Genomic DNA, 56,323 nt, shown 5'->3' on the forward strand with positions numbered 1-56,323 from the left:
GGGCGCGGCGGTCGCCGTCCCCGAAGCGAGGGCGGTCGCAGGCAGGATCAGCCCGACGGCGATCCCGAGCGCCAGCAGGGCACGTGCCCGGCTGCTGATCCTGTTGCTCATCCTGGTCCCCATCCCGGCGCTCATCAGAAGCCCGCCGTAATACGAGTGAACTCCCACGCCGGCTGCGTGACGCCGCTGCACGTGTCGGTGAGCCCGCCTGCGCACTGCCGGTCTCGGTTGACGGACCAGAACGCGAGGCGCGTCAGCCCGTTGGTGTTGGCGTAGTTACGGATCTGCGTCCAGGCCGCGGTCGTGGTGACCTCACCCTGGTCGGACATGCCGTTCATGCCGGAGATACCCATGTGGGCGTAGGCCTGGGCCGCGGTCCAGCCGAACGAGGACTGGAGCTGGGCCCGCAAGCCCTCGGACGCGCTGATCGTGGACGTCGCGATGTTCGTCGAGCCGAAGTTGAACGGCATGATCGTGTAGTTGTCGATCGGGACGCTCAGCTGGGCGGCACGGTTGACAAGCCGCACACCCGCGGCGGTGAGCCCGGACTGGCCCGTACCGATCGTGACGGCGATCCGCACGTTCGGGTTGTTCTGCTTGACGATGATCAGGCCCTGCAGGATGCGGTCCTGGACCGTGTAGTTCTCGAACTCGTCAGAGTTCTCGATGTCGAAGTCCACGACGGTGGGTCCGTGCGCGTTGATCACCTGCTGCACGGCCGCGGCGTACGCGGCGGGCGTGGAGCAGTTCGGGCCCAGCTTGTTGCCGGACCAGCCGCCGAACGAGATCTGCACCTGGCCGCCCGCGGCCTTGATCGCGTTGATGGTCGACTGGTCGACGCCACCGGTGAGCGGCCGGCTGCCGTCCCAGGCAGGGTTGCAGCCACCGGAGGACAGGATGAACGCCATGGTGAACGACCGCACACCCGTCTGGCTCATGATCGACGTCGCGCTCGGCGGGCTACCCCAGCCGAGGTACAGGTAGGGCGCGCCCGGCATCTTTGCCGGGTTGGTGGGCGGTGTGCCGCCGCCGGCGGCCGGGACCGTCCAGCGCTGGTTGGCTCCGGCGAAGCAGTCCCAGATCTGCAGGGGCGTGGCGTCCGCCGAGCTGTTGCCGGTCACGTCGAGGCACCTGCCGAGCGAGCGCAGGGTGCCGTCAGCGTTGGCGGTCCACTGCTGCGCGGCGCTGCCGTTGCAGTCCCAGAGGTTCACGCGGGTGCCGTTGGCGCTGGCCCCGCCCGCGACGTTGAGACACTTGCCGAGTGCGCGGACGGTGCCGTCGCCGGGCCGGTCCCAGCTCTGGGCGCCCGTGCCGTTGCAGGCGTACAGCTGCACCTGGGTGCCGTTCGCCGTGGCCGCACCGGCGACGTCGGCGCACTTGGCGCCCAAGCCGGTGATCGTTCCCGTCGCTGCTTGCGCCGGCAGCGCACCGGCACCGAGCGCGAACGCGGTGACGAGCGCCATCGAAAGAGCAGCGAGGCCGCCGAGGACACGGCGCCGTAGTCGTGCTTGCATGGTCGTCCTCCTCATTAACTTTCAAGCCTGTAAGTGAGGAGAACGTACGACTTCTTTGCTGCCAGCAACATTGGGGCTAACACGTACAGGGGTCACACAGGGAAAGCGCTTCCACGTACATGGGCTGCAAAGGAACGCACAAGAAAGGCGGCCGGAGACCGGCCGCCTTCCCTGCGTCGGACCCCAGCCCGTGTCAGAACCCCGCGGTGATCCGCGTGAACTCGAGGTTCGCCTGGTTGATGCCGCTGCAGTTCGACGTCACACCGCCACCCGGGCAGGGCCGGTCGCGGTTGACCGCCCAGTACGCAAAGCGGGTCAGGCCGTGCGAGCTGGCCCAGTCGCGGATCTGGGTCCACTGGCCGGGCGTGGTGGTCTCACCGACGTCGGACAACCCGTTCATGCCGGAGATGCCGGAATGGGCGTACGCCTCGGCGTCGGACCAGCCGCGCGCTGACCTGAGCTGGTTCTTCAGGCCCTCGGCGGCGCTGATCGTGTCGGCGACCATGTCGGAACCGCCGAAGTCGAACGTCATGATCGTGTAGTTGTCGATCGGCGTGCCCAGCTCGGCGGCGCGCGTGATCAGGCGCGCCCCGGCCCCGGCCGGCCCGCTGATCGAGGTCGGGATGGTCACGACGGTCTGCACGCTCGGGTTGTTCTGCTTCACTATCGCGATGCCCCGTAGGATCCGGTCCTGGACGGCATAGTTCTCGAGCTCGTCGGTGTTCTCGATGTCGAAGTCGACGACGTTGGGCTGGTGCGCGTTGATGACCTGCTGCACGGCCCCGGCGAACGCCTCCGGGCTGGAGCAGTTCGGGCCCAGCTTGTTGCCGGACCAGCCGCCGAACGAGATCTGCACCTGGCCGCCTGCGCCCTTGATCGCGTTGATGGTCGACTGGTCGACACCGCCGGTCAGCGGCCGGCTGCCGTCCCACGCGGGGTTGCAACCTCCTGACGAGAGCATGAACGCCATGGTGAACGCGTCGACGCCGGTCTCGCTCATCACCGAGGTCGCGCTCTGCGGGTCGCCCCAGCCGAGGTACAGGTAGGGCGCGCCGGGCATCTTCGCCGTCACGGCCTGGGTGTCGACACCGGGCCCGCTCGCCTCCATGGCAACGGCACCGGCCATGCCTGAGGCGGCCAGGACCATCGCGGCCACTCCACTGAGCAGGGCGAGGCGTCTCGGGTTGGTCTTCATCGTCGTCTCCCGAAGATGTAGGTCGGATAAGTAAAGAGACCGTACAACCAGGGTGAAATTTGGCGCATCAGGGTTATCCCGTATCCGCTAGCGACCCTCCTCGCTCAGGTTCCCCGCGGCGTCGAGGTGGATCTCAGCGTCCAGGCCCAGCCGCTCCAGGAACGCCCCGTCGTGACTCACCACCAGCAACGCCCCTCGGTACGCCGACAACGCGTCCACCAGCTGGTCCGTGCTGGCGATGTCGAGGTTGTTCGTCGGCTCGTCCAGCACCAGGAGCTGCGCCGGCGGGTCAGCCAGGAGCAGGCGCGCCAGCGCCACCCGGAACCGCTCCCCGCCCGACAGCGTCGCGACCGGCCGGTCCACCGCACCACCGCGCACCAGGAACCGCGCCAGCCGGTTGCGCAGCTCCCCCGGCGGCACGTGCGGCGCCCCGTCCCGGACCGCCTCCAGCACGGACGCCGCATCGGGGAGCACGTCGACGCGCTGCGGCAGGTACCCCACCCGCTCCGTCAGCAGCTCCCCACCAGCCCCGCCGCCCGACCGTTGGTCCGACGCCGGATCACCCGACACAGACCCCGCACTCAGCAGGGCCGGGACGGCAAGCAAGCGCTCCAGGAGGGTTGTCTTGCCCACCCCGTTCGGGCCCGTCAGGGCGATCCGCTCCGGGCCCTGGATCACGATCTCCCGCCCGTCCGCACCGCGGAGCACCGCCAGCCGCCGCCCGGCCGGCACGTCCGGGTCCGGCAGGTCCACGGAGATCCGGTCGTCGTCGCGCAGCGCACGCTCCGCCTGGTCGACCGCCGCGCGGGCCGCGTCAACCTTGCCGTCCAGCATCCCGCGCCGAGAACCCTGCGACTTCTCCGCCCGGTTGCGCCGTTTGTCGATCACCGCCGGGACGTACCTGCTGTTGGCGGCGTCCTTGCGCCCCTGACGCTCGCTGTGCGCTATCCGCTCCTCCACCTCGATCCGTTGCCGCTTCTCACGCCGCAGCGTCTGCTCGGCCGCACGCAACGCCTGCGCCGCCGCCTCCTGCTGCACCTCCAGCCACGCCCGGTACTGCGAGTACGGGCCGCCGAACGTGCTCAGCGACCCTGCACGCAGCTCCGCCGTGTCGTCCATCAGCTCCAGCAGCGTCAGATCGTGCGAGACGACGACGAGCGCTCCCCGCCAGCCCCGCACCAGCTCGTAGAGGCGCTCGCGGGCCTCGCCGTCGAGGTTGTTCGTCGGCTCGTCGAGCAGCGCCACGGCGGCAGCGCCGCTCGACTGGCGCAGCCGGACGCCGGTGATTGCGGTCAGCATGGCCTCGCCCCCGGACAGGGTGGCGACCGACCGGTCGAGGCCCGTGAGCAGCCCGGTCGCCGCGAGCAGCGCCACCGCGCGCTCCTCGACGTCCCAGTCGTCGCCGACGACGTCGAAGTGCGCGACGGAGACGTCTCCCGACTCGATGGCGCGCAGCGCACGCACGACCGGCGCTATGCCGAGCAGGCCGGCGACCGTGGCATCGGCGTCGAGCGTGATCCGCTGCGGGAGGTAGTCGGCGGTGCCACTCACCACTATCCGGCCCGACGTCGGCGTGAGCCTGCCGGCGACCAGGCGCAGCAGGGTGGACTTGCCGGCGCCGTTGAGGCCGGTCAGGCCGGTACGGCCACGGCCGAAGGCGCCGGAGACGTGATCGAGCGCGACGGCGCCGTCAGGCCAGGCGAAAGCGACGTCGTGCAGCACGACGGAAGGATTGGACAACATGGAAGGACTCCCGGGTGGTGGCTGGTGCCGACGCCGGGTACCGCAACAGGTGGTGCAGCAGGGCAGGCGTCAGCGCGAGGTGGTCTCGTACCGGGAGATGCCTGTCATCACAGTCCTTCGAATAGCTCCCTCACACGCGCGGCACACCCGCAGGAGCGGTCCCAGCCTGACACGGGCCCGCGCGGGGACGCAACGTGATTCACGGCGCCTTCGCCGTGAGGTAGCGCTGCGCCGTGGGTCCGAGCCACACGACGATCTCGTCCCTGGTCATGTCCGCGGCGGGACCGAACTTCAGCACGTACCGCACCAGCGCCATGCCGAGCACCTGCGAGGCCACCAGCGCCGCGCGGCGCGCGGCGTCCTTCTTGGTGCTGACGAACCGCTCGGCGAGCGGCAAGATCTGGCCCTTGAACACCTCGCGCATCCGAGCGGCCCCGGCCTCGTTGGTCACGCCGACCCGCAGGAGGCTCTGCAGGACGCTGTCGTTCTCCCACAGGTCGAGGAAGTGCCCGACGAGCACGGCGCCGACCTCGTCGACCGGGATCGCGTCCAGGTCCGGGAGGACCAGCTCGACGTCGACCACCGCGGCGAACAGGCCCTCCTTGGAGCCGTAGTAGCGCATGACCATCGACGGGTCGATCCCTGCGCCCTGCGCGATGGCGCGCACCGTCGCGCGGTCGTAGCCGTCCGCGGCGAAGCGCTCGCGGGCCGCCTCCAGGATCGCGGCGCGGGTCGCGTCGGAGCGGCGCTTCGGGCTCTCGGGGTGAGACATGCCAACAACTGTATGCCAACATCCGTTGACGCCCGTCCGACCGCTCGGCTACGGTGGTCAACAAGCGTTGGCAAACAACCGTTGGCCAAGGATCGAAGGAGGACATCATGGACACGGATGTCGTAGTCGTCGGGGCGGGGCCCACCGGTCTCCTGCTCGCCGGGGACCTGGCCGTGGCGGGCGCACGGGTCACCGTCCTGGAGAAGCGCCCGGCCGTTCTGAGCAACCTGACCCGCGCGTTCGCCGTGCACGCGCGCAGCCTGGAGGTGCTCGACGCACGGGGACTCGCGGACGAGCTGGTCGCCAAGGGGCAGCAGGTCCCGAGCCTCCGGCTCTTCCAGCGCGTCACCGTCAGCCTGGCGATCCTGCCGTCCCGGTTCCAGTACGTGCTCGTCGCGCCCCAGTACGAGGTGGAGCGGCTGCTGCGCCGCCGCGCCGAGGACGCGGGCGCCGTCTTCCGGCACGACACCGAGGTCACGGGCCTGACCCAGGACGACCAGAGCGTCACGGCCACCCTCGCCGGCGGATCGTCCCTGCAGGCCCGGTACCTGGTCGGCACCGACGGCGCGCGCTCCACGGTGCGGCAGGCGGCCGGTATCCCGTTCCCCGGCCACGCCGTCATCCGCTCGATGATCCTGGCCGACGTCCGGCTCGCCGAGCAGCCCGCCGACGTCCTCACCGTCGCGGCCGGGAACAACTCGATCGGCTTCCTCGCCCCGTTCGGGGACGGCTGGTACCGATTCATCGGCTGGGACAGCGAACGCAACGTGAGCGAGGACGAGCCGGTCGAGCTCGACGAGGTGCGCGGCATCGCCCGGGCCGCCCTCGGGACGGACTTCGGCATGCACGAGCCGCGCTTTCTGTCCCGCTTCCACGCCGACGAGCGCCAGGCCCCCACCTACCGGGCGGGCCGCGTCCTCCTCGCCGGCGACGCCGCGCACGTGCACAGCCCCGCGGGCGGGCTCGGCATGAACACGGGCATGCAGGACGCCGCGAACCTCGGCTGGAAGCTCGCTGCCGCGCTACGGCTGCCCGACGCCGAGGCGGCCGACGTCCTCGACAGCTACGAGGCCGAGCGGCACCCCGTGGGCCGCCAGGTGCTGCGCGCCAGCGGGGGCATCCTGCGCGCGGCCACCAGCAGTGGGCCGCTCGCGGCGGTCCTCGGCAACCTGGCCCTCGGGATCCTCTCGCGGGCCACGCCGATCCGGCGTCGGGCGGCGCTCACCATCTCCGCGCTGGGGCTCGCGTACCCACGCCCCCGCGGGGCGCACCCGCTGGTCGGGACGCGCGTGCCCGACCTGCCGCTGGAGGGCGGGTCACGCCTGGCCGAGGCGCTCCGGGCCGGCCGGTTCGTCCTGGTCGCTCCCGCGGGTGCATCTTCGCCGGACCTGCCCGGCGCGCTCGGCGAGGCAGACCCCGCCGAGCGCGTCCGGACCCGCAGGGCCGACGGCGGCACCACCGCGCTCCTGGTCCGCCCCGACGGCTACGTGGCCGACGCCGGGGCGTGACGCCCGAGCGCCGTCGTCGGACAAATCAGTAGGTCTGGGTGACGGCCAGCCCGGCCCCGAGGAAGGCCACGAGCGCGAAGAGCAGCCACGCGAGGAGGAACCCGCCGATCAGGCCCACGTTGATCCAGCCGAGGATCAGCCCAGCCGTCGACAGACCGGGATTGTTCGCCTGCCCCTCGCGGACCGCGCGCTTGGCGGCGTGCCCCATGATGATCGCGACCACACCCAGGATGACCGGGCAGAGGATCCAGCTCAGGATGCCCGTGACCAGGGACCAGACGCCGAGGTCGTTCTTCGGCGGCACCGGCGGGTAGGCGTACTGGGGCGGAGGCCCGCCGTACGAGGCCTGCGGTCCCGACCCGTACGGCTGCAGCTGTCCGGACGAGTACGGCTGGAGCTGTCCCGACGAGTACTGCCCCGACGGGTACTGGGGCTGTCCGCCGAACTGCTGCGGGGGCTGCGCATATGGCTGCTGCGGGGGCTGCGCATACGGCTGCTGCGGAGCCTGCCCGTACGGCTGCTGCTGCGGAAGCTGCGCGTATGGCTCCTGCGGCTGGAGATCAGGCTGATCCTGGGGCGGGGCATCCGGCTGGTCCTGCGGTACGTCTGGCTGGTTCTGCGGTACGTCCGGCTGGTCCTGCGGTACGTCCGGCTGGTTCTGTGGGTGGTGTGGGGGCTGCCACCCGTCGGGCTGGGTCATCGTGCTGCCTTCCATCTGATCTCACGCACGGGCTCTCGCGCACGGCCTCTCGCGCCGGGTGACGCGGGGCATCAACCTACGGGTCGGCCCGCCGCGCACCGAGTGAGATGAGGTATCTCGCTCGGGCGCGACGGGCCGGCCGACTGCGTTACGGGCTCAGTAGTCCCCGAGCTCGTCGAGCTGCTCCTGGAGCTCAGGGTCCAGGGTCTGACCGCTGTCGTCGAGCTCCTGCTCCATCTGCTGCTGGAACTCCTCCTGGAACGCCGGGTCGTTGACCGTCGTGGCCGCAAAGATCGTGCCGGCGATGAGGAAGCCGACCACGACCGTCGTCCACGCGATGCCGACCCAGCCGGTGATGATGCCCACAAGGCCCATGGCGCCGTTGTCGGCCTCGCCCTCCTGCTGGGCCTTGCGGCTCTTGTGACCCGTGATGATCGCGGCGATACCGGTGAGCAGGCCGCAACCCAGCACGGCCAGGATGCCGAGCACGAGAGACCACACGCCGAGGCTGTTCTTCGGCAGCGGCGCCGCGCCGTAGGCGTAGGGCTGACCGCCCTGCGCGTAGACCGGACCCTGCTGCGCCTGCTCGTACGGCGCCTGCTGCTGGTACGGCGCCTGCTGGTACGGCGTCGGCTCGCCGGGTACCGAGCCCGGCTGCGGGGCGGGCTGGCCCTGCTCCGGTACCGGCTGACCCTGTTCGGGCTGCTGCGGCGGGTCGTACGGCGACTGGCCGCCGTCAGGCTGGGTCATCGTGCTGCCTTTCTGCTAACGATCTGCCGGGGCTGACCCGGCACGGAGGAGCCAAACCTACAGGGCGGACGTCCCGCGCGGCACAAAACTAAGGTGGGGAGACCTCCCCACGTCCGCGCAGGTGAGAGAGTCAGTAGATCCCGTCGTTGTTCATCTCGTAGACGGTGCCGACACCCCCGGCGAACAGCCCGACCGCGATCGCGATGAAGAAGAACACGATGCCCAGCACAGACAGGCCCACGTTGACCCAGCCGAGGACCAGGCCGGCGGTGGCCATCCCGCGGTTGTTCGCCAGGCCCTCGTCAGCGGCCCTGCGGCCCATGGTGCCCGTGATGATCGCGGCGATACCGAGCAGGAGCGGGCACAGGATGTAGCTGAGGATGCCCGTGACCAGCGACCAGACGGCCAGGTCGTTCTTGGGCGGCGTCTCCGCGTATCCGTACTGGGGGGCGGCTACCGGCGCCCCGGGCTGCGCGTAGACCGGGGCCTGCGGCTCGGAGTATGACGCGGCCGGCTCCTGCGGCGCGTAGGGCGTCGGCTCGGGCTGGCTCTCCGGCGGCTGCTCCGCACTGAGCGGCGACTCCGGCAAGGGCTGTGTGGGTGACGACTCGGGGACCGACCCGGGCAACGGCTGCGTGGGCGGAGTCTCCGGCTGGGGATCGCGCGGTGTGCCGCCGTCGTTCTCGGTCATGAGGCTGCCTTCCAGATCAGAGAGCTGGGGCCGCCGGGACCGGCGCCCCTCCTCCACTTAACCAGGGTTGGCGCAGGCCCGCCCGGGAAACGCGCGGGTCACCCGCCGGATCGTGTCCGACGGGTGACCCACTTGCTCACGTTCGACCTGCTCGGCGGCCGCCCGGCCTGGTCAGGCGACAGGAGCCGCCACGGGGGCTGCGGCCTCCGGCGTGAAGTCCACACCGGCCTCCTTGCGCTGCTCCGGCGTGATCGGTGCCGGAGCCGCCGTCAGCGGGTCGAACCCGCCGCCCGACTTCGGGAACGCGATGACGTCGCGGATCGACGGCGACTTCGTCAGCAGCGCGACGATCCGGTCCCAGCCGAACGCGATGCCGCCGTGGGGCGGGGCGCCGAACGCGAAGGCGTCGAGCAGGAAGCCGAACTTCTCCTGCGCCTCCTCCTGGCCGATCCCCATCACGTCGAACACGCGCTCCTGCACGTCGCGGCGGTGGATACGGATCGAGCCGCCGCCGATCTCGTTGCCGTTGCAGACGATGTCGTACGCGTAGGCCAGCGCCTCGCCCGGGTCCTTCTCGAACGAGTCGATCCACTCCGGGGTCGGCGACGTGAAGGCGTGGTGCACGGCGGTCCAGGCGGACGAGCCGAGGTCGACGTCGTCGTCCTCGCCGGCCGGCTTGAACAGGGGCGCGTCCACCACCCACACGAACGACCAGGCATCCTCGTCGATCGCGCCGGTCTTGTGCGCGATCTCGAGCCGGGCGGCGCCGAGCAGGGCGCGCGCCTCCGACGTCTTGCCCGCGGCGAAGAACACGGCGTCGCCCGGCTTCGCGCCCGTGGCGGCCGCGAGCCCGGCGCGCTCGTCGTCGGACAGGTTCTTGCCGACGGGACCGCCGAGCTCGCCCTCCTCGGAGAACGTCACGTACGCCAGGCCGCGCGCGCCGCGCTGCTTGGCCCACTCCTGCCAGGCGTCGAACTGCCGGCGCGGCTGCGATGCCCCGCCCGTCATGACGACCGCGCCCACGTACTCCGCCTGGAACACCCGGAACGGCGTGGCCTTGAAGTAGTCGGTGAGCTCGACGATCGGGTTGTCGAACCGCAGGTCCGGCTTGTCCGTGCCGTACAGGCGCATGGCCTCGTGGAACGTGATGCGCGGGATCGGTGCCGTGATCTTGTGACCGATCAGGTCCCACAGCGCGGTGAGGATCTTCTCGGCCAGCGCGATCACGTCGTCCTGCTCGACGAAGCTCATCTCGACGTCGAGCTGCGTGAACTCCGGCTGGCGGTCGGCGCGGAAGTCCTCGTCGCGGTAGCAGCGGGCGATCTGGTAGTACCGCTCCATGCCGCCGACCATGAGCAGCTGCTTGAACAGCTGGGGCGACTGCGGCAGGGCGTACCAGGAGCCGGGCGCCAGGCGGGCCGGGACCAGGAAGTCGCGCGCGCCCTCCGGGGTGGAGCGCGTCAGGGTCGGCGTCTCGATCTCGACGAAGTCCTGCTCGTCCAGCACGCGGCGCGCGGCCTGGCTCACCTTGGAGCGCAGCCGGAGCGCGGCGGCCGGGGCCGGGCGGCGCAGGTCGAGGTAGCGGTGCTTGAGGCGCGCCTCCTCGCCGATCACCTCGGTGTCCGCGAGCGCGGTGGACACCTGGAACGGCAGCGGGGCCGACTCGTTGAGCGTGACGACCTCGGTCGCGACGATCTCGATCTCGCCGGTGGCGAGGTTCGGGTTGGCGTTGCCCTCGGGGCGGCGGCCGACCTCGCCGGTGACCTGCAGCACGAACTCGGCGCGCAGCGGGTGCGCGATCTCCTCGTCGCGGATGACTACCTGGGCGATGCCCGAGGCGTCACGCAGGTCGATGAATGCCACTCCCCCGTGATCACGGCGGCGATCGACCCAGCCCGTGAGGGTGACGGTCTGGCCGATGTGCTCGGCCCGTAGTGAGCCGGCCGTGTGGGTGCGGAGCACTGAGAGGTCCTTTCAGCGTGGGGTGAGGGTCGACGAGAATTCTAGTCACCGTCACGGCTGCTTGGCGCCGCCGGACGAGTGTGGGTGGCCCGGCGTAGCCTGGCGCCCATGCCTAGGACGATCGCTACCAACACCACTGTGACCCGGGACGAGCTGCTGGAGTTCCTCCGCTCGCGTCGCAACGGGATCCTTGTCACCAGCCGGGCCGACGGCGCCCCGCAGCTGAGCCCCGTCACGTACGGCGTGGACCCGGCCGGGCGCGTCGTGATCTCGACCTACCCGGAGCGCGCCAAGGTACGGAACCTGAAGGCGCGGCCGGCGGCGTCGTTCATGGCGCTCGGCGAGGACTTCGGCGCGGCCTGGGTCCAGGTGGACGGCACCGCCGAGGTGCTGGACGTCCCCGAGTCCGTCGAGCCGCTCGTGGACTACTTCCGCGCGGCCGCGGGCAAGGAGCACCCCGACTGGGCCGAGTACCGCGCGGCCATGGTCGAGCAGGGCAAGTCGATAGTGCGCATCACGATCGAGCGCTGGAGCCCGGTGGCGACGGGCGGGTTCCCGGCGCGTCTCGCCGAGGGGTGACACCCGTCGCCACCGGCGACCTATCCCTGGTCCGCTGACTCCTTCTTGCCCGCCGACTCGCCGCCCATCCGCAGGATGGCCCGGTAGGCCAGCCAGGTGACCCCAGCGCAGGCCAGACCGGCGGGGACCAGCAGGGCCGGCACCGACCAGTCGAGCTCCCCGTCCAGCAGGCTGCCTACCGACGCCAGGAGGGTCGCGGCCGCGAAGACCGTGCCGCCCACCCCGGCGAGCAGCACGAGCACCAAGGCGAGGACGACCACCACCTTGCCGGCCGCGAGAGCGGCGAGCCCCGTGGTGCGCAGGAGGCCGTCCTCCTCGACCTCCCGGGCCGCGCGGGTCTGGCTCGCCTGCTTGATCTCTTCCTGGTCCGGGCGCTCGGGGGCGGCCGGCCGGGACACGGGCACCACGAGCGCCCCGTCGAGGTGGTCGTCCACGAGCCCGGCGAGGTCCGTGGCGCGCAGGTCGTCGTGCAGCGTCGGCTCGAACGGCACCCGTGCCCCGTCCAGACCGATCAGGAGCCGCCCGCCGTCCGGGTAGACGATCAGCGCGGCCGCTTCCTCGAACCGGATGGTGGTCGTGCGCCGGCCGTCCCGGAGCGTGACGCCGGGCTCGCCCACCCGGATGGTCGCGTCCACGTCGATGCGCTCGAACGCCTTGCCGGTGACCGGCTCACCCGCTCCCCTGCGGACCGGCTCGGTGCCTGCCCAGCCGGACGCGACCGGCGTCACCAGCAGCCCGGCGTCCCACACCTGACGGGCCAGGGAGACGACGTCGGCGGCGGTCACCTGAGCGAGCGCGGCACGGCGCTGCGCCGGAGTGGGGACCGGCCGGCCCAGCAGGGTCAGCACGGCGTCGTCGGTGAGCCACATGGCGTCCTGGTGCGGCTCCCCGTACGCCGCGAGCAGGTGCGCGCGTGCCGACTCCAGCTCGTCGGTGGCCACCGCGAACCGCAGCCGGCCCAGCGTGTCCAGGAACTCGCCCGTCGCCTGGGTAGCGGTCTCGGGCCGGAGGCCGGCCGCGATCTGCAGGCTGGCCTGCTGCCCGTCGAGCGCCCCGATCATGATGGACACGTCGTATGTCCAGCCGTGGTCCTGACGCAGGCCCTGGAACAGGGCCCTACGGGCGACCTCGGCGAAGACCGCCAGCGCCGGCCCGTCCGGCACCACGGCGTCCCACATCACCCGGTTGCCGCCGGCCAGCGCTTCGGCCGGGAGTGGCGTCACCGGTCCGGGGACCTCGGGTGGCGATGCCGTCGTGGCTGCACGCCCGGCGGGCAGCGCGAGGTCCAGGTCCAGCGCGGTCTCGCCCGTGACCCACGCGACCGCGTTCGTCCCGGTGAACTTCTCGCGCGCCCAAGCCCGCAGATCGTCGTCGGTCACCCGGTGCAACCCCAGGAGCTGGCCGGGCCCGAGGCCGTAGCCCCGCAGCCCGAACCGCCAGGGCTGCACCACGACGTCGTCCGCGCGCTCGTCCAGGGCCCGCGTCTCGGTCTCCCGGTGCCGTACGGGCAGGTCCGCGAGGGCGCGGGTGAGCTCGCGCAGCGTGGTCCGGACCCGCTCGTCGGTGGCACTCACCTGGACGTGGGTCACGGTCGGGCCCACCGAGGCGGAGATCTCGAGGCCCGGACGTTCCACGGCACGCAGGGCGAGCGCGACCACCAGGGCGGTGGTCCCGCTGGTGGGCAGGGTCTCGTCGGCGTACCCGACGCGGAACACCAGGCCGCCCACGGTACGGCCGGGACGCTGCGCGAAGAGCTGACGGGGGCGGGTGGAGGTGGTCGCGGTCATCGGTCGTCCTTCGGGTGTCGCTTCCTGATCAGCCCGAACGTCGCCCAGCCGAGGGCGAGCACAGGCAGGAAGCCCAGCGTGAGGTCGAGATCGAAGACCTCCTGCAGCAGCACCTGGCCGCCGCCGAGAACGAGCAGCCCGGCCGCCCACAGCCCGACGACGAGACCTACCGTCGCCGGGACGGAGCGCGGCCCGGCATCGGTCTTCGCCCGCTTCTTCGGCTTCTCGGGCTGGGGCGGTTGCGCCACCGGGATGTCGCCAGGCTCGCGCGCGGGCAGGTGCACGACGACGTTCGCGGGGACGTGCGGGTCCACGTGCTTCACGACGTCCCAGACGGTGAGCCCCTCGTACAGCGTCGGCTCGATCCCCACCCGGAACCCGTCGGCCCCGGTGAGCGCACGCGCGCCGTCAGGCACGCTTTCCAGCAGTACGCAGTCCGCGAAGCGGACGACAACGGCACCGTCCGGGGTGACCAGACCGACGCCGTCGGCGGCGAGGACGAGCGATCTGTCGGGGGCGTCGATGCGCGGGAACGTCCGCCCCTGCACGCGCTCCTGGGACCACTCCGGTACCGGAACCATCCCCGCCCAGTCGAGCGGGCTCGGGCCGAACCAGAGCGCGCTGCCCCACAGCTCGCGGGCGAAGCCCCGGACGTCGTCCGCGGTGACGCGTTCGAGCCGCGCGGCGATCCGTTCGGGCCCGTCCAGGGGACGCCCGATGACCATCCGGTAGGCCAGCGACGGCAGCAGCTCCGCCGGGGGCGCGGCCGCGAGCTCGGCCAGCTCCTCGGCCGCCGCGGTACGCGCCGCGGCCAGGTCGTCGTCCGCGACGTGGAACCGGAGCCCGCTCAGGGCGTCGGCGAGGCCGCCGGCCGCCGCGTCCTGACGGCCCTCGGCCTGGACCGTCACCGACAAGCGCGCCCGCTCGGCGTCCAGGACGTCGTGGGACACGTCCAGGCTGGTTGCTATGTCGGCGTCCCGGCGCAGGTCGCGGTGCAGGAGCTCTCGGATCACCTGGGCCGCCACGTTGCCTGCGTCCCCGCGTGGCACGAGCGCGTCGAGCACAACGCCGTCTCGCAGGCCCGCCAGGTACGCCGGGGTGCCCTGGAGCACGTCCGTGACGACAGGCGACGGCATGCGCCGGCCCGAGGGCAGCGTCAGGTCCAGGCCGTCCGGGACGGCGTCGGCAGTGATCCAGGCGATCGCGTTCTCTCGCGTGAACCACGTCGCGGCCCAGTCCCGCACCTCGTCGGGGGTGATCCGGTCGAGCCCGCGCTCGCCGTACCCGGCCAGCCCGTAGCCGCTGGCGCCGTGCCGGTTGATCCGCAGCCGCAGGCGGCCCCGGGGTTGCGCAGGTCGGCCTCGGACCGCAGGATCTCCTTCTCCGTCTCGACCAGGTCGAGCGGCAGGTCGCGCAGGGACGCGCACACGTCGTTCAGGTAGGCCACGACGTCGGCCGCGGTGCCCGCCACGTGGAAGAGCGTCACGTCGGAGCGCGTCTGCCCGTTCAGGTGCGCCTCGCTGAGCACCTGGGTGCGCAGCGCGAGGTGCTCGGTCAGGTGCGTGATGCCGGAGGTGGCCAGCGTCTCGTCCGCCGAGCCGACCCGGAAGATGATCCCGGCGCCGACGTTTCCCTCGCGTGGCGCGAGCAGGACGGGGACGCCGTCGGACTCGGCCACGGTGACGCCGGGGAAGTCCGCGAGGTCCGGGAGCGTGGGGGCGGTCATGCCCGCACGCCCGTGCGGGTGGCCGCCTTGGCCGCGACCTTCGCGGCGGCGTCGCGGCTGGTGCGGTACAGCCGCTCTGCCCCGGGCTCGTAGTAGCCCCAGATGCCCTCGACCGGCGTGTCGCCGAGCGCCTCGAAGTGGGGCCACGCCTCGGCGGGGAGGTCGGCGAACGAGAAGAACAGGGCGAAGTTGGCGTGGGCCGTGGCCGTCGCCGCGGTACGGACATGGTGGGGGTGCAGGACGGTGCTCGCGGCCACCCCACGGACCCGGTCGATCATCTCGGGCGGGATGGTCTTCTCGCCGTCGACGCGCCGTTCGAGCGCGAGGTCTACCACGAGTGCGGGACCGAGCGCCCCGGGGGCCGCGCCGTCGGCGCACTCCGCGACGAACCGGGACGCGTCCTCCCAGGAGCCGCTCCACTTGGGCAGCACCTGCTGGAGGTAGACCCGCTGGGCGGCGAAGACCTGCGGGTCGAGGGCGGCGAGCCGGTCGTACCGGCGTCGGGCCTCGCCGTGCCCCAGCTCCAGCCCACGGGCTGTGGTGATGCGCGCCTCCCACGCGGGCACGCAGCCGGGGTGCTCCGCGCACACGTCGAACAGGACGCGCTCGGCTCGCCGCAGCCAGTCGTGGAACTGCTCGAACTGGTTCGCCGAGACGTGCTCGGCACGGGCACCCGACCGGATCGCCCAGCCCACCGTGATGTAGCGGAGCGCGCGCAGCGTCCGGGCTAGCGGGGTACCGTCGTCGGCCGCCTCGACCGCCGCGGTGAACAGGGCGTGGTCCTCCGCGGAGGCGTCGCCGGCGATCCCCCACAGCGCGGCGACCACGTCGTCGTGCGCGGTGAGACCACGGACGATCGCGAGCGCCGCCGCCGGGTCGCCCGCGTCCCGGGCTGCTCGCAGGCCCGCGCCGCCGGGTATCTGCGCCAACGGGTCGAAGAACTTGGCGGCCGGTGCCGCGTCACGTGTAGTGGCCATGGGTTACCTGTCCGGGTGATATCGAGTACTTGGGGGCCTCAGTGCCCGACCCGGAGATTACTGGCCCGAGGTTTCCCACCTGATCAGATCCGGCTCGTCACCCGGGTGAAGTTCACAAAACCACCCGGTGCCCCATCTCGCCCACGGACGACGGTGCGCGGGCGCCACCTCGGACCTGAGAGCATGTGCCGGTGCGAGAGATCAGGCAGAGCCGCAAGCTGAAGTCCGTCCGGTACGACGTCCGGGGTCCCATCCTCGAGGAGGCGTACAAGCTGGAGGCGGAGGGTCACAAGATCCTCAAGCTAAACATCGGCAACCCGGCGCCCTTCGGCTTCGAGGCGCCGGAGGCGATCCTCGCGGACATGGTCCACCACCTGCCCGAGGCACAGGGCTACAGCGACAGCCGCGGCATCTACTCGGCGCGCACGGCGGTGGCGAACTACTACCAGACGCACGGCCTGGACACGCGGGTGGACGACGTCTACATCGGCAACGGCGTCTCCGAGATGATCAGCCTGGTGCTGCAGGCCATGATCGACGACGGCGACGAGGTGCTGATCCCCGCGCCCGACTACCCGCTGTGGACCGGGGCAGTGAGCCTCCAGGGCGGCAAGCCCGTGCACTACCGGTGCGACGAGGCCAACGGGTGGAACCCGGACCTGGAGAACATCGAGTCGCTCATCACCCCCGCCACACGGGCCCTGGTGGTCATCAACCCGAACAACCCGACCGGCGCGGTGTACAGCGAGGACACCGTGAAGGGGCTGGCGGAGCTGGCGCGCAAGCACGACCTGGTGCTCCTGAGCGACGAGATCTACGAGAAGATCCTGTTCGACGACGCCACCCACCACCACACGGCCACGTACGCCGGCGACGACGTCCTGTGCATCACGTTCAGCGGCCTGTCCAAGGCGTACCGGGTCTGCGGCTATCGGGCGGGCTGGGCCATGATCTCCGGCCCCAAGCACCGCGCCAGGGACTTCCTCGAGGGCCTCACACTGGTGGCCAACATGCGCATGTGCGCCAACGTGCCGGCGCAGCACGCCATCCAGACGGCGCTGGGCGGCTACCAGTCGATCGAGGCGCTGATCGTGCCCGGCGGCCGGTTCTACGAGCAGTCCATGCTCGCCGACAAGCTGCTCAACCAGATCCCGGGTGTCACCTCGGTGCGGCCGCGCGGCGCGCTGTACTGCTTCCCGCGGCTGGACCCCGAGGTCTACGGGATCGAGGACGACGAGGCGTTTGTGATCGGCCTGCTGCGCGACAAGAAGATCCTGGTCACGCACGGCACCGGGTTCAACTGGCCGGAGCCGGACCACTTCCGCCTGGTGACGCTGCCCGACGTCGATGTGCTCACCGAGGCGATCGGCCGTATAGCGGACCACCTGGAGACGCTCCGCACCTGACCCTTGGAGCAGATCCGTTCAGCACAGCACCTGCTGCCAGAGACCGGGGGAATCTGGCAGCAGGTGCTGTGCTGAACGGCTCTTAGCCCGCGGCGCCGAAGGGCACCAGGTCCTGCTCGCACACCGCGCCGTCGTCGGCCTCCAGGGTGACGAGGTACTCCGCGATCGCCGCGTCGGCGCAGCTGCTCCGGCCGATCGTGGTGTGGCCCCAGCCGTCAACGGTGAGCATCCGGGCGTCCGGCCACAGGTCGGCGTAGGGCTGGGTGAAGCCGTAGTTCGTGGCCGGGTCGAACCGGGTGCCGATCACGAGCACGGGCTGCTGGGTCGACTGCTCCCAGGGGCCGGTGTACGCGTCCTCGTCGTCGATGTCGATGAACTCGCACTGGATGGCCAACCAGCCGCGGAACAGCCCGAAGTGCGGGTACTGCGCTTCGAGCGCCGCGACCTTGGCCGGGTACGACCAGGGCCGGCCGGGGAAGTCGGCGTCCGAGCAGACCGGACCGACCTGGCCACCGATGGACGGGTAGTCCTGGCTGACGCCGAGGCGCCGCAGCAGCTCGCTGATGGACAGGCCAGATCCCTGTGCCTCCGCGCTCGCCTGCGGGACCACGCCCGTCAGGAACGCGAGCTGTGCGATGAAGGCCGCCTGGTTCGCCCAGCCCGCGGTGTCGGACATGGTGTTGGTTATCTGGTACACCAGGTGGCCGTACCCGAACTGGATGGTGGTCCCGCCGCCCACCGGGAGCTCGACGGGCTGCTCCTTCAGCGCCGCGTAGACCTCCTCGACGATCTCGGCAGGGTCACCCAGGCCGTTGAGGGCACACCGCTCGGCCGCCTCGCGGCACAGGCGTACGAACTCGCCGTAGGTCTCGTAGGCACCCTCAGCCTGCCGGATCCGGTCGCCGAAGAGCTTGCCGTTGGCGTCGCCGGTCCACACCCGGGGGTCGAGTGTGCCGTCGAGCACCAGGGCACGCACGTTGTCCGGGAAGAGCGCCCCGTACGTCGCGCCGAGGACCGTGCCGTAGGAGTACCCGACGTAGGTCAGGGTGTCCTCACCCAGTCGCTCACGCAGCACGTCCATGTCACGGGCGACGTTGGCGGTCGACGCCGTCGCGAGCCTGTCGCCGCCGAACACCGTGCAGCCCCTGGCGAGCTGCGCCGACTCACGGATGAATCGCGCGTTCTGGGACGCGTCCTGCGGGAGCAGCAGGATGGACCCGAGGTACGCCTGCTCTTCCTCAGGCGTGGCGAAGCAGGTGGTCGGGTCCGACGTACCGACGCCGCGCGGGTCAAAGCTGACGATGTCGAATCGGTCGCGGACGGCGGCGTCGAACAGCACCTCGCCGTTCGAGTGCAGGGTCGCCACACCCGGGCCACCGGGTCCGCCGAAGTTGACCACCGCGCTGCCGATGCGGTTCTCCTGGTCCCGCGCGGGCAGCCGGGTCACCGCAACGGTGGTGGTGGGGCCGTACGGCTCGTCGTAGTCGGAGGGCACCTCGATCGTGGCGCAGTCGAAGGCCTCGGCGCCCTCGGTCGTGCACTCGGTCCAGGGGATGTCCCCGGCGGCCGCGGTCTGGACTGCGTCGGCCTGGGTGGCAGCCGCCGTGGCGGAGGACGGTGCACCGACCGCGGACTGTGCAGGTACCGCAACAACGGTCAGAAGTGCAGCTACAGCGAGGAGGGACAGGGCCTGGGGTATGGCCGCGCGAGCTTTGCGCGTCACCATAGAGCGCGATGTCATGGTGCCGAGTCAAACAGTGCATACCGACACACACAACGAAAGTCACCGGCGCTACGCGGCCTCGCCCGGTGGCCGACAGCTGGGGTGTGACCGGCGAGGCGCGGGTCGGCGAGCGGGATCCGGCGGCGCATCAGAACAGGGTCTCGCTGCCCACGTCCCCGGCCAAGGACGCCGCACCGGTGCTGTCGGCGCGCAACCCGCCGAGAGCGCCACGCGGGTAGTCGCCCTCGGCGTGTCGATCGGCCTCTGGTGCGTCGTCCGATCCGGTGCGGTGCAGGGCTGCCCGACCCAGCCCGCGCTCGTCGAGCAGCGGGCGCACCCGCTCCCAGAGCCAGTCCCGGTAGCCCTTGTGCGCGTACGCGCCGCGCGCGTAGACCCGGCCGTAACCCTCGACCAGGTGGGGGTGGGAGCGTTCGAGCCAGCCCAGGTACCACTCGCGAGCACCGGGCCGCAGGTGCAGTGGCAGCACGGTGACGCCGGTCGCTCCGGCGTCGGCCAGGTCGTCGAGAAGCCGTTCGAGGTGGGCGAGCTGGTCGGTCAGCCAAGGCAGGACCGGCGCGACCATGACGCCGCACGGCAGGCCGGCCGCCCTGATCGCACGGATCAGGTCGAGGCGAGCGCGCGGTGTTGGTGTGCCGGGCTCGACGGACTGCTGCAGCTCCTTGCCGTCCGGCGAGTCTGCGAAGGCCAGGGAAACTCCCAGTCCGACGTCGACCCACTCGGCGGCCTGCACCAGCAACGGCAGGTCGCGCCGCAGGAGGGTGCCCTTGGTCAGGATCGAGAACGGCGTGCCCGAGTCCGCGAGCGCCGAGATGATGCCGGGCATGAGCTTGTAGCGACCCTCGGCCCGCTGGTAAGGGTCGGTGTTGGTACCGAGCGCGACGGGCTCGTGGGTCCAGGACGGCTTGGCCAGCTCGGCGCCCAGCACCTGGTCGGCGTTGACCTTGACGACCACCTGCGAGTCGAAGTCGTGCCCGGAGTCGAGCTCGAGGTATTCGTGAGTATTTCGGGCAAAGCAGTAATAACAGGCATGTGAGCAACCCCGGTAGGGGTTCACCGTCCACTTGAACGGCATCTGCGACGCCGCCGGGACCTTCGACAGCGCACTCTTGGCGAGCACCTCGTGGAATGTGACACCCGCGAACTCGGGCGACCGGACGGTACGCAACAGCCCGGCGGTGCGCAGCTCGGGTAGCTCAAGCCCGGGCAACGCTCCGTCGTCGTGATCGATCGCCTGACCGTTCCATCGCATACCCGATTCGAACATTTGTTCGAACGGGCGTCAAGTTGTTACGCCGACGGCGTCAGGCCTTCGGGACGACCCGAGGCCAGCGGTCCTCGGCCGGCGGCTCCCATGTCGCGGCGTCGGCGTCTACCTGGTCGCCCGAGCGGATGTCCTTGACCTGGTCGGCACCCACCGCGCCGTCCTCCCCCGCGGAACCCGGGAACCACACGAACGGGATGCCGCGCCGGTCGGCGTACTTGATCTGCCGGCCGAACTTCGCGGCGTTGGGCGCCACCTCGACCGGGATGTCGCGGGCGCGCAGGGCCGCCGCCACCGTGTCGGACGCAGCGCGCTCCTCCTCGGACGCCACCGCCACCAGCACCGCGGAAGGCACCGAGCGTGTCGCCTGGACCAGCTCCGCGGACAGCAGCCGCGAGACCAGGCGCGAGACACCGATCGACAGGCCGACGCCCGGGTAGGTGTTCTTGCCGTCGGAGGCGAGCGTGTCGTACCGGCCGCCGGAGCAGACCGAGCCGAGCTGCTCGTGACCCACCAGCACCGTCTCGTACACCGAGCCGGTGTAGTAGTCGAGGCCTCGCGCAATCTTGAGGTCCGCCACGACCACACCCGGCGCGCGCTCGGCGGCGGCCGCGATCAGCGCCCCCAGCTCGCCCAGGCCGGTCTCCAGCAGCTCCGTGACCGCCCCGTGGGACTCGGCCAGCGCCCGCACCTCGGCGATCACACCCACGTCGGACCCCGAGATGGATGCGAGCGCCAGGCACGCCTTGGCCTGGTCGTCGGTGGCGCCGCACTCGGTGACGAGCAGCTCGGACACCTTGTCCGGGCCGATCTTGTCGAGCTTGTCGATCTGGCGCAGCACGCCCTCGACGTCGTCCAGGCCGATGCCTCGGTAGAAGCCCTCGGCGACCCTGCGGTTGTTGACCAGGATGCGGACCGGCGGCAGGCCGATCTCGGCCAGCGCGCCGAGCGCCTCGGCCATGACCAGCGGCGCCTCGACCTCAAAGTGGTACGGCAGCTCGCCCGCGCCGACGATGTCGATGTCGGCCTGGACGAACTCGCGGAAGCGGCCGTCCTGCGGGCGCTCGCCGCGCCAGACCTTCTGGATCTGGTAGCGGCGGAACGGGAACGCGATCCGTCCGGCGTTCTCCAGTACGTAGCGCGCGAACGGCACGGTCAGGTCGAAGTGCAGGCCGAGCTGCTTCTCGGAGCTGGAGCGGACGGCACCGCCCTCCTCCTGCAGCCGCGACAGCACGTAGACCTCCTTGGAGGTCTCCCCCTTGCGCAGGAGCTGGTCCAGCGGCTCCACGGCCCGCGTCTCGATCCCGGCGAACCCGTGCAGCTCGAAGGTGTGGCGCAGGGTGTCGAGGACGTGCTGCTCGACGATGCGACCGTCAGGGAGCCATTCGGGGAAACCGGAGAGAGGAGTGGGCTTTGCCATGCCACAGATCTTCCCACGTGTGCTGGGCTGTCAGCCCAGCTTTTCCACAGCCGCTCCGCGCTGGTCGACGTGCGCCCTCACACGCCCCCTGCGAGGAACGGGTTGGTCTCCAGCTCGTACGCCACGGTCGTGGCGGGCCCGTGCCCAGGGACGACGGCGAGCGCCGGATCCAGCGCACCGACGACGTCGCGCAGCGTCTCGGCCATCACCTGGCCCGAGCCGCCGTGCAGGTCGGTGCGGCCGATGGAGCCCGCGAACAGGACGTCGCCCGTAAGGATCACCTCCTCGTCGAGGTGGTAGAGCGTGGAGCCCTCGGTGTGGCCGGGCGCGTGCAGGGCGCGCAGCGTGACCTCGCCGAACGTCAGCACCGCGGACCCGCCGGGTGTCCCGAACGGCTCGACGACGGCGGGTGCCCGGTAGTCGTCGCGGTGCAGCCCGAGCGCGGTCTCCAGGGCGGGGCTGAGGGTGCCGAACGGGTCGGCCAGGCGGTAGGCGTCGGCCTCGTGCAGCCGCATCGGGATCCCGTAGCGCGCGCACAGGGCTCCCGCGTCCCACGTGTGGTCGGCATGGCCGTGTGTGGCCAGCACGGCCCGCGGCGTCAGTCCCGCGTCGTCGATCAGCTGCCCGACGGCGTCGGCCACACCCGCGCCGGCGTCCACGACGACGCAGTCGGCGCCGGACGACACCACGCAGCAGTTGGTACCGAACACTGGCGCGACCACTAGACGGAGCTCCACGCGGCCCACGCTAGCGGCTGACGATCCCGCGGGCCGACCCATCTTCACCCGCAGGGTGATGCGCTCAGGCAGTGTCACCTGGCATCCGATGCCTACACTGTCCCCGCACGGGGTGATTCGCCCCGGATCCGGCAGTGAATCGGTCCAGCACGGCCACGCCCCGGATCGCGGCGAGCACCAGAGAGCACGGAGAAGGGAACGCGGTGGCGTCCACCAAGCAGCGGCAGCGTGCGCAGCAGGCCAAGCAGGCGGAGAAGCGGGCGCAGCGGCAGGCAGCCAAGCGCGCACGCAGGCAACGCCTCTGGGTGTTCGTTGCGCTGTTCACGGTGCTGGCCCTCGTGGCAGCCTTCGTGATTGCCGCCCTCGTCAGCGACAACAGCGGGGCGGACGACGCCGGGGCGGACGCAGACGCCTGCCCCGCGGGTGTCGAGGAGGCTCGGGACACGTACGAGCTCGCCGACCCCGCCGTCGCCGAGGACCGTACCTGGACCGTCACCCTCCAGACCTGTGCGGGGACCACCGAGGGCGACATCGTCCTCGAGCTCGACGGCGCGGCCGCACCGCAGGCCGTCGCCAGCTTCGTCACGCTCGCCCAGGGCGGGTACTTCGACAACACCGGTTGCCACCGTCTCACCACGTCAGGCATCTTCGTGCTGCAGTGCGGCGACCCGACCTTCTCCGGCTCCGGCGACCCGGGCTATTTCTTCGGCCCCGTCGAGAACGCCCCGGAGGACGACGTGTACCCCGCCGGCACGGTCGCGATGGCCCGCCGCGGCGGCGACGCGGAGTCCATGGGCTCCCAGTTCTTCCTCGTCTACGAGGATTCGACCATCCCCTCCGACGCAGCCGGCGGGTACACGGTCTTCGGCACGATCACATCCGGCCTGGACCTGGTCCAGGCAGTCGCTGACGCGGGAACGGCAGATGGCGCCTCAGACGGTGCCCCTGTCAACCCGGTCACCATCGAAGGAGTTGAGACCCAGTGAGCGAACCCACTTCTCGCTCGTCGGAGCCCGTCCAGCAGGACGCGCCCGCCGAGCCCGTGGCCGAGACTCCGACCGCAGCCGTTTCTCCCGCCGAGGCGGAGAACGAGGCACCTGAGGCACCCGAGGCACCGGCCGAGGCAGACGCCGCGGACGCACCGGAGGTCCCCGCGCAGGAGACGGTCGTCGAGGAGGCTCCCGCCGCTGAGGCCGAGGCTCTGCCGGAAGAGGCCCCAGCGGCCGAGGCCGAGACCCCTGCGGAGGCTGAGGTGACCACGGAGACAGAGACCGAGGCACCTGCAGTCGACGTCGTCGAGGACGCAGTCACCGAAGAGCCCGCCGCTGAGACCGACGTCCCGGTAGCCGAGGCCCCCGCGGAGACGGCGGTCGTCGAGGAGACGCCGATCGCTGAGGAGACTCCGGTGGCTGAGCCTGAGGCTCCAGCCGAGCCCGAGGTTCCTGAGGCCGAGGCCGATGCCCCCGCGGAGGCGACCACCGCCGTCGAACCGGCAACCCCCGCCGCCCAGACCCCAGCGCCCGCGGCCCCCAAGCCGCCGGCGATCCCGTCGCCGGCCGCACTGGCCCGGCCCCGCCCGCCCAAGCCGGGCGTGCCGTCGGCTCCGGCGGCGCAGTCCGCCCCGGCTGCCGCGGTCACACCCGTGGTGCCGGCCGCCGCCGACGCCGCCGCGCACGCCGAGGCCGAGAAGTTCGGTCGCGTGGACGACGAGGGCAACGTGTACGTGCGCGAGTCCGCGGGCGAGCGTATCGTCGGCCAGTTCCCGGGTGTGACCACCACGGAGGCGCTCGCGCTGTACGTGCGCCGGTACCTCGAGCTGAACGCGAAGGTAGGGCTGTTCGAGGCTCGCCTGGACAGCGCCGACCTGGCGGTGCGCGAGATCGACCAGACGCTCCAGAAGCTCGGCGAGGAGACTGCCGAGCCGGCCGCCGTCGGCGACCTGGACGGCCTGCGTGGCCGGGTGGAGGCGCTGCGCGGCCGCGCTGCGGAGCGCCGGGCTGCCCTGGAGGAGGCGCGTTCCGCCGCGAAGGCGGAGGCTGTCGCGTCCCGCACCTCGATCGTAGAGCAGGCCGAGAAGATCGCTGCGACCGACCCGAGCAAGATGCAGTGGCGCCCCGCGGGCGAGGAGCTGCGGACGCTGCTGGACAGCTGGAAGGACGCCCAGCGTTCCGGGCCGCGCATCGACCGGCCCACGGAGGAGTCGCTCTGGAAGCGGTTCAGCCACGCCCGGACCGCGTTCGACCGCGAGCGCCGGCACTTCTTCGCGGATCTGGAGCAGCGCAACAGCTCCGCCAAGATCGAGAAGGAGAAGCTGGTCTCGGAGGCGGAATCGCTGTCGACCAGCACCGACTGGGGCTACACGGCGGGTGCGTACCGCGACCTGATGACGCGGTGGAAGGCGGCGGGGCGTGCGTCCCGCAAGGACGACGACGCTCTGTGGGCCCGTTTCCGGGCTGCTCAGGACCGGTTCTTCCAGGCCAGGGACGCCGAGAACGCCGTCATCGACGCGGAGTACGGCGAGAACCTGAAGGCCAAGGAGGTCCTGCTCGACGAGGCGGAGGCACTGCTGCCCGTCAAGGACCTGAACAAGGCCAAGGCCGCCCTGCGTAACCTCCAGGAGCGCTGGGAGGAGGCCGGCAAGGTGCCGCGCGGTGACATCCAGCGGGTCGAGGCTCGCCTGCGGGCGGTCGAGACCGCTGTCCGCGATGCCGACCAGGCGCAGTGGAAGCGCAGCAACCCGGAGACGCGTGCGCGCGCCGAGGGTGCGGCGGCGCAGCTCGAGTCCGCGATCGCGGGCCTCGAGGACGACCTCGCGAAGGCTCAGGCCAAGGGCGACAAGCGCAAGATCTCCGAGCTGGAGGCCGCCGTCGCGGCTCGCCGCTCGTGGCTCGAGCAGGTAGTCAAGGCAGCGGAGGACTCCCGGGGCTAGCCAGCCCCTCAAGTTGTCCACAGCGGGCCCGGTCGTGCACTGCGCGACCGGGCCCGCTGCGCGTAGGTTCTGCGCATGCCGTACCGGTCCACGTCCCTCGCCGCGCTCCTCGACCCCCGGCCGGTGCCCGTGCCGCTCGTGGTCACACCCGCGCACGTGGGCGGTCCGGTGGCCTGGTGGGACCTGCGGCGCGCGGGTGCGCTGGTCGAGCTGCGCGACGGCGTGGCTGTCGCCGCGGGGGCGGCCGTCGAGGCCCGGCATCGCGCGCTCGCGCTCGCGCACGAGGTGCCCGCCCGCTGCGCCCTGGGCGCAGCGACGGCGGCGTGGGTGCACACCGGCCTGTACGACGGCGACGGTCCGGCGGCCTGGCCGGTCGACGCGCCGATCGAGCTGGCCTACTCCCCCGGCACCCGTTGCCCGGACCCGCGTCCCGGGCGGGTCGCGCGGCGCGTACCGGGGCTGGCACGGGACACGGTCCGGCTCGCGGGGGTGCCCGTCACCCGGCCGACCCGCACCGCCGTCGACGTCGCCTGCACGGCTGAGCTGGAGGCCGCCGTCGTCGTCCTTGTCGCCCTGGCGGGGTGCGGCGCGGACCTGCGGCAGGCGGGGCGCCTGCTCGACCAGCGAGCCCGTGTCGTGGGCCTGCCGGCGGCGCACCGGGCGCTCACGGCAGCGCGGGAACGGCTGACGGGCTAGGTTCGGGGACATGGCCGGATCCAAGACACCCGCTGTAGAGCTCGACGTCGCAGGTCGCACCGTGCGCGTCACGAGCCCGGATCGCGTCGTGTTCCCCCGTGGGATCACCAAGCTGCAGGTCGTCGAGTACTTCGTGGCCGTCTCCGACGGCATCACCGGCGCGCTGCTGCACCGCCCCACCACGCTGGAGCGCTGGCCGAAGGGCTGGCACGAGGGCGCGCACCTCGCCACGCGCATGCCGAAGCCGAACGACCCGAAGGGGGACGGCTTCTACCAGAAGCGCCTGCCGAAGGGCGCGCCGGACTACGTCGAGACCGCGACCATCGCGTTCCCGTCGGGCCGGACGGCGGACGAGGTGTGCCCCACGGAGCCGGCGGTCATCGCCTGGGCGGCCAACATGGGCACCCTGACCTTCCACCCGTGGCCGGTGCGGCGTGACGACGTCGAGGCGGTGGACCAGCTGCGTATCGACCTGGACCCGCAGCCGGGCACCAGCTTCGACGAGGCCGCCGTCGTGGCCCCGCACCTGCGCGAGCTGCTGAGCGAGCTGAACCTCACCGGGTACCCCAAGACGTCCGGTGGCCGGGGGCTGCACGTGTTCGTGCCACTGGAGCCCCGCTGGACTTTCACGGAGGGGCGGCGGGCGACCATCGCGATCGGCCGCGAGCTGGAGCGCCTGGCTGCCGGGCCAGGTCACGACGCGGTGGTGGAAGGAGGAACGCGGCGAGGCGATCTTCGTGGACTACAACCAGATGGCCCGCGACCGCACCATCGCCTCTGCGTACTCGATCCGCGCCAACGGCAACGCGACGGTGTCGATGCCCCTGGACTGGGACGAGGTGGGCGACGTGCACCCGGACGACTTCGACGTCGTCACGGCGCCCGCTCGGTTCGCCGAGCGGGGCGACCTGTTCGCCGCGCTGCGCGCCGACCGCGACCCGGACCTGGACTGCTCCCTGGATGCCGCCCTGGAGCTCGCGGCCCGCGACGAGGCGGACGGGCTCGAGGACCTGCCCTACCCGCCGGAGTACCCGAAGATGCCGGGCGAGCCCAAGCGGGTCCAGCCGAGCCGGGACAAGGACCGCGACAAGTCGAAGGACTGACGGGTCCAGGGCCGAGCGATGAGTTCCGCCCCGCTCCGGCGTCGGACAGCACATGGGAACCTGCGCTACGCGCCGCGCTGAGGCAGGCTCGTCACTGTGACCACACTCAACCTGCCCGTGCAGCCCCCGGTCCGGCCGATGCTCGCCAAGAGCGTGGCGTCGGTGCCCGCCCAGCCGTCCGACGCCGATGCCGGACCCGCCTACGTGTATGAGCCCAAGTGGGACGGCTTCCGCGCCATCGTCTACCGCGACGGCGACGACGTGCAGATCGACTCCCGCAACGCGAAGCCGATGGACCGGTACTTCCCGGACGTCGTGGCCGCGGTCCGCGAGGCGCTCCCAGAACGGTGCGTGGTCGACGGCGAGATCGTCATCGCCCAGCCGTCCGACGACGCCGCGCGCGGCGCGGCGCACCTGAACTTCGAGCTGCTGTCCCAGCGCATCCACCCGGCGGCGTCCCGCGTGAACATGCTCGCCGAGACCACCCCGGCGGCGCTCGTGGTGTTCGACGTGCTGGCCCTGGGCGACGAGTCGCTCGTGGACCGGCCCCTGACCGAGCGCCTGGCGGCGCTGGACGGGCTGGGGCTGACCGGCCCGCTCGTGTTCGCGACGCCCCGCACCCTGGACGCCAGGGTGGCTACCGAGTGGTTCGACTCGTTCGAGGGCGCGGGCCTGGACGGCGTCGTCGCCAAGCCCGCCGACGGCGTCTACGCGCCCAACAAGCGCGCCATGCTGAAGATCAAGCACACGCGCACGGCCGATGTGGTTCTGGCGGGCTACCGGCTGCACAAGACCTCGACTCCTTCAGAGCCGCTGCTCGGCTCGCTGCTGCTGGGCCTGTGGGACGAGTCCGACGACGGGCCGCGGCTGCAGTTCGTCGGTGTCGCCGCGTCGTTCTCGGCGGCGCGACGCGCGGAGCTCGTCGCCGCGCTGGCGCCCCTGGTCGTGGAGCCCGGCACACCCGCCGCGGACGAGCACCCGTGGCAGGGCTGGAGCGACCCGGCCAAGGCCGAGGCCGGGGACCGGCTGCCCGGTGCGCAGTCCCGCTGGAGCTCGGGCAAGGACCTGTCGTTCACTCCCCTGCGGCCCGAGCGGGTGCTCGAGGTGGGCTACGACCACATGGAGGGCACCCGGTTCCGCCACACGTCCCAGTTCAAGCGCTGGCGTCCGGACCGCGAACCGGCGTCGTGCACGTACGAGCAGCTGGAGGAACCGGTCAGCTTCGACCTGGCCGAGCTGCTCCCGGGCGCCCCGGGCACGGTCTAGCCCGGGACGCGAGGGATCAGACCGGGAGCTGCGGCCGCTCCACCGGCTTGGTGCCGGTGATGCGGTGCACGTCGAACACACCCTCGACCTTGCGGACCGCCGCGAGCACGGTCGCGAGGTGCGCGGGCTCGGCCATCTCGAAGATGAACCTCGAGACGGCCAGCCGGTCGTCCGACGTCGAGACGAACGCCGAGAGGATGTTGACGTGGTTCTCGGAGAGCACGCGGGTGACGTCCGACAGGAGGCGTGACCGGTCGAGCGCCTCGACCTGGATCTGGACCAGGAACATCGTGTTCGCGCCCTGCGTCCACTCCACCTCGACGAGCCGCTCCGGCTGCTTGCGCAGGCCGTCCAGGTTGATGCAGTCCGTGCGGTGCACACTGACCCCCTGGCCACGCGTCACGAAGCCCACGATGTCGTCGCCCGGCACCGGGGTGCAGCACTTGGCGAGCTTGACCCACACGTCGGCGGAGTCGGCACCCTTGAGCATGACGCCCGGGTCGCCGGAGCGGACCCGCCGGGCGGTGAGCCCACCGGGCCGGGCCGCCTCGGCCATGTCCTCCTCGGCGCCGTCCGCGCCACCGAGCGCCTTGACGAGCTTGTCCACCACGTTGTTCGCGGAGATCAGCCCCTCGCCGACGGCGGCGTACAGACCGGTCACGTCCTGGTAGTTCATCTCGTCCGCGACCCCGAGCAGGGTCTCGTGCGACATGAGGCGCTGGATCGGCAGGCCCTGCTTGCGCATCGCCTTGGCGATCGAGTCCTTGCCGGTCTCGACGGCCTCCTCGCGGCGCTCCTTGGTGAACCACTGGCGGATCTTGTTCCGCGCCCGTGGCGACTTCACGAACCCGAGCCAGTCGCGGCTCGGCCCCGCCGTCTCCGACTTCGAGGTGAGGATGTCGACGACGTCGCCGTTCTCCAGCGGCGAGTCCAGCGGCACCAGGCGGCCGTTCACGCGGGCGCCCATGGTGCGGTGGCCCACCTCGGTGTGCACGGCGTACGCGAAGTCGACCGGCGTCGCGCCGCCCGGCAGGGCCATCGCCATGCCCTTGGGCGTGAAGACGTAGACCTCGTCGCCGCCGATCTCGAACCGCAGCGAGTCGAGGAACTCCGCCGGGTCGGCGGTCTCGCGCTGCCAGTCCACGAGCTGGCGCAGCCAGGCCATGTCCTGGTTCTTCGGGTCGCCGTTGGCGACGCCGGCCGGCGTCTTCTCCTTGTACTTCCAGTGCGCCGCGACGCCGTACTCGGCGCGCCGGTGCATGTCGTGCGTGCGGATCTGGATCTCCACGGGCTTGCCGCCGGGGCCGATCACCGTCGTGTGGAGCGACTGGTACATGTTGAACTTCGGCATCGCGATGTAGTCCTTGAACCGGCCGGGGACCGGGTTCCACCGCGCGTGCATGGCGCCGAGCGCCGCGTAACAGTCGCGCACGGTGTCCACGAGGACGCGCGTGCCGACGAGGTCGTAGATCTCCGCGAAGTCGTGGCCACGCACGATCATCTTCTGGTAGATCGAGTAGTAGTGCTTCGGCCGTCCCGTCACGGTCGCCTTGATCTTGGCGCTGCGCAGGTCCGACTCGATCTGGCCCTTCACCACACCGAGGTACTCCTCGCGTGCGGGAGCGCGCTCGGCCACGAGGTGCACGATCTCGTCGTACACCTTGGGGTACAGGGTCTGGAAGGAAAGGTCCTCCAGCTCCCACTTGATCGTGTTCATGCCCAGCCGGTGGGCCAGGGGTGCGTAGATCTCGACGGTCTCGCGCGCCTTGCGCTCCGCAGACTTGGACGGCACGTACTTCCAGGTGCGGGCGTTGTGCAGGCGGTCGGCCAGCTTGATCACCAGCACGCGGATGTCCTTGGCCATCGCGACGACCATCTTGCGCACGGTCTCGGCCTGCGCGGCGTCGCCGTACTTCACCTTGTCGAGCTTGGTGACGCCGTCCACCAGCAGCGCGACGTCGTCGCCGAAGTCGCCGCGCAGCGTGTCCAGCGAGTAGTCGGTGTCCTCCACCGTGTCGTGCAGGAGCGCGGCCGCAATCGTCGTGCCCTCGAAGCCCAGCTCGGCGAGGATCGTGGAGACGGCGACGGGGTGCGTGATGTACGGGTCGCCGCTCTTGCGCATCTGCCCGCGGTGCGCCTTCTCCGCGACGACGTAGGCACGCTCGATCAGCGAGACGTCGGCCTTGGGGTGGTTGCTGCGGATGGCCTGCAGCAGCGGCTCGATCGCCGCGGACGAACCGCCGCCCATGCTGCGCACGCCAAGACGCACCAGCCGGTTCCGCATCCGGTTGCCCCCGGGCGGGGTGGGCGGGTCCTTCTCAGGCACAGGAGCGCGTGACACCGTGTTCTCAGCCATGTACGCGCCTCCTTCCCCGGGTCAGAACCCGGAGTCGCCAGTCTAGCCTCGGACCTCTATTCCCCGTTCCGTCGGCTCAGTCACCGGACGGGATGCCCACCCGAAGGAGGGTATCGACGTTGTGGCCCCGTAGCCTGCCGCGGCCGTGGAGTGCGTCGAGCTCGAGCAGAAAAGCGAGCCCGGCGACCACTCCCCCGCACTGCTCCACGAGCTGCGCGGCGGCCGCCGCGGTACCACCGGTGGCCAGAACGTCGTCAATGATGAGAACACGCGCACCCGGGGTGAGTGTTCCCGAGCGCAGCTCGATGGCTGCCGAGCCGTACTCCAGGTCGTACGAGACGCTCTGCGTGGGCGGCGGGAGCTTGCCGGCCTTCCGCAGCGGCAGGAACCCCAGGCCGAGCGCGTGGGCGACCGGCGCGCCGAGGAGGAAGCCGCGGGCCTCCATCCCGGCCACGACGTCGACCCCGCCCGCCAGGTCGCCGTCGTCGGCCTGCGCCAGGCGCACGAACGCTTCCACGACGTCGGCAAGCCCATCGGCGTCGGCCAGGAGGGGCGTGATGTCCTTGAAAAGGACACCCGGGGAGGGAAAGTCCGGGATGTTCGCGATCAGGTCGCGAATGCGCGTCGCCCTCTCCGGCAGCAGGCCGGAGAGGGCGACGTCAGTCAGGTCGTCTGCCACAAGGCGTGAGCCTACCGGCGACGCCTGGGCTGAGCGGTCTGTCCCTGGTGGTGCCCGGGGACAAGCTGGGCGTGACCCGCCGCGGCGGCGGCCAGCACGCTCTCGTCGGCGCCCTCGGCCACCATGCCTGCACGCAGGTCCATGACCTTCTTGGTGTGCGCGGCGATCTTGGGCTCACGCTCGCGCAGCACCACGTCCAGCGGCGTCGCCAGGAAGAGCGACGACAGTGCGCCCGCGGCGATACCGACGAACAGCGACAGCGAGATGTCCAGCAGCGTGCCGGCGCCCAGCAGGAACCCACCGACGAAGAGGATGCCCGCCACCGGGAGCAGCGCCACCACGGAGGTGTTGATGGACCGGACCAGGGTCTGGTTGATCGCGAGGTTCGCCCGCTCGGCGTAGGTGCTGCGGGTCTGCTCCGTCACGGCGAGCGTGTTCTCGCGCACCTTGTCGAAGACAACCATCTTGTCGTAGAGCGAGAAGCCCAGGATGGTCAGGAAGCCGATGATCGTCGACGGCGTGACCTCCCAGCCGATGACGGCGTACACACCGGCCGAGACGAGCACGTCGATGATCATCGCGACGACGGCCGCCACCGACATCCGCCACGCGCGGAAGTAGATGGCCATGAAGATCGCCGCGGCGACGACGAACGCGACGGTGCCCCACAGGGCCCGCAGGCTCACCGACTCGCCCCAGGTCGGGCCGATGAAGCTCGACGTGACCTCGCTGACGTCCACCTCGTAGGCGTCCGCCAAGGCCTGGCCCAGCCGGTCGGTCTCCTCGTTGTCGAGCTGCGAGACCTGCACCCGGACGGCGTCGGCGCCCACCTGGCTGAAGTGCGGCTCCTCGCCCGGAGCCACTTCGGCGACGGTGTCGAGGGCGATGTCCTCGTCAGTGTTGGCGACGCCCGAAACGGTGAACTCGGAGCCACCGCGGAAGTCGATGCCCAGGTTCAGACCCTGGAAGACCAGCACCAGGATCGAGGCGACCGAGAAGAGGCCGACGATCGAGAACCAGAGGCCCTTCCGCTGGACGATCGGGTAGGACCTGCGCCCGGTGTAGAGGTCGTTGCCCCAGTGGGCGAAGCTGCCCGCCATCAGATGTTCTCCTCGTTCTGCAGCCGGCTGGGTCGTCTCGTCGGACCCGGCGGCAGCCTTGCGCTCGGCGGCACGCCGCTCCGCGATAGTCATCCTTCGGCCGTCCTCGGCGAGCCGTGGCGCCGGTTTCACCGACTGGGCCGAGACCAGCTCACGCTCCCTGTCCGGCGTGTCGGCGTCGACCGTGCCCACCGCATCCGACTTCGGACCGGAGAACCGGCCGGCACCCCGGTACCGCGGACCGCTGCTGTCCAGGTCGAGGCGATCCGGCGAGAGGCCCGACGCCTTGTGCCCGTCGCGGAAGAACGGAACCTTCGAGAGGAGCTCCATGACCGGGTGCGTGAACCAGAAGACCACCATGATGTCGATGATCGTGGTCAGGCCGAGGGTGAACGCGAAGCCGCGCACACCGCCGACGGTCATGAAGTACAGGATCACTGCCGAGAGCAGGTTGACGGCCTTCGCGGCGAGCACCGTACGGCGGGCACGGATCCAGCCGCGCTGGACCGCCAGCCGCAGCGATCTGCCGTCGCGTAGCTCGTCCCGGATACGTTCGAAGTACACGATGAACGAGTCCGCCGTGAAACCGATGGCGACGATCAGACCCGCGATACCCGGCAGGGACAGGCGGTAGCCGATGCCCCAGCTCAGCAGCGCGATCACGACGTACGTCATCGCACCCGCGACGACCAGCGAGGCCACGGTCAGCAGACCGAGCGAGCGGTACTGGAACATCGAGTACACGACCACCAGGGCCAGACCGATGAGGCCGGCGAACAGACCGCGCTGCAGCTGCTCCGCGCCGAGCGTCGCCGAGATCTGGTTCTGGCCGTCCACCTCGAAGGTAAGCGGCAGCGAGCCGAAGTTGAGCTGGTTGGCCAGCGTGGCCGCCGTGTCCTGGGTGAAGGAGCCGGAGATCTCCGGCCGGCCGTCAGTGATGACAACCCCGGGGTCCAGCGACGGCGCCGAGATGACGAGTCCGTCCAGCGTGATCGCGAACTGGTTGCGCGGGCTCTCCAGCGTGTTCAGGCGCGACGTCGTCTCGTGGAACTCTTCGGTGCCCTGGCTGTTGAGCTCGAGCCGCACCGCCCACTCGTTGGTGACGGTGCCGTTCGCACCCGTCCGCAGGCCCGAGCTCGCGCTCGCGATGTTGGTCCCGTCCACCTCGACAGGCCCCAGGATGTACTTCGCCTGACCGGTGGCGTCACAGGTGACGAGCAGCAGGTCCGGGTTGTCTCCCCCGCCACCCTCGAGGTTCGCCGGGTTGGTGCAGTCAAGGGCGTCGAACTCGGCCTGGACCGACGGCGTGATCTGGGCGAGGTCCGAGGGGTCCGTCGCCGCGTCGATCGCGGCCTGCTGCTCGGCGAGCTCCTCGTCGGTGAGCGCACCGGCGGCAGCGTCGCCGCCCTCAGCCTCAGCGCTCGCCGACGGGCTGGCGGAGGGGCTGGCCGACGGCGGCGTCGTCGGGAGAGGGCTGCCGATGGTCAGCACCGGGCGGAACTTCATCTGCGCGGGCTGGGAGATCAGGGCGACGGTCTCGTCGTCCACCTCGCCCGGGATCTCCACCACGATCTGGTTGCTGCCCTGGCTGGCGATCTCAGCCTCGGCGACGCCGTTGGCGTCCACTCGCTGCCGGATAACACCGATTGCCTCTTCCAGCGCCTCGGGGGTCACCTCTGACCCGTCCGAGGTGACGGCCTCCAGGATGATCTGGGTGCCGCCCTGCAGGTCGAGCGCCAGTGCGGGGGCCAGGCTCGCGCCGTCCAGATTGTCGTCCGACTTTCCGTCGAACTGCCAACCAGCCAAGAGGGCGCCGAAGGGCAGCAGGATCGTCAAGATCGTCAGGAGCACGATCGTGCGAACCGGCCGCGAGCGCCGGGTGTCAGTCGCCAACGTCTGTCTCTTCTCGTGTGCGCGCCGGAGGGTAGGTCCGGTGCGGGTTCGGCGCCGACCGGGTTAGTTACCCGACGGCGCGGCCGTCACTTGCCGTCCGCGTCCGCATCCCGTCGCTGCTGCTCCTGGTACTCGCGCTTGGCGGTGTCCAGGTCAGACAGGTCGTCGGGAACGGTGGTCGCGTCGGGGCTGATCGTACTTGCCGTTTCGCTGTCCGGTGTGACGTCGGACTCATCGGACGATTCGTCGGTGTCCTCGTCGTCGGCGACGGGCTCCTCGATCTTCTTCGAGATGGCGGCGCGGAGCCAGGTGGTGGGGTTGCCCGGGAAGGACTCGATGGTCACCTGGTCGTTCTCGTCGTCGACGTCGACGACGGTGCCGATCATGCCGGACGCGGTCATGACCTTGTCCCCAGCCACGAGGTTGTTTCGGAACTCCGCCGCCGCGCGCTGCTGCTTGCGGGTGCGTGAGGACATGAAGAACATGACCCCGACGAGGAGAGCGATGAGAATGAGGAATGAGGCGTCCACAGTGGATAGTCCTATTCGATTGCTGGGTCGGATGTGCTGCGCAGGCATGCGTCGCGCAAGTACGACGAGGATCCGACCCAGTGTAGTGCTCGGGTGTGGATCCTCGAGTGCCCGTGCGGTGGGCAACACCAGGACAACGTCAGAGGTCGAGCAAAGTTCCCGTGTCCGGGGTCCCGGTGGTGTGTCCGGGCGCCTGGGCGGGCGGCGTGAGACCTAGGTGCTCCCAGGCCGCGGGGGTGGCCACGCGGCCGCGCGGGGTGCGGCCGATCAAGCCCTCGCGCACGAGGTACGGCTCCGCGACGGTCTCCACCGTCTCGGCCTCCTCGCCCACGGTCATGGCCAGCGTGGACAGGCCCACGGGTCCGCCGCCGAACCGCGTGCACAGGGCGGTGAGCACGGCGCGGTCGAGCCGGTCCAGGCCGATGAGGTCGACCTCGTAGACCTCGAGGGCGGACTTCGCGGCGTGCAGGTCGAGGCGACCGTCGCCGCGCACCTGTGCCCAGTCGCGTACCCGGCGCAGCAGCCGGTTGGCGATGCGTGGGGTGCCGCGGGAGCGGCCGGCGATCTCGTGCGCGGCGGCGTGGTCGAGGTGCACGCCGAGCAGCCCGGCGGAGCGCAGGATCACGCGCTCCAGCTCCTCGGGCGAGTAGTAGTCCATGTGCCCGGTGAACCCGAAGCGGTCGCGCAGCGGGGCGGGCAGCAGGCCGGAGCGCGTGGTGGCGCCGACGACGGTGAACCGCGGCAGGGCGAGCGGGATCGCGGACGCACCGGCCCCCTTGCCGACGACGACGTCGACCCGGAAGTCCTCCATCGCGACGTACAGCAGCTCCTCCGCGGGGCGGGCCAGGCGGTGGATCTCGTCGATGAACAGCACGTCCCCCTCCTCCAGCGAGGTCAGGACGGCGGCGAGGTCGCCCGCGTGCTGGATGGCCGGGCCGCTGGTGAGCCGCATGTGCGACTCCAGCTCGCCGGAGATGATCATGGCCAGGGTCGTCTTGCCGAGGCCAGGCGGGCCGGACAGCAGCACGTGGTCGGGCGGGTTGCCGCGTGCGATCGCGGCCTGCAGCACCAGGGAGAGCTGGTCGCGCACGACCCGCTGGCCGACGAAGTCGTCGAGCCGCTTCGGCCGCAGCGCCGCCTCGGCGGCGCGCTCGATCTCGTCGGCGCTCGGGGCGACGATCCGGCTGCCTCCGCCGTCCGTGCCGGTCGAAACCTCACCCACGGTGTCCGCCGAGCACCCTCAGCGTGGCACGCAGGGTGCTGGAGACCTCGTCGGCGGCCACGGCGTCGGTCCCCGCCTCGGCGAGCACCTTCGCCACGGCGTCGTCGGCCTGCTTGGCAGGCCAGCCCAGGCCGACGAGGGCCTCGACCACCCGCTCGGAATGGTCGGGAGCGACTCCGGCGGTCGAGCCCGTCGGGGCCTCCGCCAGGGGGGCGCCCGTCGGCAGCCCGAGCCGGTCGCCCAGCTCCAGGACGATGCGCTGGGCGCCCTTCTTGCCGATGCCCGGCACCCGCGTCAGCGCGGCGAGGTCGTCACCGGCGACTGCGCGGCGCAGCGCGTCCGGCGTGTGCACCGCGAGCATTGCGAGCGCCAGCCGGGGCCCGACGCCGGACACGGTCTGCACGGCCTCGAACACGTCGCGCTCGTCGGGGTCGCCGAACCCGTACAGCGTCATCGAGTCCTCGCGGACCACCATGCTCGTGGCGACGGAAGCGGTCTCGCCGACCCGCAGCCCGGCCAGCGTGGCGGGCGTGGCGTGCACCAGGTAACCGACGCCGCCGACGTCGACCACGGCGCGGTCCAGGCTCACGTAGGCCACGGTCCCCGTCAGCGAGGCGATCACGGGCTCCCCCTTCTCGGGTCCTGTTCTCAGGTCCTGCGTGGGTGCTCTCGGCTGTCCTGCCGGTCGAGCCCCACTCGAACGTTCGTGCGAGAACCCTAACAAGCCCGGCCGGTCCGCCGGCCGATGCCACGCCGTCGGTTCGTCAGCGCCGGGGACGCTGCTTGGCGGCCTGCTCCGCCGCGGCCCAGGCCCGCTGCGCGGGGGTCAGCTCGTGCCGGTCGCCGCCCTGGAGGGCGCCGGACGGCCGCCACAGGTGGCAGATCGCAAGCGCCAGCGCGTCGGCGGCGTCGGCGGGCCGCGGCGCCTCGTCAAGGTCAAGGATGCGGGTGACCATGGTCGTCACCTGCGCCTTGTCGGCGCGCCCCGAGCCGGTCACCGCCGCCTTCACCTCGGACGGCGTGTGCAGGGCGACGGGCACACCCCGGCGGGCCGCGGCCACCATGGCCAGGCCCGCCGCCTGGGCGGTCCCCATCACCGTGCCGACGTTGTGCTGCGCGAAGACCCGCTCGACCGCCACGACGTCGGGCACGTGCTCGTCGAGCCACGCGTCCAGGCCCTCGGAGATCTTCAGGAGCCGCAGGTCGGTCGAGAGGTCCGGGTCGGACCGGACCACGCCGACCGCGACCATCCGTGCCCGGCGGCCGGGCAGGGAGTCGACGACGCCGATGCCGCACCGGGTCAGGCCGGGGTCGACCCCTAGAACGCGCATGGCGTCAGATTCTCACGACGCCGGGCGTGGTCCCCGCAGGCTCGACCAGCGAGCCTGTCCCGACCAGCGATCCCGTCCTGACCAGCGGGCGGATCACTCCTCGTCGTCGAGGGCCGCCATGACCTCGTCGCTCGCGTCGAAGTTCGCGTAGACGTTCTGCACGTCGTCGCTGTCCTCGAGCGAGTCGATGAGCCGCATGATCTTGCGCGCACCCTCGACGTCGACCTCGACCTGCATCGACGGGTGGAAGATCACGTCGGCGGAGTCGTACTCGATGCCCGCCTCCTGGATGGCCGTACGGACCGGAACCAGGTCGGTGGCCTCGGTCAGGACCTCGATGACCTCACCCTGGTCGGTGACGTCCTCGGCGCCGGCGTCGAGCGCGGCCAGCATGACCTCGTCCTCGCCCACGCCCTCGGACTTGGGCACCACGATCAGGCCCTTGCGGGAGAACATGTACGACACCGAACCCGGGTCGGCGAGGTTGCCGCCGTTGCGGCTGAACGCCAGGCGCACCTCGGAGGCCGCGCGGTTCTTGTTGTCCGTGAGGCACTCGACCAGGACGGCGATGCCGTTGGTGCCATAGCCCTCGTACATGATCGTCTGGTAGTCGACGGCGTCGGCGCCCTCGCCCGAGCCACGCTTCAGTGCGCGCTCGATGTTGTCGTTCGGGACCGACGACTTCTTCGCCTTCTGGACCGCGTCGAACAGCGTCGGGTTACCGGCAAGATCGCCGCCGCCCGTGCGTGCCGCGACCTCGATGTTCTTGATCAGCTTCGCGAAGAGCTTGCCGCGCTTGGCGTCGATCGCGGCCTTCTTGTGCTTGGTCGTGGCCCACTTGGAGTGACCTGACATGCCTCTACCTGACTCCTTTAGCTTTTCCGATTGCTCTTTCAATGGGGTCGAACGGTAGCGGGAGAACCGCTCAGCCGCCCGCAACCATGCCGACGAACAACCCGTGCACGCGCGTGTCCCCCGTGATCTCGGGGTGGAACGCGGTGGCGAGCAGCGGACCCTGCCGTGCTGCAACGATCCTACCGGCGGCCGCCACCGGGCGGCCCTGCGTATCCACAGCCGGGATCCGCGCGAGCACGTCGACGTCGGCCCCGGCCTCCTCGATCCAGGGGGCGCGGATGAACGCGGTGCGCACCGGGCCGCCGTCGCCGACGTCGGAGATTCCCGCGAACTCGAGGTCGGTCTCGAACGAGTCGACCTGCCGCCCGAACGCGTTGCGCCGCACGACCACGTCCATACCGCCGACGGTCTGCTGGTCGGCGGTGCCGTCCAGGATCCGGTCGGCGAGCAGGATCATCCCCGCGCACGAGCCGTAGACCGGCAGGCCCTCCTTGATCCTGGCCTGCAGCAGGTCTGCCAGCTCGAAGATGCGCAGCAGCTTGTCGATGGTCGTGGACTCACCGCCCGGGATCACGAGGCCGTCGACGGCGGCCAGCTCGGCCGGACGGCGCACGGTCACGGCACGCGCGCCCACGGACTCGAGGGCGGCCAGGTGTTCGCGGACGTCGCCCTGCAGGGCGAGGACTCCGATGGTCACGGTTGTCACAGCGTTCAATCCTATGCGGCTCGCCCCGGATCATCGGTCATCGGGTCAGATGCACCGTTCCGGGCCAGGGCGGGCGTCTCACAGGCAGATCCCGAGCACGAACGCCAGCACTGTGTAGGTCCTGGGGTTCGACGGCGCCGAAGTCCAGGTGGTCGCCGTGAACTGCCGCTGCACCACGACGTAAAAGGTCCCGTTCACTGCCGCTCCCGTGGTGCTGAACGAGGTGGTCCCCGCGGGCCGGGTCTGCGTGCTGGTGCCGCCGGCGCCGTAGTGCACCACGTAGCCGGTGGCTCCGGGTACTGCGGTCCACGTGAACGTCACCGATCCGAGGCCCAGCGCCCCGCAGGACGCCGTCGTCGCCGGGATGGTCCCGGCGGTCAGCGTGCCGGAGGCGACGGTCCCCGTGTCCCCCCAGGCCGCCCACGCGGGACCCCGTGGGACCACGACCACCAGCAGGAGGGCCAGCGCCGCGACGAGCGCGACCGCCGCCCGCCTCACGGCGCACCGGCCTGGTTCGCGGTAAGCACGAACGTCGCGGTGGTGGACGCGCCCTGGACCGACGACGGCGCGCTGGGGCTGAGGCCGAGCACCACGCAGAGCGTCACGGTCGAACCGGACGCCACCGGTACCGCGCTCAGGGCGGAGGTCGCCGTGGCCGTCACCGGCGCCTGCGCGCGGGAGACCGTGCCGGTGCAGGCTCCCGTGCGCAGGCCGCCCGGCGTGGTGTTCGTCGCGGCACCGCCCGTCGTGGTGCTCAGGAGCAGGTGCTGACCCAGCGCCGTTGTCGTCGACGTGACCGTTCCGGAGACGTCAACGCCCGCCGTGCCGGAACTGCGCAGGACGATGGTGCGGGCAACACTCTCCCCCGGCAGCATCCCCGTGAGCCCCAGCGCCGTGTACGTCCATGACCCGCCCGGACCGGCCAGCTGCTCCGAACCCGTGACCGGTCCCACCGTGAGGTCCAGGGTGCCCGCGGTGATCGGGTCCGAGGTCACCGTCGCTGTGTCGCTCCACCACGCCCACGCCACGACCGCGCCGGGCAGCAGCATGGCCAGCGCGAGCGCGACGAGCCCGCGGCGCAGAGCGGTGGTGCTCCACGAGCTGGCGCGCTGCGGGGACGGACGGTCCGGCTCAGCCATGGTCCGACCTCCGCCCGCGCCGTCCCAGGAGCACGCTTCCGAGGAGGACTGCCCCGGCCGCCACCAGGGCTGGCAGCAGCAGGTTCGCCCCGGTCCGCGGCAGGCTGCCCGGCCCGGCCGCTCCAGGATCGGCCGAGCCGCCCTCATCCGGGCCTGCAGCCGAGAGAGTCACGACCACGTCGATCCTGGCGGTCTGCTGTTGCGACGCGTTCGTAGCGGCCGGGTCGAACGCCACTTCGAGACCGATCGGGAGCACCTCGCCAGGCGTGAGGTCGGCGACGTCCGACCGCAGGCCGTCCGTCCAGGCAGCGGATCCCAGGCGGGTCCGCACGCGCACCTGCTCGACGAGTGCGGCGTCGCCGTCCACCAGGACCGTGACCACCGCCCTGGCCTGCTCGCCGGACGCGTTGCGCGCGTACAGGGTCCCGGTCTCGACGTCTCCGGGCACCCAGACAAGGCTCGGGTCGAACAGGGGCGTCGTGACGGTGGGCGCCCAGGTCCTCCCGTCGACGCTCAGGACCAGCTCGTCCCCGGAAACAGCCGGGACGGCCGCGAGCGCCGGGAGCGCGGCTGCATGTACCGGACCGGCCGCCGCGGGGACGACGACGGCCGGCGCTGCGACGAGCACCGCTATCAGAGCGGTCCACCGTCCCGACGCCATCACGCGGCTCCGTCCCCGGCCGAACCGTCCCGCTCCCGGACCGCCCGCGCCACCTGCCAGCTCGCGTATCCGAGCAGCAGCACGGCCGCACCGATGCCGACCATCTCTCGCTGGCCGGTGACGGCCCCGGCGACGTACCCGAGGTACGGCACGTGGTACCACGCGGCACCGCGCACCTGGACGTCTCGCACGGGCTGCGCGTCGGGCACGTCGTTCGAATCGCCCTGGGTGAGGTAGGTCCGTTCGCCGCCCACGGTCATCCCGATACCGACCACCCGGTGTGTCACGAGCTGCTCCTGGCCGGAGCGGAGCTGGTAGGTGATCACGGTGCCGGTACGGACCTTCTCCGGCGCCACCAGCCGCGACACGACCAGCGTGCCCACCGGGAGGCCGGGCTCCATCGAGTCGGTGAGCACCACGTACGGGGTCGCACCCGCTGCCCTGGGCACGATCACCCCGAGCACGAGCGCAACGCCCGCCGCCGCAATGACGACGACGGCGAGCGAACGGCCAGCGAAGCCGGCCGCTGCCCGAGAGGCCTCGGTTCCCGGCACGGTCAGGGCGTCGAGTCGACGTGCGCCTGTGTCACCTGGACGGTCACGTCCTCCAGGCTCGCGGTGAGCGCTTGGGTGTCGTTGCCGGAATCCTCTGGGAAGGTCGCCGCGATGGTGACCACGAGGTCGGAAGCCGCCTCCACGGCCACTGGCTCGGTCAGCGGCAGGGTGAGTTCCACGGCGTCGAGCGTCGCGCTCTCGACATCTACCTCCAGCACTCCGGTGAGCGCGTTGACCTCCGCCCAGGTGGGTGCACTCACCGTGATGTCGCCCAGGGCGAGGTGGTCGCCCGTGCCGCCGAGAGTCAGTGCGCAGTCGGCGGTGACGGTGTCGCCCGGCACGATGCCCTCCGTGATGGCGTCGCCGCCGTCGAGCGTCCAGTCGCCGCACGTCCCGTCGGTCATAGTCAGCGTGCCCGCGGTGAGGTCGGTGCCGGTCGCGAGACCCTCGTCGGTCCAGAACGCCAGCGTCCCCGCTCCTCCGAGCAGCAGGACGGCGGCGCCGCCTGTTGCCAATGCTGCCTTGGTAAGCCTTTCCATGATGAGTGCCTTTCGTGGCGATTTTCCCCCGCCTTTGACGCTAGGCGCGTTGTCACCGCCGCGCGCGCCAGTACGGCGCCACGCCAGGTTTTCACCCGTCGATCTGCACACCCAGGTGCCGGATTTGCCGGTCCCATCCCGCTATGAGGTGTTCGACGACGTCCGGCAGCTCCGGCGGGAACACCTCCAGCGGTTGCTCGCGCAGCTGTGCCGCCGTGAGCCATGCCACCTCGTCGAGCAGCTCGCGCTCGGCGTCGGTCCAGCCGTCGGCAGACACCTCGACCGCGTTCGGTATCCGCGCGAGGTAGAACACCTCGTGCTGACGGCACGTCTCCGCGAAGAAGTCGAAGATGCCCGTCCGGGTAAGCACGGGCCCCACCAGGTCACTGGGCGCGAGCGTGATGCCGGCCTCCTCGCGGGTCTCGCGCAGCGCAGCCTCGACCGGGCTCTCCCCCGCGTCGATGCCGCCGCCGAGGGTGAACCACCAGGACCGCTCCGGCTGGTTCACGTCATGCCCACGCATCACGAGCACGCGACCGTCGTCGTCCATCAGGATGACGCGGGCCGCGGAGCGCTCGCGGACGCCGTCAGGCCCCGGCACCCAGTCGTCGCCGAGGGACGCGGTACCGGCGCCACCGGCCTGTGCGGCCGACGCCACCAACCCCGCTCCGCCAGGCGGACGCTCGCCAGCTCCTCCACCGTGTGGATCCGAATCATCGCTACGGCTGTTCATGCGGATGACGATACGTTCGCGACCGGCCAGAACTGTCATGGCAAACCGGTCAGCCCCACGAGAGGTTGAGCACCACCTGATCGTCGGGTGCCGCGACCGCGTCGATCGACATCCCGTCCAGGTAGTACTCGGTGCCGTCGGCGGTCAGGATCGTCGACGTGGCGCCCCCGCTCGATGGGCCCTCTCCCGAGAGCGACAGGCCGATGGACCCGTCGGCCACGTCGTCCACGGTCAGCAGGCTCCAGCCGTCGAGCTCCAGACCATCCGGTGTCGTCCAGCCCAGGCTCGCGTCCAGCTCGATCTCGGTGCCGGTCTCGACGATCACCTCGCAGGTGGCGTCGAAGCAGGCCTCGTAGTCGGTACCGTCCGCTGCGGCGACCGCCTCGTCGTCGGGCACGGTCGTCGTCGCCGACGGCGAAGCAGCCGACGGCGAGCCGGTCTCCCCAACCGGACCGCTCGGCTCCGAACCAGGTCCGCCGCAGGCGGCCAGCCCGAGCACCACGACCGCGAGCGCTGCATGTCGGAGCCTCATGGACGTCCCCTCGTCAAGCGTCATAGATCCTTGGACCAGTCTTACAGCCCAGGCATCGGGAGGGGTCCCGAAGCCGGGTCAGCCGGAGCCTCGGGAAGACCGTCAGTACACAGCCATCACAGGAGCATAGGTCGGGCCTCCGGGAGCTTGCCGACCGTCAGCGAAGGGCAAGCGCCGCGACCGAGACGAGGGCCGCGACGGTCAGGAGGCCGAGCACGATGTGTTCGTACCGCGAGTGTCCGAAGCGGTGAAACGCTTGTGTGCCCACGAGCTGGCCCAGAAGTGCGGCGATGATGAGTGCAGGCCAGTACTCGTAGGTCTCCCAGACGCCCGCGACGAGGAGCGCGATGACGCTCAGCGGGAGTCGGACCAGGGAGAGGGTGACCAGGGTGTCGCGCATCGTGTGCGGCGGCAGGCCGCGGTGGACGAGGTAGTAGACGGTGGGCGGGCCGCCGAGGGACGTGGAGGTGCTGAACGCGCCGGACAGGAGCCCCGCTGGGATCGCCCAGCGGGTGCTGACGATGTCCTGGCGCTCTCGGGTCCGCAGGCGCAGCAAGACTGCCGCGATCACGGTTGCCGCGACGAAGATCTGTAGGCCGACCGCGGGCAGCGCGGCCAGGAGCCAAGCTCCTGCGACCATGCCTGGGACTGACCACGCGGCGAGGGTCAGTACTTCCCGCGCGTCCGGACGCGGCACGCTGCGGCGCATCGCGAGGATGGCGATATCGCAGGCCGTTCCGGTGATCAAGATGGTCGAGATCGCCTGGGGGCCACCGATGGTCGCGGCCAGCAGCGGGGCGCTGAGCAGCGCGAACCCGAATCCGGACAGCGACTGGACGGCGCCGCTGACCAGGATGAGCACAAAGAGCGCGATCAGGAGCTGGCCCCCGTCGAGGTCAATCAATGTTGCCTCGTGTGTCCGTCCCCCATCGGGTCGACCATCACAAGTCCACGACTCGTCGAAGGCCGGCGTCGACGGCGTCCATCAGGTTCTCGGGAAGCGCAAATCCGGTGGCGTCGATGTCAGCACGGTCCACGGTCATCGGCTGAGACACATTGACGACCGAGTCCTTCGGCAGTCCGGACGCCAGGGCTGGGAGGAAGACGTTGCCCGGGTGACGCGCGAGAGCCGTGTTGGATGTGATCGGCAGGACGACGACGGTGGCGATGCGGGACTTGTTGTACTGGTCGGACTGCACGACGACGGCCGGTCGCCGCTTGGCGGGAGCGCTGCCCCGGGGTTCTCCGAAGTCGACCCAGCACACCTCTGCGCGCCGGATCACCACTCGTCCGAGGCCTCGACCAGGCGCGCGTTCGCTGCACGGCGGAACTCGGCGGTGTCGTCGCCGGGCTGCCCGATGGCGTCGATCGCGTCGTCGATCTGCGCGGTCAGGTCCGCACCGGTCAGCTCGTCGGCGTAGTGCTCAGCGGCACGCCGGTAGAACTCCGACCGCGTCATACCGTGCTTCTGCGCGATGTGGTCGAAGCGCTCCGCCGTATGGTCCGGGAGGCTGATCGCTGTCTTCATGAATCCAAGGTATAACTTTTTCTACCGACCCGCCAGGGTGGACGAGTGGAACGCCGTGTCGACCTCAGGCCGCTGACTCAAGCAACACAGAACTCGTTGCCCTCGGGGTCGAGCATCACGACGTGGCCAAGAACTGAGCCACGTTCGTCGGTGTACTCCTCCTCACGCACCCTGGTCGCTCCCGCACCCTCGAGCTCCGCGACCTTCGCACGGATCAGATCGGCCCGCTGGAGCCAGTCCCACGGCGGTTCGCCGGCAACCCGGATGTCGATGTGGAAGCCATGCCCCGAGCATATATGTCGGGCCTAGTCGAGGAGCCGTCGGTTACGAACACCGCGGGACCCCACCCCCTGCAAGAATGCGTTGCTGATGAACCATCTGCTGGACCTCGGGTCCCGGAAGTTCTGGCGACTGGTCGGCAAGCCCGTCGACCTCGCCACCGACCACTCCTGGTTGCGCGCCCCGATGAGTCATTCCTCCGCGGTCGCGGACGGCTGGATCCGCAGATCCGCGACTTCTACGAGCACACCGCCGCCTGGCACATGGAGGTGTGGAGCGGATGGTCACCGCTCTTCTGGCCGGCCGGTGAGCTGATCGCGCGGTTGTTCGGCCGCCGGGTGGAGCAGCTGTCTCTGCCGATGCGCCCGCTCGACGTCGCGCACGGGATGGACAGCCGGGTCCGCGTGATCCGCGACCGGGACGGCGAGCAGGTGGGCGCTGCGTGGTTGCGGACGCTCCGGCCGTCTGGCCGCTACGTGTTCAGCGGCTGCTACTCGGCGCGGCGGCTCCCCGGTGCGGCGCAGCCGAGCGTCCACGTCGCGTTCCCGCTCGAGTCCGGCAACGTCCAGGTGTTCCTGCGCCCCGTGATCAGCGACGGGGGCGGGCTTGTCCTGGAGTCGCCTCCGGGACGGTTCGGGCAGGACGGCGCGTACGTCGTCGTCCATGACGGCGGGCGGGACTTCGCTGCGCGCGTCCCGCTGCACGAGACCCTCCGCCTGTACTGCGACCCGTACGGGGTGCTCCGCACCGACCACGAGCTGCGGATGCGGCGCACCTGGATGATGCGTCTGCACTACAAGATGGAGCGCGCCCGGTGATCCGCACCTTTACTGACGGGGCTTTACCCGTTTGGTCGGGACGGCGGTGAGTGGATCTTCCGGCCACGGATGGCGGGGGTAGCGGGCGCGCAGGTCGGCTCGGACCTGGGGATAACCCTGCTTCCAGAAGGAGGCGAGATCGCTCGTGATCGCGACCGGGCGTCGGGCGGGCGACAGCAGGTGCAAGACGACGGGGACACGACCGTCCGCGACGGCCGGCGTGGCGGTCCAGCCGAACACCTCCTGCAGCTTTACTGCGAGGACCGGCGGCTCGACGCCGTCGTATCCGAGCCGAACCTCGGAGCCCGACGGGACCTGGAGCCGTTCGGGTGCGAGCTCACCGAACCGGGCTGCCGCGGGCCACGGCAGCAGTCGCCGGAGCGCCGAGGCCACGTCGATGTGGGCAAGATCGCGGGAGCCGCGCACCGACGCGAGCTCGGTACCCAGCCACTCGTCAAGATCGGCCAGCAGTGCTTCGTCGTCGACCGCGGGCCACGGGGCGCCGAGGTGGGCGTGGCAGAACGCGAGCCGCTCTCGCAGGGCGAGTGCGGCCTCCGACCAGCGCAGCACGGACAGGCCGCTGCGCCGGATGCCGTCGCGGACGGCGGCTTGGACGAGCAGCGGGTCAGGCTTGGCCAGCGGGACATCGCCCAGCACGATCGCGCCCAGCGCCTCGACGCGCCGCGTCACGATCCGGCCGTCGTCCCAGCGGATCTGGTCGGTGGTCGAGACCAGGCCGCCTGCGATGTCTCGCGCCGTCTGCTCGTCGATCGGCGCCGCGGAACGGATCCTGGCGTCGGCGCGACCGGGTGCCCGGTCAGCAACCGCGATCGCCAGCCAGGTACTGGTCCGCAACGGCGACTGCGGATCCAGCGCGGCGCCCGTGCCACCGGACATCTGGTACGTCGTCGAGTCGGTCCCCCTAGCCCGCGCGATCCGGTCCGGATACGCCAGCCCCACCACGATCCCAGCGGCGAGATCGTCCGGCACTCGGCGCGCCGCTGACCCGCCCGATGTGTCGCCGGTTGCGCCACGGCCGAGGCGCTTCGTCTCTTCTCGCCAGCGAGCAGTGGCTCCGCGGTCCTCGCCGCGGCGAAGCGCTCGCCAGCGGGCCGGCAGGTCATCGCCGGAGCCGCGGCCGGAGTCGTCCGAGAGCAGCGCGACGACCTCGCGTGCCCGGTCGGCGCCGACCCGCGGCGTCCCGTCCAGCAACGCACGAGCAAGGCGAGGATGCGCCCCGATCGCCGCCATCCGCCGGCCCCGTTCGGTGATCCGGCCGTCGTCGTCAACTGCATCGATGCTGCGCAGCAGCTTGATGGCCGCGGTCATCGCCACCGCCGGCGGCGCCTCGAGCAGGGTCAGACCGGCACCAGCGGGCGCACCCCACGCTGCGAGGTCGAGGGCGAAGCCTGCCAGGTCGGCGATGGCGATCTCCGGCGCCGCATGAGCGTCAAGACGCCCGTGGTCGGTCGCAGACCAGCACCGATAGACCCGGCCTGGCGCCTCCCGCCCGGCGCGACCCGCTCGCTGGTCGGCCGAGGATCTTGAGACCCGGCAGGTGACCAGCGCACCGAGGCCGCGGGACTGGTCGGTCCGCGGCTCCCGGGCAAGACCCGAGTCGACCACGACCCGCACCCCGGGCACGGTCAGCGAGCTCTCCGCGACCGACGTCGTGACCACGATCCGTCGGGTGGCGGACGGCGCCAGCGCGCGGTCCTGTTCAGCCCTGGACTGCCGGCCGAACAACGGCAGGACGTTCTGCCCGGCCAGCCGGCGAGCCACCCCGTTGATCTCGGCCTCCCCCGGCACGAACACGAGGATGTCGCCCTCGTTCTCGGCGAGTGCACGCTGGACGACGGCGGCGACGTGATCCAGCAGGCGCGGGTCGACCCGCCCGCCGGGCAGCAGCGGCGCCGGGACCGGCGGTGGGGCCCACTCGATCGCCACGTCGAACAGCGCGGCGGACGCGGTGATCACGGGTGCCGGAACGTCCGTGCCCAGTGCGCGGCTCAGCCTGACCGTGTCCGCAGTGGCCGAGGTCGCCACGATCGCCAGGTCTTCCCGAAGATTCGCCCGGATGTCGAGGCAGAGCGCGAGCAGCAGGTCGGCATCGAGGTGCCGCTCGTGGCACTCGTCGATCACGATCGCGGCGACACCCGGGAGTTCCGGATCCTGCTGCAGACGCCGTACGAGGAGCCCTGTGGTGACCACCTCGACGCGGAGCCCCTTGCCGCCGGCGCGTTCCCCGCGCATCGCGTAGCCGATCCGCTGCCCCAGCGGTTCGCCGACCAGCATCGCCAGCCGGGTCGCGGCCGCGCGGGTCGCCATCCGGCGCGGCTCGGCGACGATGATCGTGCCCTCCAACGCGTCGGCCAGCGCGAGCGGCAGCAGCGAGGTCTTCCCCGACCCGGGCGGCGCGACGAGCACTGCGGTACCGCGCGACCGCACCGCGTCGACGGTGGCAGGCAGAACCGCCCGGACAGGCAGGGCCGCCCCTGGCACCGACGGGTCAGGGAGCAGCACGCCCTGACTGACCATCGGGTCGACCGTCACAGGTCCGCGACCCGTCGAAGGCCGGCGTCGACTGCGTCCATCAGGCATGCTCGGCCGGGCTCCTAGTCCGCAGAGCCCGGCGGGACCACCCATTGGGTGGGCTGACCGGTGACGGCGGCGATCATGTCGAAGTCACCGTCGTAGTGCAGGACTGAGGCCTGGTGCCGCTCGGCGACCGCTGCGATCACGAGATCTGCCACCGACAAGGCCCGCCAGTTCCCTGCGCCAACCAGCTGTGCCTGCACCTCGGCGGCACGATCCCAGACCTCGTCCGGAGTGGGCAGCCAGTCAAAGCCTCGCAGCCCGTCGCGGATCCGTTCCGCGTCGCTTTTCGACCGGGCAGAGTGCATGACCTCCAGCTCGACAGCACCGCAGATCGCCAGGCGTCCGGCCTGATGCAGCGGTTGGAGCACATCCCGGGCTGCGGGCTTCGAGTAGCGGGCGAACGCGGACTTGTCGATCAGGTAGCGCGTCGCCACGGTCAGGCGGCGCCCTGGGCGTTGCCGTCGGCCCGCTGGATCGGCCCGGTCAGGTCCGGGAGGCCACCCTCGTCCAGCCAGTCGAAGAACTGCTCCCGCTTGCGCCGCTTGATCGCGTCCTCCAGGGCCGCATTCACCGTCGCAACCTTCGTCGTCGTCCCGAAAATCTCCGCCGCCGCGGCGAGCTTCTCGTCGTCCATGTCGATCACGGTACGAGTCATGGTGACCACCTCCAACGCACACACCTTACCCCGTTGATATCAAGATTCGCGAGTATTGATATCAGGATCGGCCCTGCGGCCATCCGGCCGGGCTTGCCACCACCTTCGGGTGCTGGGCCGGCACAAGGACCTCGACCCCAACCATCGCAGTGGACGGACCGTGCACGTCTCGGCGCTGTCTGCCGACGCTGGGCAGGAAAGCTGGAGATCGCGTTCGGACCGGAAGGACAAGGGCTCTCACGGGGCCGGGCCCCGATAGGTTCGCCGCCATGCGGACGAGCACCCACGAAGGGGACCCGATGAACGCGGATCACTACGACGGCTTCGCCGACAGCTACGACGCCGAGAACGTGGACAGCCTGCTCAACGCCTACTACAACCGGCCCGCTCTGGTCCGCCTGGCTGGCGACGTCACGGGGCGACGGATACTCGACGCGGGGTGCGGTGCCGGACCGATCACCGCGGAACTGCAGGCCAGAGGCGCGGTGATGACCGGGTTCGACGGCAGCCCCGCGATGATCGACCTGGCACGACAACGGCTCGGCAACGACGTGCCGCTGCGCGTCGCCGACCTCGGGCAGCCTCTGCCGTACGCGGACGACAGGTTCGACGACGTCATCGCCTCCCTCGTGCTGCACTACCTCAAGGACTGGTCCGCACCGCTCGCAGAGATCCGGCGGATCCTCAAGCCGGGTGGGCGGCTCATCCTGTCCGTCAACCATCCCTTCGTCCACGCGTTCAGCTACCCGACGGAGGACAACTTCGCGCTGAGGCAGTACTCGGAAGAGTTCGAGTTCGCCGGCACGAAGGCGACCCTCACGTTCTGGAACAGGCCTCTGCACGCGATGACCGACGCTTTCACCGCCGCGGGCTTCCGCATCGCCGTCGTGAGCGAACCCCCGCCCGCCCCGGACACGCCACGCGACCTCCTCCCGCCCCGCCTCGCGGCGGGCGAGCGGAGCGCCTTCTTCGCGTTCCTCTTCTTCGTCCTCGAAGCGGCCTGAGCACGGAAGGGGTCCTGTGCACGATGTGTCGGCCCCGTCACAGCCAGTAGAACCGGTGCGAGCAGGGCGCCGAGCCCAGGCGCCAGTTACCCTACGGCGGTGCCAACGAACGCGGGGATCGACCCGGACGAGCTCGCCACGACCCTTCGGGTGCTGGGCCGGCTCAAGGACCTCGACCCCAACCATCCCGATGTCCAGACGGTCAAACGGGCGACCGGTTACATGTGGAAGCTGCTCAAGAAATCCCGCAAGGCAGCGGTCCGTGAGGAGATCCAGGCGCACGACCGGAGCGTCATCGAGCAGACGGCGACCGGTTCGGCGGCGCGGATCGACGACGAGACCGCCGGCATCCCGCTGGTCTCGAACGCGCCGGGGGCGTTCGCCGGGGAGCTGCGCACCGCCCGCGGCTGCTACATCTGCAAGACGGACTACACGCTGGTCGACTCGTTCTATCACTGGCTGTGCCCGGACTGTGCCGCGAAGAGCCACGCGCGGCGCGACCAGCGCACGGACCTGACCGGCCGCCGCGCCCTGCTCACCGGGGGCCGGGCGAAGATCGGCATGTACATCGCGTTACGTCTGCTGCGCGACGGCGCTCACCTCACCATCACCACCCGCTTCCCGAAGGACGCGGTGCGCCGCTTCTCGGCGATGCCCGACGCCGCGGACTGGCTGCACCGGCTCAAGATCGTCGGGATCGACCTGCGCGATCCCACCCAGGTGATCGCCCTGGCCGACGACGTCGCCGCGGCGGGCCCGCTGGACATCCTGGTCAACAACGCCTGCCAGACGGTCCGCCGGTCCCCGGGGTCCTACTCGCAGCTCGTCACGGGCGAGTCGTCGCCGGTCGCCCCGCTTCCCCACGGGCTGGTAGCGCCAGAGATGGTCACGTTCGATCACATCTCGGAGGCGCACCCTGCTGCGATCGCGGGGGCGCTGACCGCCCTGTCGGTCGCCCACCACGAGGGGCAGTCGCAGGACGACGCCGTCGCCATGCACACCGCGGCGTCCCTGACGGCGCTGGCGCTCCGGGCGGGCTCGGCCTCCCTGGATGCCCACCTGGCCGGCACGGCCGTCGATGCCGGCGGGCTGCTCCCCGACCTGCAGACGACCAACTCGTGGACCCAGGTCGTGGACGAGGTCGACCCGCTGGAGCTCCTGGAGGTCCAGCTCTGCAACGCGATCGCGCCGTTCCTGCTCATCTCCCGGCTGCGGCCCGCGATGCGGGCCGCGACGTCCAAGGCGCGACGCGGGTACGTCGTCAACGTCTCGGCGATGGAGGGGCAGTTCTCCCGACGTTACAAGGGCGCGGGACACCCGCACACCAACATGGCCAAGGCCGCCCTCAACATGCTGACCCGGACCTCCGCCGCGGAGATGTTCGAGAAGGACCGGGTCCTGATGACCGCGGTGGACACCGGGTGGATCACGGACGAGCGCCCGCACCAGGAGAAGCTGCGCCTCGCCGCCGAGGGCTGGCACGCGCCCCTCGACCTGGTCGACGGCGCCGCCCGCGTCTACGACCCGATCGTCCAGGGCGAGGCCGGGACCGACCTGTACGGCTGCTTCCTCAAGGACTACGAGCCGTCGCCCTGGTAGCGCTCGGCTCAGGCCGCGATGGGCCCGATCACGAAATCTGCCTACGCAACGTTCCGAAAGTTGCATGCCACAGATCCTGAAAGTTGTAGGCTGGCCCGTCGATGTTGCTGCAGGGCGAGACCCCGGTCCTGCTGGACGAATGGCAGGCGCACCCTCCGTTGTGGAACCTCGTGCGCCGAGCCGTCGACGACCGCCAGGCAAAGGGACAGTTCATCCTTACCGGTTCGGCCACGCCCGACGACGACGCCCGCCGACACACGGGAGCGGGACGGTTCGCCGTCATACAGATGCGCCCCATGAGCCTGTACGAGACCGGGCACTCGACCGGGCAGGTCTCGCTCGCCGCGATGTTCGACGGCGAAGCGCCCCGCGCCTTCGACCCGGACTGGACCCCGACAAGCGCACGCGAGCGGATCGCCGAACGTGTCGCCATCGGCGGCTGGCCGGTCAACGTCGGCCTCAACACCGCCGACGCACTGCTGACCAACCGGGACTACCTGGACGTGGTGCGCCGCTACGACATCCAGAGAGCCACCGGAAGCGGCAAGGACCCCGAGGTGGCCCTCCGCGTGATGCGCTCGTTCGCCCGAGGCGTCTCGACCCCGATGAGCGAAGTCACTATCGCCAAGGACCTCCGCGAAGGTGAGGCGCCGGAAAGAGGACCCGACGCGACCAGCCGGGACGCGGTCAGTACCCACCTGGACGCCCTGCGCCGTCTGCGACTGGTCGAGGACCAGCCCGCGTGGGGGCCGAGCATGCGCTCCGCGCGCCGCCTGCAGGCCTCTCCGAAGCGGCACTTCGTCGACCCGTCGCTGGCCGTTGCCGCGCTCCAGGTCGGGGTGGAACCCCTGGCCACCGACGTCAAGACACTCGGGATGCTGTTCGAGTCCCTGGCAGTGCGCGACCTGCGCGTGTACAGCCAGCCGCTGGGAGGGCGCGTGTCGTACTACCGCGACTACGACAAGCTCGAGGTGGACGCCATCGTGGAACTCCACGACGGCCGCTGGGGAGCATTCGAGATCAAGCTCGGCACAGCGACGAACGTCATCGACACCGCCGCGACGAACCTGAAGAAGATGGCCGCACTCGTCGATGACAACCGGTGCGCCTTCCTCGCGGTACTGACCAACGGGGGCATGGCAACCCGACGACCGGACGGAGTTGACGTCGTCCCGCTGCGCATGCTCGCACCGTGACCACGACCCTCGGGCGACCCACCTTGCCCGGGAAAGCAGAGAGGCCCCGCAGACATGACGTCCGCGGGGCCTCTCCGTCAGTCGGGAGAGCGGGCTCTCACCAACCGCGCTCCGCCAGCCGGTGCGGCTCCGGGATCTCGTCGACGTTGATGCCGACCATCGCCTCGCCCAGCCCGCGCGAGACCTTGGCGATCACGTCGGCGTCGTCGAAGAACGTGGTGGCCTGCACGATCGCCTTGGCGCGCTGCTCGGGGTTGCCCGACTTGAAGATGCCCGAGCCGACGAACACACCCTCGGCGCCGAGCTGCATCATCATCGCGGCGTCGGCCGGGGTGGCGATGCCGCCCGCGGTGAACAGCACAACCGGCAGCTTGCCCGTGCGGGCCACCTCCGCCACCAGCTCGTACGGCGCCTGCAGCTCCTTGGCGGCGACGAACAGCTCGTCCTCCGGCAGCGAGGTCAGCCGGCGGATCTGCTGGCGGATCTGGCGCATGTGCGTGGTGGCGTTGGACACGTCGCCCGTGCCGGCCTCGCCCTTGGAGCGGATCATCGCCGCGCCCTCGGTGATGCGGCGCAGCGCCTCACCCAGGTTGGTAGCACCGCACACGAACGGCACGGTGAAGTTCCACTTCTCGATGTGGTTCGCGTAGTCCGCGGGGGTCAGCACCTCGGACTCGTCGATGTAGTCGACGCCGAGCGACTGCAGCACCTGGGCCTCGACGAAGTGCCCGATGCGCGCCTTCGCCATCACGGGGATCGAGACGGCCTCGATGATGCCGTCGACCATGTCGGGGTCGCTCATGCGCGAGACGCCGCCCTGTGCGCGGATGTCCGCGGGGACCCGCTCCAGCGCCATGACGGCCACCGCGCCCGCGTCCTCGGCGATCTTCGCCTGGTCGGGCGTGACGACGTCCATGATGACGCCGCCCTTGAGCATCTCGGCCATGCCGCGCTTCACGCGCGCGGTGCCGACCGTGCCCACAGTGTTCTCGCCGGTCACGGATTCAGTCACGGTTACCTCGCATTGGTTCTCGCCGGTGGGATCGACGGGGTCGTTCCGGGCGCTGTCGGCGCCTTGTCGGATTCTATCGCCCGCCCTGGTAAGCCCCGGCCCGCTCAGCCAGCTGCTCACATGGTGGTCAACCGCCGCCCATCTCCAGGGCGTGCGGCAGCGCGTCGTCCAGCTCCACGGTGCGCGGCATCGGGGCGCGTCCGGCCAGGTAGAACAGGCGGACGTACCAGAGCCGGCGCACCCGCTGGGTCTGCGCGACTGCCTCGTTGTGGAACCGGCGGGCGAGCGTCACGCGGTACCAGGTGGCCGCGAGCGCCTCGACGACCTCGCCCGAGGGCCCGGCCCGCAGCAGCGCTACCGACTCCGGTGAGCCCAGAGCTTCCCGGAGGGTGCCGGTGAGCCCGGACTCGGCCCGTTCACGGTCCGGGCCCAGCCCGTCCATCTTCAGGGCGGCGGCGGGTGAGGTGACGGCTCCGGCGTCGGACGCCGCATAGGCGGCGTCGGCCACGAGGACGGCACTGGCCGGGTCCAGGGCGCCCGACGCTGCCAGCTCCACGGCGGTGGACGCCCGCCGTACGAGCTCCGCATCGAGCGCTATGCGGGACGCGGCGACCTTGCGGTGGAGCCGGTCGAGGCGGGACGCGCCCCGCCAGGCGAGCATCAGGCCGATCGCGAGCGCCCCTACGGCGACGAGCGCCATCTCGGACCAGGTCATGCGTCACCTCCGACGCGGCGCGGGAACAGGCCCATGATGCGCCCGACGACGTCGCCGCCGATCGCGTTGTCGGCGGCGAGCGTCATCTCGTAGACGGCGAGGACCTGCTCGGTCACGCCGGACCAGTCGAAGCGCTGGACCCAGCGGGCGGCGTGGTCGCGGTAGGCGTCGCGGCGCGCGGGGTCGGCCAGCAGGGCCAGCACGGTCGCGGCGAGGTCGGCAGGGTCGCCGGTGCGGAACAGGGCGCCCGCTGCGCCGTCGTCCAGGACGCGCTGGAAGGCGCCCAGGTCGCTGGCGACGACCACGGACCCGGCGCTCATGGCCTCCACGAGCACGATGCCGAAGCTCTCGCCGCCGGTCTGCGGGGCGATGTACAGGTCGGCGGAGGCGAGCAGCGCGGCCTTGTCGGCGTCGGACACGCCGCCCAGAAACTCGACCGACGACGAACGCCGACCCAGCAGCTCCCGGGTCTCGGCGACTATGCCGTTGCCGCGCCCGGCCACGAGGAACCGTGCGCCGGGGATCGTGTCGAGGATGGCGGGGATCGCCTGGACCAGGATGTTCAGGCCTTTGCGCGGCTCGTCGAGCCGGCCGAGGAACGCGATGGTTGGCGCGTCGGGCGTCCCGGTCCACTCGGGCCGCCGGGGGCTGTTCGCGAAGACTTCCGTGTAGACCCCGTTGGGGATGACGACGGCGTCGCCGCCGAGGTGGTCCACGAGCGTGCGGCGCGCGTCCTCGGAGACGGCGATGCGGGCGGCGATCTTCTCCAGGGACTGCCGCACGAGCGGGTAGGCGACCTGGAGCGCCCGGGACCGCACCTGGGAGGTGTGGAAGGTGGCGACCACGGGCTCGGTGGCCTGCCACAGGGCGAGCATGGAGAGGGACGGCACCATCGGTTCGTGCAGGTGCACGATGTCGTAGGGGCGGCCGTTGATGCCGCCCTCCAGCCAGCGGCGCACCCGGGTGGCGGTCAGCGGCCCGAAGGTGAGCCGTGCGACCGACCCGTTGTAGGGCACGGGCACCGCCCGGCCTGCGGCGGTGACGACGGCGGGTAGCTCCGTGTCGTCGCTGGAGGGGGCCAGCACGGACACCTCGTGCCCGGCGGCCTGCAGGGCCTCGGCGAGGTCGCGCACATGGAACTGGACGCCGCCGGGGGCGTCGAACGAGTAGGGGCAGACGATGCCGATGCGGAGGGTGCGGTGGCCGCGCCGTCGTCCGGCCCTCATCCGGCCGCCCGCCGGGCGGCGTTCTGCCGGGCGGGCCCGAGGTCGGCGATGAAGACGCGCTGCAGCATGTGCCAGTCGTGGGTGTGCTCGACGATCGTCTGCGCCACCTGGTCCACCCAGCCCTGCGTGAGCAGGCGTGCCCGCTCGTCGCGCGGCAGCTCGGCGTCGGGCACGGGCAGGGGTGGATAGAAGTGGATGACGATCCCCCAGGGTGTCCCTGCTGCCCGACGGCGGGTGCCGCGCAGCCGCTCGTAGGTGACCCCCACCGCGTGCACGGGGATGCCGGCCTCCAGGCCGAGCAGCGCGGGCCCGGCCGCTACGCGGGCGCGGTGCCCCGCGAGGTCGACCTCGATGCCGGTCGAGGTGAGGTCGCGGTCGCTGAGCAGCGGGATGAGCT

General features: G+C 71.1%; 55 protein-coding genes and 1 pseudogene (2 of these 56 cut by a window edge). 12 read left to right on the forward strand and 44 right to left on the reverse strand.

The genetic code is table 11. The annotated features are described in order from the left end of the window. The 5 genes from AB1046_RS06350 to AB1046_RS06370 all read right to left on the reverse strand — a co-directional run. A protein-coding gene (locus AB1046_RS06350) for an alginate lyase family protein (RefSeq protein ID WP_369373484.1) crosses the window boundary here: on the reverse strand, window positions 1–111 show its 5' end (the start). 1,173 nt of this gene lie to the left of the window's left edge; only the first 111 of its 1,284 coding nucleotides appear in the window; the start codon lies at window positions 109–111; its stop codon lies off the left edge, out of view. Between the two features lie 23 nt (window positions 112–134). Beyond that, window positions 135–1,514 (reverse strand): ricin-type beta-trefoil lectin domain protein, encoded by a 1,380-nt coding sequence (locus AB1046_RS06355; RefSeq protein ID WP_369373486.1) that lies wholly within the window; start codon window positions 1,512–1,514, stop codon window positions 135–137. A 193-nt stretch (window positions 1,515–1,707) separates the two neighbouring features. Continuing rightward, on the reverse strand, window positions 1,708–2,709 hold the full coding sequence (locus AB1046_RS06360) for a chitinase (protein WP_369373488.1): 1,002 nt from the start codon (window positions 2,707–2,709) through the stop codon (window positions 1,708–1,710). An 87-nt stretch (window positions 2,710–2,796) separates the two neighbouring features. Further along, window positions 2,797–4,452: an ABC-F family ATP-binding cassette domain-containing protein gene (locus AB1046_RS06365; RefSeq protein ID WP_369373490.1), complete on the reverse strand. Its 1,656-nt coding sequence runs from the start codon at window positions 4,450–4,452 to the stop codon at window positions 2,797–2,799. A 199-nt stretch (window positions 4,453–4,651) separates the two neighbouring features. Further along, the gene (locus AB1046_RS06370; RefSeq protein WP_369373493.1) at window positions 4,652–5,224 is read right to left on the reverse strand and encodes a TetR family transcriptional regulator; all 573 of its coding nucleotides are present in this window, start codon (window positions 5,222–5,224) and stop codon (window positions 4,652–4,654) included. A 53-nt stretch (window positions 5,225–5,277) separates the two neighbouring features. On the opposite strand from AB1046_RS06370, the gene AB1046_RS06375 reads away from it, so the two are divergent. Beyond that, entirely contained in the window at window positions 5,278–6,732 is a 1,455-nt protein-coding gene (locus AB1046_RS06375) for an FAD-dependent monooxygenase (RefSeq protein ID WP_369373496.1), read from the forward strand. 25 nt (window positions 6,733–6,757) lie between these two features. Here AB1046_RS06375 and AB1046_RS06380 read toward each other — a convergent pair whose 3' ends face one another. From AB1046_RS06380 to aspS, 4 genes are all read right to left on the reverse strand, one after another. Continuing rightward, window positions 6,758–7,432: a DUF4190 domain-containing protein gene (locus tag AB1046_RS06380; protein WP_369373498.1), complete on the reverse strand. Its 675-nt coding sequence runs from the start codon at window positions 7,430–7,432 to the stop codon at window positions 6,758–6,760. Window positions 7,433–7,588: 156 nt separating this feature from the next. After that, window positions 7,589–8,182 (reverse strand): DUF4190 domain-containing protein, encoded by a 594-nt coding sequence (locus tag AB1046_RS06385; RefSeq protein WP_369373500.1) that lies wholly within the window; start codon window positions 8,180–8,182, stop codon window positions 7,589–7,591. Between the two features lie 130 nt (window positions 8,183–8,312). Further along, on the reverse strand, window positions 8,313–8,873 hold the full coding sequence (locus tag AB1046_RS06390; protein WP_369373502.1) for a DUF4190 domain-containing protein: 561 nt from the start codon (window positions 8,871–8,873) through the stop codon (window positions 8,313–8,315). 171 nt (window positions 8,874–9,044) lie between these two features. Further along, window positions 9,045–10,835 carry an aspartate--tRNA ligase gene (aspS, locus tag AB1046_RS06395; protein WP_369373504.1) on the reverse strand — a complete coding sequence of 597 codons (1,791 nt, stop codon included), beginning with the start codon at window positions 10,833–10,835 and terminating at the stop codon, window positions 9,045–9,047. A 108-nt stretch (window positions 10,836–10,943) separates the two neighbouring features. Between aspS and AB1046_RS06400 the strand changes: the two genes are divergently transcribed. Next, a complete protein-coding gene (locus AB1046_RS06400) occupies window positions 10,944–11,414 on the forward strand; it encodes a PPOX class F420-dependent oxidoreductase (protein WP_369373506.1) in 471 nt (156 codons plus the stop codon). Between the two features lie 20 nt (window positions 11,415–11,434). On the opposite strand, the gene AB1046_RS06405 is transcribed toward AB1046_RS06400, so the two are convergent. From AB1046_RS06405 to AB1046_RS06420, 4 genes are read right to left on the reverse strand one after another with little or no spacing between them, the layout of a single operon-like run. After that, window positions 11,435–13,201, reverse strand: a complete 1,767-nt coding sequence (locus AB1046_RS06405) for a hypothetical protein (protein ID WP_369373508.1) — start codon at window positions 13,199–13,201, stop codon at window positions 11,435–11,437. Next, a complete protein-coding gene (locus AB1046_RS06410; RefSeq protein ID WP_369373510.1) occupies window positions 13,198–14,445 on the reverse strand; it encodes a hypothetical protein in 1,248 nt (415 codons plus the stop codon). The genes AB1046_RS06405 and AB1046_RS06410 overlap by 4 nt, the downstream gene beginning before the upstream one ends. After that, a complete protein-coding gene (locus AB1046_RS06415; RefSeq protein WP_369373512.1) occupies window positions 14,358–14,927 on the reverse strand; it encodes a hypothetical protein in 570 nt (189 codons plus the stop codon). Before AB1046_RS06415 ends, AB1046_RS06410 begins: the two co-directional genes overlap by 88 nt. Beyond that, the gene (locus AB1046_RS06420; RefSeq protein ID WP_369373514.1) at window positions 14,924–15,904 is read right to left on the reverse strand and encodes a hypothetical protein; all 981 of its coding nucleotides are present in this window, start codon (window positions 15,902–15,904) and stop codon (window positions 14,924–14,926) included. Before AB1046_RS06420 ends, AB1046_RS06415 begins: the two co-directional genes overlap by 4 nt. A 191-nt stretch (window positions 15,905–16,095) precedes the next feature. Here AB1046_RS06420 and AB1046_RS06425 point away from each other — a divergent pair, with 191 nt between their 5' ends. After that, window positions 16,096–17,310, forward strand: coding sequence for a pyridoxal phosphate-dependent aminotransferase (locus AB1046_RS06425; protein WP_369373516.1), 1,215 nt, complete (start codon window positions 16,096–16,098; stop codon window positions 17,308–17,310). 82 nt (window positions 17,311–17,392) lie between these two features. Here the strand turns inward: AB1046_RS06425 and AB1046_RS06430 are convergent, their stop codons facing one another. The 4 genes from AB1046_RS06430 to AB1046_RS06445 form a co-directional block, all read right to left on the reverse strand. Continuing rightward, complete coding sequence (locus tag AB1046_RS06430) at window positions 17,393–19,051, reverse strand: alpha/beta fold hydrolase (protein WP_369373518.1); 1,659 nt, start codon at window positions 19,049–19,051, stop codon at window positions 17,393–17,395. A gap of 130 nt (window positions 19,052–19,181) precedes the next feature. Then, entirely contained in the window at window positions 19,182–20,303 is a 1,122-nt protein-coding gene (locus AB1046_RS06435; protein ID WP_369373520.1) for an Rv2578c family radical SAM protein, read from the reverse strand. Between the two features lie 52 nt (window positions 20,304–20,355). After that, a complete protein-coding gene (gene hisS / locus AB1046_RS06440; RefSeq protein WP_369373522.1) occupies window positions 20,356–21,735 on the reverse strand; it encodes a histidine--tRNA ligase in 1,380 nt (459 codons plus the stop codon). Window positions 21,736–21,812: 77 nt separating this feature from the next. Then, entirely contained in the window at window positions 21,813–22,472 is a 660-nt protein-coding gene (locus AB1046_RS06445) for an MBL fold metallo-hydrolase (RefSeq protein WP_369373524.1), read from the reverse strand. 203 nt (window positions 22,473–22,675) lie between these two features. Between AB1046_RS06445 and AB1046_RS06450 the strand changes: the two genes are divergently transcribed. The 5 genes and pseudogenes from AB1046_RS06450 (at window position 22,676) to AB1046_RS06470 (ending at window position 28,466) form a co-directional block, all read left to right on the forward strand. Then, the gene (locus tag AB1046_RS06450; RefSeq protein ID WP_369373526.1) at window positions 22,676–23,458 is read left to right on the forward strand and encodes a peptidylprolyl isomerase; all 783 of its coding nucleotides are present in this window, start codon (window positions 22,676–22,678) and stop codon (window positions 23,456–23,458) included. Then, complete coding sequence (locus tag AB1046_RS06455) at window positions 23,455–25,401, forward strand: DUF349 domain-containing protein (protein ID WP_369373528.1); 1,947 nt, start codon at window positions 23,455–23,457, stop codon at window positions 25,399–25,401. Before AB1046_RS06450 ends, AB1046_RS06455 begins: the two co-directional genes overlap by 4 nt. Window positions 25,402–25,476: 75 nt before the next feature. Further along, window positions 25,477–26,097, forward strand: a complete 621-nt coding sequence (locus AB1046_RS06460; RefSeq protein ID WP_369373530.1) for a hypothetical protein — start codon at window positions 25,477–25,479, stop codon at window positions 26,095–26,097. 10 nt (window positions 26,098–26,107) lie between these two features. Next, window positions 26,108–27,200 (forward strand): annotated as a pseudogene (locus AB1046_RS06465) (DNA polymerase domain-containing protein). Window positions 27,201–27,296: 96 nt separating this feature from the next. Continuing rightward, complete coding sequence (locus tag AB1046_RS06470; protein WP_369373532.1) at window positions 27,297–28,466, forward strand: ATP-dependent DNA ligase; 1,170 nt, start codon at window positions 27,297–27,299, stop codon at window positions 28,464–28,466. A 16-nt stretch (window positions 28,467–28,482) separates the two neighbouring features. On the opposite strand, the gene AB1046_RS06475 is transcribed toward AB1046_RS06470, so the two are convergent. From AB1046_RS06475 to AB1046_RS06570, 20 genes are all read right to left on the reverse strand, one after another. Continuing rightward, on the reverse strand, window positions 28,483–30,822 hold the full coding sequence (locus AB1046_RS06475) for a bifunctional (p)ppGpp synthetase/guanosine-3',5'-bis(diphosphate) 3'-pyrophosphohydrolase (protein ID WP_369373534.1): 2,340 nt from the start codon (window positions 30,820–30,822) through the stop codon (window positions 28,483–28,485). Window positions 30,823–30,898: 76 nt separating this feature from the next. Continuing rightward, the gene (locus AB1046_RS06480; protein WP_369373536.1) at window positions 30,899–31,501 is read right to left on the reverse strand and encodes an adenine phosphoribosyltransferase; all 603 of its coding nucleotides are present in this window, start codon (window positions 31,499–31,501) and stop codon (window positions 30,899–30,901) included. An 11-nt stretch (window positions 31,502–31,512) separates the two neighbouring features. Beyond that, the gene (secD, locus tag AB1046_RS06485; RefSeq protein WP_369373538.1) at window positions 31,513–34,494 is read right to left on the reverse strand and encodes a protein translocase subunit SecD; all 2,982 of its coding nucleotides are present in this window, start codon (window positions 34,492–34,494) and stop codon (window positions 31,513–31,515) included. Between the two features lie 86 nt (window positions 34,495–34,580). Next, a complete protein-coding gene (gene yajC / locus AB1046_RS06490) occupies window positions 34,581–35,072 on the reverse strand; it encodes a preprotein translocase subunit YajC (protein WP_369373540.1) in 492 nt (163 codons plus the stop codon). Window positions 35,073–35,163: 91 nt separating this feature from the next. Beyond that, window positions 35,164–36,246, reverse strand: coding sequence for a Holliday junction branch migration DNA helicase RuvB (gene ruvB, locus AB1046_RS06495; protein WP_369373542.1), 1,083 nt, complete (start codon window positions 36,244–36,246; stop codon window positions 35,164–35,166). Further along, the gene (ruvA, locus tag AB1046_RS06500; protein ID WP_369373544.1) at window positions 36,239–36,868 is read right to left on the reverse strand and encodes a Holliday junction branch migration protein RuvA; all 630 of its coding nucleotides are present in this window, start codon (window positions 36,866–36,868) and stop codon (window positions 36,239–36,241) included. The genes ruvB and ruvA overlap by 8 nt, the downstream gene beginning before the upstream one ends. 142 nt (window positions 36,869–37,010) lie before the next feature. After that, a complete protein-coding gene (ruvC, locus tag AB1046_RS06505; RefSeq protein WP_369373546.1) occupies window positions 37,011–37,577 on the reverse strand; it encodes a crossover junction endodeoxyribonuclease RuvC in 567 nt (188 codons plus the stop codon). A gap of 93 nt (window positions 37,578–37,670) precedes the next feature. Then, window positions 37,671–38,432 carry a YebC/PmpR family DNA-binding transcriptional regulator gene (locus AB1046_RS06510; protein ID WP_369373548.1) on the reverse strand — a complete coding sequence of 254 codons (762 nt, stop codon included), beginning with the start codon at window positions 38,430–38,432 and terminating at the stop codon, window positions 37,671–37,673. A gap of 70 nt (window positions 38,433–38,502) precedes the next feature. Further along, complete coding sequence (pdxT, locus tag AB1046_RS06515) at window positions 38,503–39,138, reverse strand: pyridoxal 5'-phosphate synthase glutaminase subunit PdxT (RefSeq protein WP_369373550.1); 636 nt, start codon at window positions 39,136–39,138, stop codon at window positions 38,503–38,505. Between the two features lie 78 nt (window positions 39,139–39,216). Next, the gene (locus AB1046_RS06520) at window positions 39,217–39,636 is read right to left on the reverse strand and encodes a hypothetical protein (RefSeq protein ID WP_369373552.1); all 420 of its coding nucleotides are present in this window, start codon (window positions 39,634–39,636) and stop codon (window positions 39,217–39,219) included. Beyond that, on the reverse strand, window positions 39,633–40,277 hold the full coding sequence (locus tag AB1046_RS06525; protein WP_369373554.1) for a SipW-dependent-type signal peptide-containing protein: 645 nt from the start codon (window positions 40,275–40,277) through the stop codon (window positions 39,633–39,635). The genes AB1046_RS06520 and AB1046_RS06525 overlap by 4 nt, the downstream gene beginning before the upstream one ends. After that, on the reverse strand, window positions 40,270–40,938 hold the full coding sequence (locus tag AB1046_RS06530; protein ID WP_369373556.1) for a hypothetical protein: 669 nt from the start codon (window positions 40,936–40,938) through the stop codon (window positions 40,270–40,272). The genes AB1046_RS06525 and AB1046_RS06530 overlap by 8 nt, the downstream gene beginning before the upstream one ends. Further along, a complete protein-coding gene (locus AB1046_RS06535; RefSeq protein ID WP_369373558.1) occupies window positions 40,938–41,492 on the reverse strand; it encodes a signal peptidase I in 555 nt (184 codons plus the stop codon). Before AB1046_RS06535 ends, AB1046_RS06530 begins: the two co-directional genes overlap by 1 nt. Before the next feature lie 2 nt (window positions 41,493–41,494). Continuing rightward, a complete protein-coding gene (locus AB1046_RS06540; RefSeq protein WP_369373560.1) occupies window positions 41,495–42,031 on the reverse strand; it encodes an alternate-type signal peptide domain-containing protein in 537 nt (178 codons plus the stop codon). 91 nt (window positions 42,032–42,122) lie between these two features. Continuing rightward, window positions 42,123–42,689, reverse strand: coding sequence for an NUDIX hydrolase (locus AB1046_RS06545; protein WP_369373562.1), 567 nt, complete (start codon window positions 42,687–42,689; stop codon window positions 42,123–42,125). 124 nt (window positions 42,690–42,813) lie between these two features. After that, window positions 42,814–43,296, reverse strand: coding sequence for a hypothetical protein (locus AB1046_RS06550; protein ID WP_369373564.1), 483 nt, complete (start codon window positions 43,294–43,296; stop codon window positions 42,814–42,816). 157 nt (window positions 43,297–43,453) lie between these two features. Then, window positions 43,454–44,200: a sulfite exporter TauE/SafE family protein gene (locus AB1046_RS06555; RefSeq protein WP_369373566.1), complete on the reverse strand. Its 747-nt coding sequence runs from the start codon at window positions 44,198–44,200 to the stop codon at window positions 43,454–43,456. 37 nt (window positions 44,201–44,237) lie between these two features. Then, window positions 44,238–44,579 carry a type II toxin-antitoxin system PemK/MazF family toxin gene (locus AB1046_RS06560; protein WP_369373568.1) on the reverse strand — a complete coding sequence of 114 codons (342 nt, stop codon included), beginning with the start codon at window positions 44,577–44,579 and terminating at the stop codon, window positions 44,238–44,240. Beyond that, window positions 44,576–44,824, reverse strand: coding sequence for a CopG family ribbon-helix-helix protein (locus AB1046_RS06565; protein ID WP_369373570.1), 249 nt, complete (start codon window positions 44,822–44,824; stop codon window positions 44,576–44,578). The genes AB1046_RS06560 and AB1046_RS06565 overlap by 4 nt, the downstream gene beginning before the upstream one ends. A gap of 77 nt (window positions 44,825–44,901) precedes the next feature. Further along, entirely contained in the window at window positions 44,902–45,120 is a 219-nt protein-coding gene (locus AB1046_RS06570; RefSeq protein WP_369375600.1) for a VOC family protein, read from the reverse strand. Between the two features lie 246 nt (window positions 45,121–45,366). On the opposite strand from AB1046_RS06570, the gene AB1046_RS06575 reads away from it, so the two are divergent. Continuing rightward, complete coding sequence (locus tag AB1046_RS06575) at window positions 45,367–45,921, forward strand: hypothetical protein (protein ID WP_369373572.1); 555 nt, start codon at window positions 45,367–45,369, stop codon at window positions 45,919–45,921. Between the two features lie 9 nt (window positions 45,922–45,930). Here the strand turns inward: AB1046_RS06575 and hrpB are convergent, their stop codons facing one another. The 3 genes from hrpB to AB1046_RS06590 all read right to left on the reverse strand — a co-directional run bounded on the left by hrpB (window position 45,931) and on the right by AB1046_RS06590 (window position 49,174). Then, the gene (gene hrpB, locus AB1046_RS06580) at window positions 45,931–48,459 is read right to left on the reverse strand and encodes an ATP-dependent helicase HrpB (RefSeq protein ID WP_369373574.1); all 2,529 of its coding nucleotides are present in this window, start codon (window positions 48,457–48,459) and stop codon (window positions 45,931–45,933) included. 77 nt (window positions 48,460–48,536) lie between these two features. After that, on the reverse strand, window positions 48,537–48,953 hold the full coding sequence (locus tag AB1046_RS06585) for a PIN domain nuclease (protein ID WP_369373576.1): 417 nt from the start codon (window positions 48,951–48,953) through the stop codon (window positions 48,537–48,539). Between the two features lie 2 nt (window positions 48,954–48,955). Continuing rightward, window positions 48,956–49,174, reverse strand: coding sequence for a type II toxin-antitoxin system VapB family antitoxin (locus AB1046_RS06590; RefSeq protein ID WP_369373578.1), 219 nt, complete (start codon window positions 49,172–49,174; stop codon window positions 48,956–48,958). 299 nt (window positions 49,175–49,473) lie between these two features. Between AB1046_RS06590 and AB1046_RS06595 the strand changes: the two genes are divergently transcribed. The 3 genes from AB1046_RS06595 to AB1046_RS06605 all read left to right on the forward strand — a co-directional run bounded on the left by AB1046_RS06595 (window position 49,474) and on the right by AB1046_RS06605 (window position 52,973). After that, window positions 49,474–50,178: a class I SAM-dependent methyltransferase gene (locus tag AB1046_RS06595; RefSeq protein WP_369373580.1), complete on the forward strand. Its 705-nt coding sequence runs from the start codon at window positions 49,474–49,476 to the stop codon at window positions 50,176–50,178. Window positions 50,179–50,277: 99 nt separating this feature from the next. Further along, window positions 50,278–51,777 carry an SDR family NAD(P)-dependent oxidoreductase gene (locus AB1046_RS06600; protein WP_369373582.1) on the forward strand — a complete coding sequence of 500 codons (1,500 nt, stop codon included), beginning with the start codon at window positions 50,278–50,280 and terminating at the stop codon, window positions 51,775–51,777. A gap of 101 nt (window positions 51,778–51,878) precedes the next feature. Further along, complete coding sequence (locus AB1046_RS06605) at window positions 51,879–52,973, forward strand: ATP-binding protein (protein ID WP_369373584.1); 1,095 nt, start codon at window positions 51,879–51,881, stop codon at window positions 52,971–52,973. A 97-nt stretch (window positions 52,974–53,070) separates the two neighbouring features. Here AB1046_RS06605 and pdxS read toward each other — a convergent pair whose 3' ends face one another. The 4 genes from pdxS to AB1046_RS06625 all read right to left on the reverse strand — a co-directional run. Next, a complete protein-coding gene (gene pdxS / locus AB1046_RS06610) occupies window positions 53,071–53,973 on the reverse strand; it encodes a pyridoxal 5'-phosphate synthase lyase subunit PdxS (protein ID WP_369375602.1) in 903 nt (300 codons plus the stop codon). A 139-nt stretch (window positions 53,974–54,112) separates the two neighbouring features. After that, window positions 54,113–54,700, reverse strand: coding sequence for a hypothetical protein (locus AB1046_RS06615; protein WP_369373586.1), 588 nt, complete (start codon window positions 54,698–54,700; stop codon window positions 54,113–54,115). Then, the gene (locus tag AB1046_RS06620) at window positions 54,697–55,926 is read right to left on the reverse strand and encodes a glycosyltransferase family 4 protein (RefSeq protein WP_369373588.1); all 1,230 of its coding nucleotides are present in this window, start codon (window positions 55,924–55,926) and stop codon (window positions 54,697–54,699) included. The genes AB1046_RS06615 and AB1046_RS06620 overlap by 4 nt, the downstream gene beginning before the upstream one ends. Continuing rightward, on the reverse strand, window positions 55,923–56,323 hold the end of the coding sequence (locus AB1046_RS06625) for a phosphatidylinositol mannoside acyltransferase (protein WP_369373590.1). Its footprint extends 550 nt past the window's final position; the window shows 401 of its 951 coding nt (coding positions 551–951); its start codon lies beyond the right edge, outside the window — the gene reads right to left on this strand; it ends in the stop codon at window positions 55,923–55,925. Before AB1046_RS06625 ends, AB1046_RS06620 begins: the two co-directional genes overlap by 4 nt.

Source organism: Promicromonospora sp. Populi (assembly GCF_041081105.1).
In the GTDB taxonomy this organism is placed as follows: Bacteria; Actinomycetota; Actinomycetes; order Actinomycetales; family Cellulomonadaceae; genus Promicromonospora.

What these genes read in the sequence shown, in the direction of transcription:
- AB1046_RS06355 (WP_369373486.1), bottom strand. Translation starts at nt 1,514, where the DNA reads ATGCAAGCACGACTACGGCGCCGTGTCCTCGGCGGCCTCGCTGCTCTT.
- AB1046_RS06360 (WP_369373488.1), bottom strand. Translation starts at nt 2,709, where the DNA reads ATGAAGACCAACCCGAGACGCCTCGCCCTGCTCAGTGGAGTGGCCGCG.
- AB1046_RS06365 (WP_369373490.1), bottom strand. Translation starts at nt 4,452, where the DNA reads ATGTTGTCCAATCCTTCCGTCGTGCTGCACGACGTCGCTTTCGCCTGG.
- AB1046_RS06370 (WP_369373493.1), bottom strand. Translation starts at nt 5,224, where the DNA reads ATGTCTCACCCCGAGAGCCCGAAGCGCCGCTCCGACGCGACCCGCGCC.
- AB1046_RS06380 (WP_369373498.1), bottom strand. Translation starts at nt 7,432, where the DNA reads ATGACCCAGCCCGACGGGTGGCAGCCCCCACACCACCCACAGAACCAG.
- AB1046_RS06385 (WP_369373500.1), bottom strand. Translation starts at nt 8,182, where the DNA reads ATGACCCAGCCTGACGGCGGCCAGTCGCCGTACGACCCGCCGCAGCAG.
- AB1046_RS06390 (WP_369373502.1), bottom strand. Translation starts at nt 8,873, where the DNA reads ATGACCGAGAACGACGGCGGCACACCGCGCGATCCCCAGCCGGAGACT.
- AB1046_RS06400 (WP_369373506.1), top strand. Translation starts at nt 10,944, where the DNA reads ATGCCTAGGACGATCGCTACCAACACCACTGTGACCCGGGACGAGCTG.
- AB1046_RS06405 (WP_369373508.1), bottom strand. Translation starts at nt 13,201, where the DNA reads ATGACCGCGACCACCTCCACCCGCCCCCGTCAGCTCTTCGCGCAGCGT.
- AB1046_RS06415 (WP_369373512.1), bottom strand. Translation starts at nt 14,927, where the DNA reads ATGACCGCCCCCACGCTCCCGGACCTCGCGGACTTCCCCGGCGTCACC.
- AB1046_RS06420 (WP_369373514.1), bottom strand. Translation starts at nt 15,904, where the DNA reads ATGGCCACTACACGTGACGCGGCACCGGCCGCCAAGTTCTTCGACCCG.
- AB1046_RS06430 (WP_369373518.1), bottom strand. Translation starts at nt 19,051, where the DNA reads ATGACATCGCGCTCTATGGTGACGCGCAAAGCTCGCGCGGCCATACCC.
- AB1046_RS06435 (WP_369373520.1), bottom strand. Translation starts at nt 20,303, where the DNA reads ATGCGATGGAACGGTCAGGCGATCGATCACGACGACGGAGCGTTGCCC.
- hisS (WP_369373522.1), bottom strand. Translation starts at nt 21,735, where the DNA reads ATGGCAAAGCCCACTCCTCTCTCCGGTTTCCCCGAATGGCTCCCTGAC.
- AB1046_RS06460 (WP_369373530.1), top strand. Translation starts at nt 25,477, where the DNA reads ATGCCGTACCGGTCCACGTCCCTCGCCGCGCTCCTCGACCCCCGGCCG.
- AB1046_RS06475 (WP_369373534.1), bottom strand. Translation starts at nt 30,822, where the DNA reads ATGGCTGAGAACACGGTGTCACGCGCTCCTGTGCCTGAGAAGGACCCG.
- yajC (WP_369373540.1), bottom strand. Translation starts at nt 35,072, where the DNA reads ATGCCTGCGCAGCACATCCGACCCAGCAATCGAATAGGACTATCCACT.
- ruvC (WP_369373546.1), bottom strand. Translation starts at nt 37,577, where the DNA reads ATGCGCGTTCTAGGGGTCGACCCCGGCCTGACCCGGTGCGGCATCGGC.
- AB1046_RS06510 (WP_369373548.1), bottom strand. Translation starts at nt 38,432, where the DNA reads ATGTCAGGTCACTCCAAGTGGGCCACGACCAAGCACAAGAAGGCCGCG.
- AB1046_RS06525 (WP_369373554.1), bottom strand. Translation starts at nt 40,277, where the DNA reads ATGGCTGAGCCGGACCGTCCGTCCCCGCAGCGCGCCAGCTCGTGGAGC.
- AB1046_RS06530 (WP_369373556.1), bottom strand. Translation starts at nt 40,938, where the DNA reads ATGGCGTCGGGACGGTGGACCGCTCTGATAGCGGTGCTCGTCGCAGCG.
- AB1046_RS06540 (WP_369373560.1), bottom strand. Translation starts at nt 42,031, where the DNA reads ATGGAAAGGCTTACCAAGGCAGCATTGGCAACAGGCGGCGCCGCCGTC.
- AB1046_RS06550 (WP_369373564.1), bottom strand. Translation starts at nt 43,296, where the DNA reads ATGAGGCTCCGACATGCAGCGCTCGCGGTCGTGGTGCTCGGGCTGGCC.
- AB1046_RS06565 (WP_369373570.1), bottom strand. Translation starts at nt 44,824, where the DNA reads ATGAAGACAGCGATCAGCCTCCCGGACCATACGGCGGAGCGCTTCGAC.
- AB1046_RS06575 (WP_369373572.1), top strand. Translation starts at nt 45,367, where the DNA reads ATGGAGGTGTGGAGCGGATGGTCACCGCTCTTCTGGCCGGCCGGTGAG.
- hrpB (WP_369373574.1), bottom strand. Translation starts at nt 48,459, where the DNA reads ATGGTCAGTCAGGGCGTGCTGCTCCCTGACCCGTCGGTGCCAGGGGCG.
- AB1046_RS06590 (WP_369373578.1), bottom strand. Translation starts at nt 49,174, where the DNA reads ATGACTCGTACCGTGATCGACATGGACGACGAGAAGCTCGCCGCGGCG.
- AB1046_RS06595 (WP_369373580.1), top strand. Translation starts at nt 49,474, where the DNA reads ATGAACGCGGATCACTACGACGGCTTCGCCGACAGCTACGACGCCGAG.
- AB1046_RS06605 (WP_369373584.1), top strand. Translation starts at nt 51,879, where the DNA reads ATGTTGCTGCAGGGCGAGACCCCGGTCCTGCTGGACGAATGGCAGGCG.
- AB1046_RS06615 (WP_369373586.1), bottom strand. Translation starts at nt 54,700, where the DNA reads ATGACCTGGTCCGAGATGGCGCTCGTCGCCGTAGGGGCGCTCGCGATC.
- AB1046_RS06620 (WP_369373588.1), bottom strand. Translation starts at nt 55,926, where the DNA reads ATGAGGGCCGGACGACGGCGCGGCCACCGCACCCTCCGCATCGGCATC.